The following is a 57671-nucleotide window of genomic DNA, read 5'->3' as shown; positions in this document are numbered from 1 at the left end:
ATGGATGCGATCATGGATTTGGCGCAAGCGCATGATCTATGGGTGATCGAAGATTGCGCGCAGGCCCATGGTGCGATGATCGGCGACCGCCACGTAGGCACCATCGGCACGTTCGGATCGTTCTCGTTCTGTCAAGATAAGATCATGACCACGGGCGGTGAAGGTGGTTTGCTGACCACGAATGACCACGAACTCTGGTCTCGGGTCTGGAGCTACAAGGATCATGGCAAGGGTTATGACACGGTGTTCAACACCGATCATCCGCCGGGGTTCCGCTGGTTGCACGATTCCGGGCCGGGCACAAACCTGCGTATGACCGGTCCATCGGCGGCTTTGGGCCGCGTTCAGTTGCAAAGGCTGAATGATTGGCGCGCCCATCGCACGGCCAATGCCCGGATACTGGGCGAAGCTTTGACCACCTGCCCCGCGTTCATGGTGCCAAACCCACCGGACAACGTGACCCATGCCTATTACCGGTTCTACGCCTTCGTACGCCCGCAGGCCCTGGCCTCGGGCTGGTCGCGCGACCGCATCATTTCCGAGATCTCGCAGGCGGGGTTCCCCGCCTTCTCAGGCAGTTGCTCTGAAATCTACCTTGAAGATACGTTCCGCAAACATGGGCTCGGCCCCGCTGAACGCCTGCCGGTTGCGCGCGAGCTGGGCGAGACTAGCCTAGCGTTTCTGGTCGATCCAGGCTGGTCGCAAGAAGACATCGCGCGTCTTGCACAGGTCATCGTTGACGTAGGCAATGAGGCCCTAGCAGGGCAAAAGGCGGGATAAATGATCCTGCACGTAGTCACTGATTTCTCGACTCAGGGCGGAGCGCAAGCGATGCTCGCCCGGTTGCTGTCACATTCTGGCGAACGCGCAGTTGTGGTAGCGCTGACTGAAGTGTCAGATCGGTGCCGCGCGATGGCAGGGAATGAAAAGGTCGAGTATATCTCGCTGCGGGCTCGGTCGCCTTTGTCTTTTCCCCGCGCCATCTGGCAGATTGCGCGTTTAATCCGGACCCATAAACCCGATGTGGTGCTGTGCTGGATGTATCACGCTATGGTCGTTGGTCTTATCGCGCGGGTCTTATCGCTGCGCCATGTGCCGGTGATCTGGACCGTGCGGCAGGCTTTGGACGACCCGGCGGCCTTTACCCGCAGCACCCGGATCGCCGTGCGCCTTTCACAAAAACTGTCGCGGTATTGCGATGGGATCATCTACAACTCGACCCGAGCGTTGGAACAACACGGCAAATACGGATTTGCACAAAACAATACCTCGGTCGTGCCAAACGGTTTTCTTTTGCCTCACGCGCCAACCCCCAGACCTGGCCCCGCGCGCGTGGTTGGACTAGCGGCCCGGTTTCATCCACAAAAGGATTTTGAGACGTTTTTCCGCGCCTTCGCCATCGCGCGTCAAACCTTCCCAGACCTGACCGCGCGGTTGGCCGGGGATGGTGTGACCAGCGAGAACGAAGCCCTACTCGCGCTGATGGCCCAGGCGGGCATACCCGAAGACAGCGTAACGTTGTGCGGCGATCTGCACGACATGACCGCGTTTTATAACAGCATTGATCTTCTCGTCCTGTCCTCGCGCACCGAAGGCTTTCCCAATGTCATTGCCGAGGCGATGAGCTATGGCCGTCCGGTTGTGACCACCGATGTGGGTGACGCAGCCAAGATCGCTGGTGATATCGGCTATGTGGTAGCAGCCCGTGATACCGAGGGGCTTGGACAGGCCTTGACAGATGCCGCGAACTGGAGCGCCGACGCTTACGCACAGCGCAGTGTGGCGGCCCGGGATCGCATCGCCTCTCAATACTCTCTCGCCGCGATCGCTGCGTCTTATGATGCGGTTTTGTTTGGCACCACACCAAAGGCCGGGACGTCGACCGCCCCGCATACCGGATAGGAAAACAGGGCCATGTGCGGCATTGCCGGATATCTTGCATTCAACCCAATCGGTCGTGAAGCAGGCACCGCCGCGCTGAAACAGATGTGTGACAGCATCGCGCATCGTGGCCCCGATGCGGATGGCATGTTCGTAGACCCCGAAACGGGCGTGGCCTTGGGGCATCGCCGTTTGGCCATTGTTGATCTGTCCGAGACCGGCGCGCAACCCATGAGTTCGCCCAGCGGGCGCTACTGCATTGTTTACAATGGGGAAATCTATGGGTTCCTCGACCTGCGCCAGAAGCTGATTGATCTGGGCGTGACCTTCCGGGGCACCTCCGACACCGAAGTTTTGCTGGCCTCGATGGATCAGTGGGGCGTCCGCAGAACTCTAGAACTGGCCCATGGTATGTTCGCCTTTGCGGTATACGACCGGCAACAGAACCGGGTTGTCTTTGCGCGGGATCGGCTGGGTAAGAAACCGCTCTATCTGGGCGTGAAAGGCGGCCATCTGCTGTTTGGCTCTGAACTCAAAGCCCTGCGCGCCCATGCGGCTTTTGGCACGCCCGAGGTCGACCGCCGCGCGCAGGAACAATATGCGCGCTATGCCTTTATCCCGGCCCCTCTGACGATCTACCGCGACGTGATGAAACTGCCAGCGGGCACGATGGTCGAGGTTCAGTTGGATGCACCCCCATCCTCGGCCGAGGATCTGGTAACAGGGCTGCACAGGTTCTGGGACCTGCGGGATCGGGTCGAAGCCTCTCGGGCTGATCGTTACGCAGATGAGGCGCAAGCACTTGCAGGCATCGAAGACGCGCTGATGTCGGCAGTGGGCGAGCGTATGGTGGCTGATGTGACCGTCGGCACATTCTTGTCCGGTGGCATCGATTCCAGCCTGATCACTGCGATGATGCAGCAGCAATCCGAGCGCAAAGTCACCAGCTTCACCGTTCGTTTCGACCATGACGCGACAAACGAGGCCGATCACGCAGCCGCTATCGCAAAACATCTGGGCACCGACCATCACGAAGTCACCGCGACGCCCGAGATGGCGTTTGATCTGTTACAGACGCTGCCACAGGTCTATGATGAACCCTTCGCCGACCCGTCAGCCTTTCCGACGCTACTGGTATCGCAACTGGCCAGCGAAAAGCTGAAAGTGGTGATGTCAGGCGACGGCGGAGACGAGTCGTTCGGCGGTTATGAACGCTATGCCCGCATGATGGCGATGGAGCGGATCAGTGCGAAACTACCCGGTCCAGCCGCCTCGGTTCTGGCGGCCTCACCTGCGGCTGTAACGCAGGCAGCCGCAACACTTCTGAAACCGTTGGCCCCGGCCTCGATGCGGGATCAGATCACGCCGGATCGCCTGTCCAAAGTCGCCGCGATTGCCCGCCATCCGGACTTCCGCAGCCGGTATGATGCGCTGTTTACTCTGTGGACTCCTCCATCTGCATCCGATCAGGGCCTGTTCCGATCACGTGCGTTGCCGCATGGGCTCGGCCCGGTGGATACGATGATGCTGCTGGATTCCGAGCTCTATCTGCCCGAGAGCATTCTGGTCAAAGCCGACCGTGCCTCGATGTCAGTCGGGCTTGAGATCCGCGCACCCCTGTTGGACTACCGCGTGGTCGAGGCCGCGTGGCGCGCGCCGGATACGCTCCGATATGATGGTAAATCAGGCAAAGTCGCCCTGCGCCGCCTGTTGGACAAACGTGTGCCGAAAGCGTTGTATGACCGGCCAAAACAGGGCTTTGGCATCCCGCTTAACGATTGGTTGCGGGGACCGTTGAAATCCGTTGCCAATGATGTCTTTACGTCAAACAATGGTACTTTCGATGCGGTCGACCGGGCGCAGCTGAACAAACGCTGGTCCGAGCATCTGTCTGGCAGTCGCAACTGGGGCCCGCATTTGTGGGTGGTGCTGATGTACCATTTCTGGCAGCAGGAATGGATGGCCTAAGGCACTTCCAGTTTTTTGAAGCATCACGTCATCACCAATGTCCCGAGAGCGCGAAGGCGGCAGGGTATTGGTGATTCCACATGAACTGGAAGTGCTTCAAGGCAGCGGGTCGCCAGCCAGAACACTCAGATATTCCTCAAGGTTTGACCAGCCGTCGCCATCGCGGTCTTTCCAGCCATCGCTGCGGTCATCCGGGTCCAGGCCTTCACGAGCCTCTTCCCAGTCATCCGGCAACCCGTCCAGATCACGGTCATTCAGTGCGGATATCTCGGGCAGGTCCGGCCAGCCTCCGACCTCATCCGGGTGATCGATCCTGTGCCCGTCACAGCCCCGGACGTTTTCAATGATCGACCGGTCCAGACTGTCCAATTCCCGATCCAGCCCAGAACGTGCGCCAACATTGCTCAACACATGTTCCAAAACACCCGAGACAGGTTCGGGCGTGACCGACAGCGGGAACGCGGGGCTTGAGACAATATTGGATCGGGCCGCGACATCCACCACACGACCCTGTTTCGACCTGTCACACAGGATGTCCAGTCGATTGTCCAGATAGAGGTTATCGTCGGCAAAAACCTCTAGCTTGTTGTTTGGCTCAACCGGAAACACTTCAATCGCAGCAGGGCGCGGGCGGTTTCGTGTGCTCGGCCCGGGCAGGATTACGTTGCCCACATAGTTGATCCACGTGTCGCCATAGAGGTTCCGAAATTCACCAAATTGCGACGAGGCATCATAAAACACATTGTTTACGATATCGACCGGGCCCAGTGCGGTTGAAGATACATCAGGATTGCGGTCACGGTTATGGGCAAACAGGTTTCCCGTCAGCGTGATCCGCCCACAATCCGAGACAGCCCCATCCTTGGAACAAATCAAGGCGCCTTTAGAATGGCGGCGCTCTGTATGGCTCGATTTGTCCAGACCATAGGCCAGGATGGTGTTGGCGATAGTGATATCATGGCTGGCATAGCGTTCGCTGCCGATCCCAAGGTTTTCATCCACGCCAAATGAGACCGAGACATGGTCGACATAGACGTCCGTGCTGCTTTCAATGCCCAGCCCATCAACACTCGGTGAGGGTTTCTTGCTCGGGCCCGGACGGAATTTCATGAAGCGCAGCAAGACATTATGTGAATCGTACACCATCAGCGGTGACGACTGCACTTTCCCCACGCGCAGCTGTATCCCCTGCCCCGGCGCAGTTTGCCCGGCGATATAGGTATTGGGCGAAACACGAAGTTGTTTGTCGACAACAATGGTGCCAGACACGGCAAACACACAGACCCGCCCTACACCCGGATGCTGTACGCATTCCCTTAGGCTGCCGCGTCCGGAATCGGCCAAAGTGGTCACGTAGTACACGCTGCCACCGCGCCAACCGTTGGCGTATTTTCCATACCCTATCGCCCCAGGAAACGCGATCTGTCCCCTGTCAGAATCATCTGCCATCGCGCCGGTCGCGATTGGCAACGTCACTACAAACAAACTCAGGAGCGCGAGGCAAAAACTGCGGAAAATATGCATGCTGGACCTAATCATGTCGAAACCGAAATACGAAACACAAAGGATTGTTCAACCCTCCGGAACAGACCCTAGCGCAGCTTGTCGGGTAAGACACCCTAAACCTGTCGCATCGGCGCTTTCCGGCAAAGAATTGATCGAATTGAAAAACTCCCGTCCCTTCGCTGTAACTTCATTGCGTTTCCAAACCAACCGGGACGCAAGTTCGAGGATTCCAGGCTTTCCCTTTCACCTCGTATCGGTGCAGGATATGGACAAGAATTTTGGGCGGAGCCAGCACGTGATTTCGAATGAGACCTACCGGCATATGCTGACCTTCGCGGTCGTAGGGTCCCTGGCCTTCGTCGTAGACGCGGGGGTGTTTACGGCCTTGAATACGCTTGGCGCAGGCACGTTTTTGTCACGCTGCCTATCCATCCTGACGTCTGTGACCTTCACCTGGTATTTGAACCGGACGTTTACGTTTAAAACCCAAACCCCACCCAGTTTCATCGAATTTCTCAGCTATCTGGGCGGTATGCAGTTGGGCCTGATCACCAACTTCACCACGTTCTTTGTCGTGCTCTATATCTCAGAATTTGCGAATACCTATCCGATCATCGCGCTGGCAATTGCGACACTTGCCGGGATGACGATCAACTTTCTGATTTCAAGAAAGATTTTGCAGAAATAGTCAGACCGCTATAAAACTCAGATATTGCCACGCGAGTACGCTTAATCCACTTGAATACGCCGTTTGTCAGTTGAACTAAATTAATCAGTTGGGGAAACCCGTTCGTGCTTAAAAACTTCTTCCTCATTTGCCTTAGTACGCTGATCAGTCTGGCAGTGCTTGAGGTGGCATTGCGTCTGTTCGATCCGCTGGGCTTTCAACCGCATATCAGCCGCGATCTGGCAAATGTTCCTCTGGTCAATGACGAGAATTATTTCTGCACAGGTGGGCCTAAACGTCTGATCCCGCATCCGGTGGTGTACTCACGCGAAACGCCCAACCAGTCCTATTTTGAGTTCCGCAACGATATCGCCACATTCGTCAAGATCAACGAACACGGCTTTCGCGGTGTGTTTGACCCAGGTGTTGGGAAAAAACGTGTGATCGTGCTTGGAGATTCCTTCATTCGCGGCAGCTTGTCTGACGAGACGGAAACCATCCCTGCCTTGTTGTCCGAATGGTCTGCAGATACACATTTTGTCAACCTGGGCACCGGCGGCCACGGCACGCTGCAACACGCGCTGACTTATGATGAGTTCAAAGACCAGATCCCGCATGAAACGGTGCTATTGTTCATCTTCAATCGCAATGATCTGGTCGACAACATACGATTCCAAAGGTGGCAGCAAAACCCAAAGCCGATCTCGCGTGATCCGACGGCTACACAGAGACTGAAACGGGCTTTTGCAAAGCTTTACGTCGGCAAACTGGTGCTGAGTTTCAAAAGTGCTCTGTTTGATCAGAACCTGTACCCGTCGGTCCCGACCGAGATTGAAGAGGCGCTTTTGCTTCAATCCCTTGCGGACCTTTCGCAGTCCGTCACAGATCAAGGCGCAGAGTTGATTGTATTTTCACTGCCCGATATCTCGGAATTCCTGGGCAAGGATACGATCACCTTCCGGGATGACCCGGTTGGCTATTCTGACGCGGTACGTCGCCTAATTGCCAGGGCCGCCGAACAAAACGGCTTTGCCTATCTGAACCTGAAACCGGGCCTTATTGAGATGTCAGAAGATCGGGACCTGCCGACAGCAGAGCTGTACGGCACACCGGACCACCATCTGCGGGAAATTGGCAGTTTTGCAGTGGCAAATCTGGTAGCCCAATTCCTTCAGGACAGCAACGTTGCCGCCTTTACCCCGGATGCTGAATTTGTGGATCGCATGCATGTCGATCCAGCCAATGTAGTCTGTCCCTAGGCATCATACGCCTCACCCAACAGCGCAAATTTACGCCCATGCAAAACGACATGCAGCGGGTATTCCGGCAGATGCATCGAATGCAGGCGGCGCTCGAACTCCTCTGCGTCAATATCCACCGGCAATTGCTGCATGGCTGAAAGTTCTTTCATCCTGCGCGCCTCACCGCACCAGGCTTCGTCGCCCGAGGCTTTGATCTGATCCGCAAGATAAGTTTCGCCACCGGCTGCGACCCCACCAATCACCTCTTGTAGCAGGTGGTAAAGATACAGATGCGTGCGCGCCAGAACGGATCGCAACCCATCCTTTGGCAATATCGGAAACCGCAGCGCCCTGATGATCGTACCGTTATCGACCTTGGTGTTGATCAAATGCGCCGTCACACCGTATTGATCCGCCCTTTCATACAGCGCGAAATTGATACAGCCACTGCCCGGGTATTCCGGCGGCCCGGGATGGAAGTTGATCGCTGCAACCGAGGCCGCATCGATCATGGCCTGATCCAGGATGAAATAGCTGCGAAAGCAAAAAATGTACTCGCCCTGCCAATCGCGCACCCAATCGGGCAGCCCCTGCCCCAGACCTTTGGATTCGACATAGCTGACGTCAAAGCCTGCATAGTTCAGAAACTGCAGCGCCTTTTGCGTGCCGTCACAATTATCGCGGCCAAAGAACAGAACTTTGGGGCCACCTGTATGGGTGTTTTGCTGAGTTTTGTTTATCATCACGTCCACGCATTCAAATCACGCCCCAGCTATGTTGGGCTCTGGTAACCCGGACTATGACACACAAAAATCACCCGCTCTAGGGCAGGTTTAGAAAGGCCCGCGCTGATGTGGCACGGGCCCGTTCTTTTAGTCGATTATGGCGTTCAGCGTAGCGCTGGGGCGCATCACAGCGGCCGCCTTTGCCGGGTCAGTGTGATAATACCCACCCAGATCAGCCGCAGCACCTTGGGCCGCTGCCAGTTCGGCCAGAATCTGCTCTTCCTTGGCCGCCAGTTCTTTGGCAACCGGTGCAAATTCTGCAGCCAGATCGGCATCGTCACCTTGCGCAGCCAGTGCTTCGGCCCAATAGCGCGCGAACCAGTAGTGGCTATCGCGGTTGTCAGGCTGGCCAACTTTGCGGCTGGGCGACTTGTTGTTGTCCAGAATACCCTGCGTTGCAGCTTCGGCCGCTGCGCCCAACACGCCGGCCTTGGCGTTACCTTTGCTATCGGCCAGGAAGTTCAGCGATTCACCCAAGGCGCAGAATTCACCCATCGAATCCCAGCGCAGGTGGTTTTCCTCGACCAACTGTTGCACGTGTTTCGGGGCCGAGCCACCGGCGCCTGTTTCGAACAGACCGCCGCCATTCATCAGCTTGACAATCGACAACATCTTGGCCGAAGTGCCCAGTTCCAGGATCGGGAACAGGTCAGTCAGGTAGTCGCGCAGCACGTTGCCTGTGATGGCAATCGAGTCTTTGCCAGCTGTTATGGTCTCCAAAGATTGACGTGTCGCCTTTCGCGGGGCCATGATCTGGAACTTGTCGGCAACGCCTGCGGCCTCAAGCGCCGGTTTGACGTATTTGATCAACTCGGCGTCATGGGCGCGGTTGGCGTCCAGCCAGAAAATCGCCTCGGATCCGGTCAGACGCTGACGGTCCATCGCCAGTTGGATCCAGTTCTCGATGGGTGCTTTCTTGACGGTGCAAGAGCGCCAGATGTCACCCTGTTCGACCTCGTGCGAATGTAGCGTTTCACCATTGGCCAGCACGATGCGGATCGTACCATCGGCAGGGGCCTGGAACGTGGTCGGGTGCGAGCCATATTCCTCGGCTTTCTGCGCCATCAGGCCAACATTGGCCACAGCCCCGGCAGTGGCCGGGTTCAGCGCACCATTGGCTTTGAAGAACTTGATCGATTCATCGTAAACCGGCGCATAGCAACGGTCGGGGATCACACAGTTGGTGTCGCCCTTGGCACCGGTCTCGTCCCAGCCTTTGCCGCCCGCGCGGATCACAGCGGGCATCGAGGCATCGATGATAACATCCGATGGTACGTGCAGGTTGGTAATGCCACGGTCGCTGTCAACCATATACATGGACGGGCGGTCGCCCTTGATCGCGTCAATGGCGGCCATGATGTCCGCATTGCCCTGAACACGCTCCAACAGGTCGCCCAGACCCGAGTTCGGGTTCACGCCCAGTGCATCCAGCTCAGCACCGAATTTTTCGAACACCGGGGCCAGCCACGCCTTGACCGCATAACCAAAGATGATCGGGTCGCTGACCTTCATCATCGTGGCTTTCATGTGCAGCGAGAACATGGTGCCGTCTTTCTTGGTGTCCTCGATGGCGTCGGCCAGGAACGCGGACAGAGCCTTGACCGACATGAATGTTGCGTCAGCCACGGTACCCTCAGCCAGCGGCCAGCCGTCTTTCAGAACGACCACGCTGTCGTCTTTGCCGACAAATTCGATCTTCGCATCACCGGCTTGCGCGGCAGTGATCGTCGCCGATTTCTCGTTCGCGTAGAAATCGTTGCCCGGCATCGACGACACTTTGGTTTTGCTGTCCGAGGACCATTCTCCCATCGAATGCGGGTTCTTCTGAGCGTAGTTCTTCACCGCCCGCGCCGCACGACGGTCGCTGTTGCCTTCGCGCAGAACCGGGTTCACGGCCGAGCCCTTGATCGTATCACAGCGCGCGCGGATCGCCTTTTCTGCGTCTGTCGAGGGTTCTTCGGGGTAGTTCGGAACGTCATAGCCCTGCGACTGCAGTTCTTCGATAGCCGCCACAAGCTGGGGCACCGAGGCCGAGATGTTCGGCAGTTTGATCACATTCGCGTCCGGTGTCTTCACCAGCTCGCCCAAAGCAGCCAAATCGTCGGTGATGCGCTGAGCGTCTGTCAGGCTCTCGGGAAAGGTCGCCAGAATACGGCCCGCCAGCGAAATATCCTTGGTTCCCACGCTGACACCCGCCGCCGAGGCGAATTTGCGAATGATGGGCAGAAACGACGCGCTGGCCAGTTCGGGCGCTTCGTCTACAATGGTATACAATATGTCGAAGTTCGATTTATCTGCCATATTCTTTTACCTTTTTTAAGCCTTTCGGGGCGTGCGATCCAAGAGTTGTGGCCACATCATCGCGGCGCGAGAGGGGCAGATCAATGCTACCGCCCCTGGGTGACTCTGTTTTGACAGGGCCTCCCATAAATGAGGTTTGGATTGGAATCAATCACTCAACGTCGCGCGTTTTGCCACGGGTCGCAGGACCAGGTCACGAAGGATGTCGGATACAAGCGACGGGCCCGCCGCTTACCTAAACCGAAGCCCCGTCTCAGGATCAAACACCATCGCGCGTTCGGGCTCGACTGAGATGCCAATCCGTTCGCCGGTTGTACTGCGCTGGTCATCGCGTTCTTCGACGATCAGTTTTTCGCCGCTTGGCGTCAGCAGATAGGAATAGGAGACGCCACCCAGCGCCTCGGTCAGATCAACCGTACAGTTTTCAGCGGAACGGTCGATCTGGATATGTTCAGGCCGCATACCCAAGGTCACTTTGTTCAGCCCGGCAGGAACGTTGGCTGAAATCGGCAACCGAGCACTGAGCGCAGGGTGCGTCACATGGCCGTCGGCATAGTCGCATTCCAGAAAGTTCATCGCGGGCGAGCCAATGAAACCGGCAACAAAGCGGTTATCGGGGTCCCGGTACAGGTCCATCGGGGCGCCCACCTGTTCGATCCGTCCGTCTCGCAAGACCACGATCTTGTCGGCCATGGTCATCGCTTCGACCTGATCATGGGTCACATAAATCATAGTCGCGCCGATTTCCTGATGTAGACGAGCGATTTCCACGCGCATCTCAACCCGCAACTCGGCGTCAAGGTTTGAGAGTGGTTCGTCAAACAGAAACACCTCGGGGCCACGCACGATGGCGCGCCCAATCGCTACGCGCTGACGCTGCCCCCCGGACAGGGCCTTGGGTTTGCGTTTCAGATACTGATCCAGCTTCAGTATGTTCGAGGCTTCTTGTACCTTCTTGTCGATCTCACCTTTGGCCACGCCGTTCATGCGCAGACCAAAGCCCATATTCTCGGCCACAGTCATGTGCGGGTACAGCGCATAGGTCTGAAACACCATTGCCACGCCGCGCTTGGCAGGGTCCATATAGGTCACCTCGCGTGCGCCGATATGGATTTGGCCTTCCGAAGTCTCTTCAAGCCCAGCAATCATTCGCAACAACGTGGACTTGCCGCAACCCGAGGGGCCGACAAACACACAGAACTCTCCATCTTCAATCTGCAGATCAATCCCGTGGATGACCTGTGTCTGGCCATATCGTTTGATCGCTTGGTTCAGAGTCACACCTGTCATGTCCCTTGCATCCTGTCTTCCAGAGTGTTCGGGCGGGTCTCGGGGAACCGCCACGCCTGTGCCTCGGCCCCGATCTGTTCGGCGACGCGCCGAACCCGGGGAACCCAAGCTTCCAATTGTTCGAAACTCATTCGGTCGGTTGAGCCAGTCACAGAAATCGCGCCCAGCATCCGCCCGCCGGCGGTGAGGATCGGGCAAGCGATACAGATGATGCCAGGCTCATGCTCTTCGTCATCCACGGCAAAACCGCGCGCGCGAATACGGTCCAAGTCAGCGCGCAGGGCCGCTTCGGACGTCAACGTCTTGTCGGTGAACCGGTGATAGCTTTGCTGAGAAACGGCCTTGTTCAGCGCCTCTTCGCCCAGAAAGGCCATCATCGCCTTGCCGACGCCTGTGCAATAGGCTGGTCCGACCTTTCCAGCCTGCGAATACATCTCGACCGGCTGCGCGGCGTTGCGTTTATCGACATACAAAACCTGGCTGGAATCGAGCTGTGCCAGATGCACTGTCTCGCCTGTTTCCCGGCTCAGCGAATCCAGAAATGGCCGCGCGATCGGAGCCAGAGAGCTTTGCGTCCAGGCCACGTGGGCCAGACGAACCAATCGCAAACCGGGCGTGTAGGTCTGCCGATCCGGGTCATAGGAAAGCATGCCCTGGTTGGTCAGGCTTTGCAGAAACCTGTACAGCGTCGCCTTGGGAAAATCGCTGCGGTCCAGCAGTTCCGCAAACCGAACCGGGCGTTCGAACGACGCCACCTGATCCAGCACATCACATGCTTTGCCTATTGTTCCGTCACCTGCCACGGGTGCGAGATCTCCTCCGTTTGACCCTCTCCATCCTCATGAGGGTCTTGACAAGACTAGCCGAGTCGATGTGTAGTTTTCAATATATAAAACTAGGTTTCAATATATGAAACCAAAATGGAAGCTTAAGGGAGGAAACCATGCATTCCATGTTCAAGCGCACTGCGGCTGCTCTAGCGGCTAGTGTGGCACTTGCCGCGCCCGTTGCGGCCGAGCTGACCGGCGAGCTGCGGATATTCCTCGATACATCGAACCCGGCGCCCCGTGCGACCATGGAAGCGATGATCGAGCGGTTTGCGGCCGAACACCCGGGGCTTGAGATCGAGACAACTGTGATCGACCGCGAAGCCTACAAGACCCAGATCCGCAACTTCCTGACGGCGGACACGCCTGATGTGGCAACATGGTACGCGGCCAACCGCATGAAGCCTTATGTCGAAGCTGGTCTGTTCGAAGACGTCTCGGACCTTTGGGCCGAGCCCGAGATTGCTGATAACCTTGCCTCGACCAAAGGTGCGATGACCATTGATGGTAAGCAGTGGGGCGTGCCGTATACTTACTACCAGTGGGGCGTTTACTACCGTAAAGACATCTTTGATGAGCTGGGCCTGAGCGAGCCGACCACCTGGGAAGAAGAGCTGGCAAACTGTCAGAAAATCGTCGATTCGGGCCGGGCCTGCTACACCATCGGCACCAAGTTCCTGTGGACCGCTGGTGGTTGGTTCGACTACCTGAACATGCGCACCAATGGCTATGACTTCCACAATCAACTCGCCAATGGCGAAATCAGCTGGGAAGACGACCGGGTTAAGCAGACCTTCGCCAACTGGAAGCAGTTGATCGACATGGGTGCCTTCATCGACAATCACCAGACCTATAGCTGGCAAGAGGCCCTGCCCTTCATGGTCAACGGCGAAGCCACAGCTTACCTGATGGGCAACTTTGCCGTAGCGCCGCTGCGCGAGGCTGGCCTGACTGATGATCAACTGGACTTCTATCAGTTCGTTGCCATCAACCCCGATGTCGAATTGGCAGAAGACGCCCCGACCGACACCTTCCACATTCCGGCCAACGCCTCGAACAAGGAAGCCGCACGCGAGTTCCTGCGCTTCGTTGTTTCGGCGGACGAACAGACCGAAATCAACAATGGTGCAAACCTGGGTCAGCTGCCTGTGAATGCGCAATCCTCGGTGGATGACGACAAGTTCCTGCAGCAGGGCTTCACCATGCTGTCGTCGAACAGCCCGGGCGGTGTTGCTCAGTTCTGGGATCGTGACGCGCCTGCGGAAATGGCCAAAGTGTCGATGGAAGGCTTCCAGGAGTTTATGGTCAAGCCGGACAATGCCGACCGTGTTCTGGCCAAGCTGGAACGTGCGCGCCAGCGCATCTACGACAACTAAACGGAGCTGGCCAGGCTAAAGCCCGGCCTACCCAAAATGCAATCGCAAGGCGGCGTTTGCCCGCCTTCATCCCACCAAACCCGGAATGCCGCCATGACCATCGCCGCAAACGCCTCAGAGCAGGAAAGCTGGTTCCACCGCAACCAACAGCGCATTGCGCCGTGGTTGTTCCTGGCACCCGGCCTGCTGTTTTTTATGGTCTATGTGATCATCCCGGTCTTTCAGTCCTTCAACCTGTCTCTTTATGAATGGGACGGTTTGGGCGCGGCGGAATATGTCGGCTTTCGCAACTACGAGGACCTGTATTGGGAATGGGTTGATCGGGATGCGTTTTATATCTCGCTGAAGAATAACCTGATCTGGCTGATCCTTTATCTGGCTGCGATCCCAGCGGGCCTGTTCATTGCGCTGTTCCTGAACCAGACAGTCTGGGGCATCAGACTATACAAATCTTTGTTTTTCTTTCCCTTCGTTATCTCACAAGTTGTCGTCGGCCTTGTTTTCACGTGGTTCTACGACCCGACATTCGGCTTGTTGAACGAGTTTCTAGGCTTCTTTGGCATGGGTCCGCTCAACGTGCTGGGCGATGAGAGGTTCGTGACATACGGCATCATCTTTGCAGGCCTCTGGCCGCAGACGGCCTATTGTATGATCCTCTACCTGACCGGCCTGAATGCCGTCGACCCTGAACAGATCGAAGCCGGACGGCTGGACGGCGCAAAGGGCGGCAGGATGCTGTGGCATATCATTCTTCCGCAACTGCGCCCTGCGACCTTCATCGCCTTTGTAGTAACTATCATCGGCGCGCTGCGGTCGTTCGACCTGATCTCGATCATGACCCAGGGCGGGCCGTTCGGCTCCTCCCGCGTGCTGGCCTACTATATGTTCGAGGTCGCTCTGTCGGAGTACGGTTTCCGCATGGGCTACGGCGCTGCCATCGCGGTGATCCTGTTCCTGATTATGCTCTGCTTCATCGCCTACTTCCTGTGGTCGATGTACCGCGAAGAAAAGGGGCACTGAGATGTTTCCCAAACCCATCGAAAAACAACCCCGCGCGGCACAGATAACCTATCAGGCCATGCTGCCATTGGCGTTGCTATTGTGGCTAGGGCCGCTGCTGGCGGTTGCCCTGTTCTCGGTCAAACCCGCTGCTGACTTTACGAATGCCAACTATTGGGGAATGCCATCCAGTTTCGAAGGCGCGTTCAACTACGGACAGGTCTTCTTCAATTCAGATATGCCACGCTATCTGATGAACTCGTTCCTGATCACAATCCCGACGGTGATCGGCTGCGTCGCGCTTAGCACCATGACCGGGTTCGCGTTGGGTATCTACAAGTTCAAATCGAACATCTGGATCTTCTTCATGTTCGTGGCGGGCAACTTTGTACCGTTCCAGATCCTAATGGTACCGGTTCGCGACCTGACGCTGGAACTGGGTCTCTACAATACCAAAACCGGCCTTGTGCTATTCCACATCGCCTTCCAGACCGGGTTCTGTACCCTGTTCATGCGCAACTTCATCCGTGCCCTGCCTTTTGAGTTGATCGAGGCCGCACGGGTCGAGGGCATCAGCGAATGGCGCATTTTCTGGTACGTTGTGTTGCCGCTGATGAAGCCTGCAATTGCCGCGCTCAGCGTGCTAATTTTCACCTTCATCTGGAACGACTATTTCTGGGCAGTAGTATTGACCCAAGGCGCTGAAAGTCAGCCTGTCACCGCAGGGATCACCAGTTTCAACGCGCAATTCCGCGCTGCCTATCAATTGATGAGTGCTGGTTCCATCGTGGCAGCCCTGCCGCCGGTGGCCATGTTCTTCCTGATGCAAAAACACTTCATCGCGGGCCTGACCCTCGGTGCCGTAAAATAACGTCAAACCAAAGGTTTGCCTCAATGACAAAGATCGCCTTCATTGGTGCGGGCTCCACGATCTTCATGCAGAATATCGTGGGCGACGCGCTGCTGACCCCTGCGCTGGCCGATAGCCATTTCGCGCTGATGGACATCAATCCCGAACGTTTGGCCGAAAGCGAATCCGTGGCCCGCGCCATGATCCGCTCGGTCGGCACAGGTGCGACCGTTTCCACACACGCCGACCGCCGCGCGGCGCTGGACGGGGCGGATTTTGTGATCACCGTGTTCCAGATTGGCGGGTACACGCCTTGCACGGTCGCCGATTTCGAGATCCCAAAACAATACGGTTTGCGCCAGACTATCGCTGACACGCTGGGTATTGGTGGCATCATGCGCGGATTGCGTACGGTTCCAGTCCTGTGGGACGTCGCGCGCGACATGATGCAACTCTGCCCCAACGCGACGCTACTGCAATACGTAAACCCGATGGCGATCAACACCTGGGCGCTGGCTGAACGTTTCCCGACCCTGAAGCATGTTGGCCTCTGCCACTCGGTCCAGAACACGGTCGAGGAACTGGCCCATGACCTGGACCTGCCCAAGGAAGAATTCCGCTACAAGGTCGCGGGCGTCAATCACGTCGCGTTCTTCCTAAAACTGGAACATCAGGGCCGCGACCTTTACCCCGCTCTGCGACAAGGATATGCCAGCGGGCGCTTGCCCAAAGCTCCACTGTTGATGCCCCGTTGCCCGAACAAGGTGCGGTATGAGGTTATGGATCACCTTGGTTACTTTTGCACCGAAAGCTCGGAACATCTTGCCGAATACGTTCCGTGGTTCATCAAGGACGGACGCGAAGATTTGATCGAGCGGTTCTCGATCCCGCTGGACGAATACCCCACCCGCTGCATCGAACAGGTTGCAAGCTGGAAAGAACAAGCCAAGACACTGACCGATGGCCGGGATATCGAAGTCTGCCGCAGCCATGAGTTCGCCGCCGACCTGATGAACGCCATCGTCACCGACGCGCCCTATGCGGCCTATGGCAACTTGCCCAACACTGGCCAAATCCCACAATTGCCCTTGGGTGCCGCGGTCGAAACCCCCTGTTTGGTAGACAGCAACGGCGTGCAGCCTTCGGTGGTTACCGATATCCCGCCTCAATTGATCGCCCTGATGCGGACCCAGATCAACGTGCAGGAACTGACGGTGCGCGCACTGGTTGAGCAAAACCCAGAACACATCTATCACGCCGCCATGATGGACCCGCACACCGCCGCCGAACTGGATTTGCGGCAAATCCGCAGCCTTGTCACCGATCTGCTGACAGCTCATGCCGACTGGCTGCCTGATTGGTGCCGCCCAGCCCGCGCCGCTTGAAAGGCCCCGCATATGACGAAGAAACGCCGTTCACAGCATTGGTACGGAAAACTCGACAAGGATGGCTTCATCCACCGATCGTGGATGAAGAACCAAGGCTTTCCCGACCACGCCTTTGACGGACGTCCAGTTATTGGCATCTGCAACACCTGGTCCGAGCTAACCCCCTGCAATTCGGGCCTGCGTGATCTGGCCGAGGGCGTCAAACGCGGCGTTTGGGAGGCCGGGGGCTTCCCGGTCGAATTCCCGGTAATGTCGCTAGGCGAAACCCAGATGAAGCCCACCGCCATGCTGTTTCGTAACCTGCTGGCGATGGATGTCGAGGAATCGATCCGTGCCTATGGCATCGACGGCGTCGTACTGCTGGGCGGTTGTGACAAGACCACACCGGGGCAGTTGATGGGTGCGGCGTCCGTCGATCTGCCATCGATTGTTGTCAGTTCTGGCCCAATGCTGAACGGCAAATATCGCGGTCAGGATATCGGCTCCGGCACCGATGTCTGGAAGTTTTCCGAGGCTGTCCGGGCCGGAGAGATGACCCTGCAGGACTTCATGAACGCCGAATCCGGGATGTCCCGCAGCGCCGGAGTATGCATGACTATGGGCACAGCCAGCACCATGGCCTCGCTGGTCGAGGCGATGGGCATGTCCCTGCCCACCAACGCCGCCCTGCCCGCCGTCGATGCACGCCGCATGGCGCTGGCGCATCTGACCGGCAAACGGATTGTCGAGATGGTGGACGAAGACCTCAAACCGTCGGATATTCTGACCAAGGAAGCATTCGAGAATGCCATTCTGGCGAACGCGGCGGTCGGCGGTTCGACCAACGCTGTGGTACACCTGTTGGCTTTGGCGGGTCGTGTCGGTGTGGATCTAACCCTGAAAGACTTTGAAATCGGGTCGGAAATCCCACTGCTGGTCAACTGCATGCCTTCGGGCAAATACCTGATGGAGGATTTCTGCTACGCAGGCGGCGTGCCAGTTGTTCTGAACGAACTCAAATCCTCCCTGCGACCGGCCAAGACAGTTTTGAATAAGGATATCTCGGCCCATTACGATGGGGCTGAATGCTTCAACACAGACGTCATCCGTCCATTCAACAACCCGGTGAAACCTGCCGCAGGCCTGCGCGTTCTGCGTGGCAACCTTGCGCCAAACGGGGCCATCGTGAAGCCTTCAGCAGCCACTGACGCGCTGCTGGAAACCGAGGCTGAGGCATACGTTTTTGAAAACATCGAAGACCTCAAAGCCAATATCGACCGCGATGATCTACCGGTGACGCCCGAGACCGTTCTGGTCCTAAAAGGCTGCGGCCCACAGGGCTATCCCGGCATGCCTGAGGTTGGCAACATGCCGATCCCGGCAAAGCTGGTGAAAGAAGGCGTACGCGACATGATCCGCATTTCCGACGCGCGCATGTCGGGCACCGCCTATGGCACCGTCATCCTGCATGTCAGCCCCGAAGCGCAGGCCGGTGGCACCTTGGCGCTGGTCAAAACCGGTGACCGCATCCGTATCTCGGCCAGCAAGGGCGAGATGGAATTGCTGGTCGATGACGCGGAACTGGACGCCCGCCGCGCCGCATGGCAACCGGACGACCCGCACTACACCCGCGGCTATGCAAAACTCTATGTCGACCATGTGCTGCAAGCCGATCAGGGCGCTGATCTTGATTTCCTTGTCGGCAAAGACACCCGCCTTGTGACCAGAGAGAGCCACTGATGACCCAACCCGCGACATTCCACGATCTGAACGGGGCCTCGGTCTATATCACTGGCGGCGGCTCGGGCGTTGGTGCTGCGCTCACCGATGGTTTTTTAACCCAAGGGGCAAACGTGGCCTTCATCGGCCGCTCAGACGCCAGCGCCTTTGTCGAGGAGATGCGCGAGAAACACGGGCGCGCACCGCTGTTCATGCAGGGCGACATGACTGATACCGAACTGCTGCATGCCACGATGCAAAAGGCAGCTGAGGCACATGGTCCCCTGGATGTATTGATCAACAACGCGGCCAATGACAAACGTCATTCGCTTGAAGAGTCCACCACCGAGTTCTGGGACTGGATGATTGAGGTGAACCTAAAGGCCTACTACTTTGCCTGCCAGGAGGCAGCGCGCCAGATGCAGGACAAAGGCGGTGCGATCGTCAATTTCAGCTCGATCAGCTATATCATGGGCAACGCGGGCTATCCGATCTACACGACCTCGAACGCGGGCATCACCGGCATGACACGGTCGCTGGCGCGCGAATTAGGCCCGCAAAACATCCGCGTAAACGCTCTGGCCCCCGGCTGGGTCCTGACTCAGAAACAACTGGATATGTGGGCCACGCCCGAGGATCTGGCTGCCCATCTGGAACGCCAATGCCTCAAGGAACATCTGACACCAGAGGACATGATTGCGCCAACGCTTTTTTTGTCCTCAAACGCAAGCCGCGCCATGACCGGGCAGTGCATGGCCGTCGATGGTGGCGTCGTGGTATCGGGGTGAGGATATGAAGGCGGAGTGGATTGCTGTCGATTGGGGAACCTCTCACCTGCGGGCCTGGGCCATGCAGGGCGACAGGGTCGTGGACCGGGCGCAGTCCGATCAGGGCATGTCGCGCGTGGCCAAAGGTGGGTTCCAGACCGCGCTCTTATCAATAGTCGACCGATGGCTAGGCGATAGTCCGGTCGATGTCATCGCCTGCGGCATGGTCGGCGCGCGGCAAGGCTGGGTCGAGGCCCCTTATGCCGCCGTACCGTCAGAACCGGTGGCCAATGTTCCAGTGCGGGTGCCGGGCACGGATCCCCGCATTCGCGCCTTTGTTGTGCCCGGCCTGAAACAGACGACACCGCCAGATGTCATGCGCGGCGAAGAGACCCAAATCGCCGGCTTTCTGGCTGCACAACCCAATTGGGATGGGGTCTTGTGCTTGCCCGGCACGCACACCAAATGGGTACAACTTAGCGCGGGTGAGGTTGTCAGCTTTCGCACCTTCATGACCGGAGAGATGTTCGAGCTGCTGCGCGGGCAATCGGTGCTGAGACACTCGGTCGGCCAAGGCTGGGACGATGCGGCCTTTAGCGAAGCGGTGGCCGACACGTTGTCAAAGCCCGAAAACCTAGCAGGTCGCCTGTTTGGTCTGCGTGCCGCTGACCTGTTGCAAGGGCAGGACGGGGCTGTCGCGCGCGCGCAGCTGTCAGGATTGCTGATCGGGGCAGAACTCGCCGCCACACGAGCCTATTGGTTGGGGCAGCAACTGGCCGTCATCGGTGCAGATCAGGTCGCCAATATCTATGCGCAAGCCCTGCAACAACAGGGCGCATTTGTCGAAACTGCTGATGCCACAGAGGTCACCCTGGCCGGGTTGGCTCTGGCCCGCAACCTGACGAGGCAAACCGCATGAGTCGCCCGATCATTGCCATTCTACGTGGCTTGCAACCAACCGAGGCCGAAGCGGTTGGCCGCGTTATCATCGATGCGGGTATCGACCAGATCGAGGTACCGTTGAATTCGCCCGACCCGCTTGAAAGCATCGGCCAATTGGCATCAGCCTTCGGAGATAAGGCGCTAGTCGGTGCCGGGACGGTTCTGACTGTCGAACAGGCCGAAGACGTTGCCCTTGTGGGCGGCAAACTGATCGTTTCACCAAACTACGATGCCGAAGTGATTGCGCGCAGCGTAGCATTGAATATGCAAAGCTGGCCGGGCGTCTTCACCCCCACCGAAGCTTTTGCGGCGCTGAAGGCAGGAGCGAGCGGGCTGAAACTGTTCCCCGGCGTGATGGCCGGGACATCGGGCTTGGCCGCGCTGCGCCCGGTCTTGCCAAAGGGCACGCTGGTCTACGCTGTCGGCGGTGCGGGGCCTGAGAACTTCGGCGCCTGGATCGCCGCTGGTGCGGATGGGTTTGGCATCGGCTCGGCGCTCTACAAGCCGGGTATGAGCCTCTCTGAAATTGCCGACCGCGCGCAACAGATCGTCAGCGCTTATGACTCGGCCATCGGATGAGTCAGGTATTTGACAATCGCCCCTGTGATTTGGGGGAAGGGCCTTTATGGCACCCGGAACGGCAGCAGCTTTTCTGGTTTGATATCAACAACAAACGTCTGATGACCCGCGAGGCGGACGAACAAAACAGCTGGGATTTCGCGGAGCATGTGTCGGCAGCGGGTTGGGTAGATAAAGATACTCTGCTGATCGCATCCGAGACCGGGTTGTGGCGATTTTCGCTAACCAGCGGCGAGAAGAAACCCGTCTGCCCGTTGGAAGCGGACAACTCCGTCACCCGGTCCAATGACGGGCGTGCTGATTCGTGGGGCGGGTTCTGGATTGGAACCATGGGCAAACAGGCCGAACCACATGCCGGATCGATCTATCGGTTCTGGCGGGGTGAGCTGCGCCGTCTGGTTCCAAACGTCACGATCTCAAACGCGATCTGCTTCGCGCCCGACCGCTCTTGCGCGTACTATACCGATACGACGACACAGCAGGTCATGCGTTGGGGGCTAGACCCTGAAACCGGCTGGCCAGAGGGTGAGGCTTCGGTTTTTCTGGATCTCCGTGATGAAGCCCTGAACCCGGATGGCGCAGTTGTCGACGCAGCGGGCCATATCTGGATCGCACAATGGGGCGCGGCGCGGGTTGCGTGCTATGATCCTTCGGGGCAATTTCAGCACGCGGTGACATTTGACGCCGCTCATACTTCGTGCCCCGCCTTCGGCGGCGACGATTTGAACACGCTTTTCTGCACAACGGCCCGCGAGGGGCTGAGTGCCGAGGCGCTTCGAGACCAACCCAGAAATGGAATGACCTTCTTTGCCCCAAATGCAGGGCAAGGCCAGGCAGAACACAGAGTCCTTTTATGAAACCCGAACTTGGCGTTTGCTATTACCCCGAACACTGGCCCGAGGCTGTTTGGGCCAAAGATGCCGCGCGCATGGTTGAGACCGGCCTGCGCTGGGTCCGGATCGGTGAATTCGCCTGGAGCCGGATGGAGTCGCAGCCCGGCAATCTGCAGTTCGACTGGCTGGACCGCGCAATCGAAACACTGGGCGCGGCAGGGTTGAAGGTGGTTCTTGGCACACCGACGGCCACGCCACCCCGCTGGATGTTGGACAAATATCCCGACATGCTTGCGGTCGATGTACAAGGTCAGCCACGTAAATTTGGGTCGCGCAGACATTATTGTTTCAGCCATGCGGGCTATATCGACGAATGCGCCCGCATTACCCGTATCATGGGTGAACGCTACGGGCGAAATCCGCATATCGCGGCCTGGCAGATCGACAATGAATATGGCTGCCATGACACGACGCTCAGCTACAGCGGGTCTTCTCTGAGCGCGTTTCGGCAATGGTTAGCTGATCAGTACGGCACAATTGAAGCGCTGAACGAGGCGTGGGGCGGTGTGTTCTGGTCGATGGAGTATAACCACTTCGACCAGATCGATCTGCCCAACCTGACCGTGACCGACCCAAACCCGGCTCATGTGCTCGCCTTCCGTCGTTTCAGCTCGGATCAGGTTGTGGCATTCAACAAGGCTCAGGTCGATGTGCTTAGGCCGCTGACCGATGCACCCTTGCTGCACAATTACATGGGCCGCGTGTTGGAGTTTGATCATTTTGATGTCGGGGCTGATTTGGATATCGCCACCTGGGACAGCTATCCGATCGGGTTCCTTTCGGATCGGCTGGAGGATGATCTGGACCACAAGACCAGATATCTGCAACAGGGTGATCCCGATATGCAGGCGTTTCACCATGACCTGTATCGCACAGTCGGGCACGGGCGCTGGTGGGTGATGGAACAACAGCCCGGCCCGGTGAATTGGGCCCCTTACAACCCGGCCCCCCTGCCAGGAATGGTCCGCCTATGGTCGCTTGAGGCTGTGGCGCACGGGGCCGAGGTGGTCAGCTATTTCCGCTGGCGTCAGGCCCCCTTTGCGCAGGAACAGATGCATGCGGGCCTGTTGACTTCAAACAATGCGGATGCGCCTGCGATGGCCGAAGCGCGCCAGACAGCCGATAATCTGACGGCGTTAGGCACGGTAGAACAGCAGCAAGCACAGGTTGCCATTCTGTTCGACTATGCCTCGGACTGGGCCTGGACCACACAACCGCAGGGGGCCGGGTTTGACTATTTCCGGCTTGTGTTTTCGGTCTACCGTGCCCTGCGGCGCGCCGGGCTGTCGGTGGATATTTTGTCGGCAAAAGACATTCCACAGGGCTACAAACTGATCCTGGCACCGGGTCTGGCAACGGTGGAGGATGATCTGGAACAGCGCCTGACAGATGCTTGCGATCTTGCCATCCTCGGCCCCCGCAGCGGAGCAATTACCCGTGAATTTCAGATCCCCACAACCGGACGGCCCGGCTTGGCAGGTTTGGATTGCGATGTGGAGTTGGTCGAGACACTTCCGCCCAACATACACCGGCCCGTGGCTGGAGGCGGCACCGCGCAGCATTGGATCGACCGACTGACGGGGAACGCCACGGATGTGCTGAGTTTCGAGGACGGGACACCAACGATGAAGGGCGCAGGCGGATTGTGGTATCTGGCCGGGTTCCCGGATGCCCAGCTTTGGGACCGTATTATTGCGATGGCCGCAGAACAAACCGGCCTGACCCTTACGCCAATGCCCGTAGGGCTACGCCGCCGCGACACGTCAGAGCACACGTTCCTGATCAACTATGACGCCAATGCGGTAGAATGGGACGGGCACAAGATCGCGGGTTGCGATGTGGCGATCCTGAACCGCATACCGCCCGAGCAGAGCTAAATCCGTTCGGGCGGCAGCAGGTTTTCTTAGGCCAAAACCTAGTCGTTTTGCAGACTGTTGGGGTCAAAGACCCCACCAAACCCACTGTTGTTCGACGGCTGGCTTTCAGAGTCCGAGCTTTCGTCACCGCTCGCGTCATCATCCCCACCTAGCGTGTTAGGGGCAAAGACATTCCCAAAACCGCTGTTGTTTGACGGCTTCGGTGCGGTTTGAGTGCCGCCTTGCTCGGCCTCTTCCGCCTCGCGCTGTTTGCGACGCTCTTCGCGTTCCTGACGCAGCTGCTGGATGCGCTGTTCAGCCTCAAACTGCTTTTGCGCGCGTACATCCGCGATACACTGACCCGGATCATAGGCGGTGGCGGTGCCAACTACAGTGATCGTCGCCACCGCAAACACCACAACCAGAACCGCAGCCATATTGCCCGAGAAGAAGCCGGGCAATTTGATCTTGCCTGCCAGTTCTTCCACAGTGGCGTTTTTGCGCGCTGCTGCGACCAGTTCCTGACGTTTCAGCTTGGCTTCGTTCAGCAGGGCAAAGAACACAGTCAGCGCCACGATGATAAAGGCCAAGGCCGAGATCGAGGGTGTGATGCCATACCGTACCTTCTGGGCCAGCTCGATAGTCAGCGTCGGGTACTCACCAAAGGTGAATGTGGTGGTGTTGTAGTTCTCGAACGACGCGAGGAACGCCAGCACCGCCGCTGATGCAATCGCCGGGCGCATGAAAGGCAGCAGGATCTTACGAAACGCCTGCGCATGGCTGGCTCCCAGATCCAGTGCCGCCTCGGTCAGAGCGATGTCATAGCGCTGCAGCCGCGCCACCAGCACCAGCATGCAATAGCTGGCTATAAAGGTGGATTGCCCGATCACCGTCAGGAAGATGCCATTTGACAGGAAGCTATCCGCCCCAAGCCCTAGCATGCGATTGATCCGATCCCAAAAGACCAGTGTTGAGATGCCCAGAACCACACCCGGGATCAGGATCGGCGCGATGATGACGGTATAGTAGGTCGCGCGCAGCTTGGGCCAGATCTGCGTCAGCATCAACGCACCCGCCAGACCCATCGCCACCGACAGAACAACCGTACCGGCCCCAATGATCAGTGAGTTCTTGATGCCGTTCAGAATGCGTTGATCCTGAAACAGCTCTCCGAACCACTGGAAGGTCAAGCATTCCCACGGGCTCATCCTTGGAAAGCTGGGAGAGTTGAAAGCCGTGACCGACATGATCACCAGCGGCCCCAGCAGATACAGGAAGAAGATTGCCAGATAGACCCAGATGCTTATGCGGAGGAAGGAATTGTTCATTTCCCGATATCCCCCATATTCACCTTGAACAGGCGCATCACAGCCAACACGAACAGGATACAGGTCACCAGCAGCACGATGGCGTAGGCGGCCCCCTGCGGCCAGTCATTGTTGTCATTGAATTGCTGATAGATCAGCTGCGTGAACCACAGACTGGACGGCCCGCCCAGAATTTGCGGCGCGGCCAGCGCCCCCGCAGACAGCATGAACACCATGGTACAGCCCGAACTGATCCCTGGCTTGGCATAAGGAATGACTACACGCCAATGTATCCGCCACCAGGGCGCGCCCAGATCCCGTGCAGCCTCGATCTGATTGCCATCCAGGCTTTCAATCACATTATACATCGGGAAGATCATCAGCAGGATATAGGCATAGCCAAGGCCTGCATAGAGCGCGATGTCATTGCGGATGAAGTCAAACGGCACATCCCAGATGCCTAGACCCATGAACAGAGTGTTCAGCACGCCGGTTTCACCGAAGATAATCCGCAGAGCAAAAGCCCGCAGAATCTCGTTAATCCAGTAGGGAATAATCAGCATGATCGCAAAGATGCGGATGTGATTGCCCTTGGATTGACCCAGATAATAGGCAATCGGATAGCAGATGATCAGGTTAAAGATCGTCACGCAGACCGCCGCCAGCAGCGTGCGGAAAAACACCCTTAGGTCGACTGCGTTGTAATCCTGGCTACCACCTTCTGGCCCGTAGATCAGGTATTTATAGTTCTCCAGCGTATAGACGTCCTTGGGCCCACCGATCTCGGGCGGGGGCAGGTTCGGACGGAATGAGAAGTCCAGCATCGACAGCTGAGGCAGAATGATCAGGCCGATGGTCCAAAAGAGGACCAGACCCAGGATCATCAACCCCATGCCGGTGCCATTTCGGTTGAAGAAGTCTTTCAGAAACTGGGGCATCTGTCTGACCCCTTACTCTGCCGCCAGTTCACCCGCTGGAACCAGAACCGCGTTGCGGGTCTCGTATTCCAGCGTGATCATCTGGCCGGTGTGATCTTCGAAGGACTGGCCTAGGTTGGGCAGCGAGACTTTGATCTCTTTACCGCCATCCCCTTCGGTGAAGATGTTGAACACATTGCCTTCAAATTCTTCATGCTTCACCTGCGCGGTCACGAAATGATTGCCGGTGCTTCCTTCAGGCGCGATGGCAAACGCCTCGGGTCGGACAAACATCATTGCGTCGTCCCCCTCTTTCAGCTTGCCTTGATTGGCGGTCGAGATGCGGGCCACCAGATCGCCGGACCGGTTGGTCGCGATCAGCGCCTCATTGCCCATCACCTGCTTGATCTTGCCACGGAACACATTGTTTTCGCCCACAAAAGAGGCTGCAAAAGCCGTGTTGGGATCGTTATAGATGGTCTTGCCATCCGCGATCTGGTCGATCACTCCGGCACGCATGACGGCGATATTGTCCGACATGGTCAGCGCTTCACCTTGGTCATGAGTGATATAGATAAAGGTAATGCCAACGCGCTGCTGAATTTCGCGCAGCTCCGTTCGCATATGCTGGCGCAGCTTCAGGTCCAGCGCCGAAAGCGGTTCGTCCAGCAGCAGAACATCAGGTTCCGCGCACAGCGCGCGCGCGATGGCAACCCGTTGGCGCTGACCACCGGAAAGCTCACTTGGCAGCTTGTCGCCCTGCCCCGGCAGAGCAATCATGTCCAGCAGCTCATCCGCGCGCTTGCGGCGTTCTGCGGCGCTGGCGCCTTTGATCTCCATCGAAAAGGTGATGTTCTCCCAGACTTTCATCAAGGGAAACAGCGCGAGGTTCTGAAAGATCAGAGCGGTCGGGCGCTTGTTCGGCCCGATGCCGCGCATGTCATTGCCACCGATCAGAACCTTGCCTTCGCTGGGGTCCAGAAACCCCGAAACCGCGCGCAGGATCGTGGTCTTGCCACAGCCCGAGGGGCCAAGGAACGAAAAGAAATCGCCCCCGTTTATGTTCACATTGGCATCTCGTACGGCGACAAAATCGCCAAAACGGATCCACAGGTTTTCCAGATCTACTCCGACCCCTGCACTCATCTTAGATATCTCCGACTGGTGCGCATGATGCTCGCACCCTGATAGGGCCTGACGCGCCTTTACGGCGCTCAGGGGTTTGCCCCTCGCCAATTGGCGAGGGGCTGGATGTTAAGCGATCAGGCGCTTTTGAACTTGTTGACGAACTCGGTCCGCGTTTCCGCATACCAGGGTGCTTCGGCAGGCCAAGGGTTAAGGTTGGCCAGCGAGTCACCCGGATAGGCTTCTGCAAAGTTCTTCTTGTAGGTGTCACCCGAATATTGGTCGGCACCCAAAACAGGCGAGTTGTAGCCGTGGCTGTCAATCGCCACGCCCGCCGGTTTCGCCTGATAGGCAAAATCGATAAAGGCATAGACCTGTTCAACATTCTGCGCACCGGTCGGCATCGAGATGCCATCGACCCAGGCCATCGCACCCTCGACCGGAGCCTGATAATGCACCGGCTCGCCTGCAGATTTCAGCGCCAGCGGCGGACCATCCCAGGTTTGGCCGACGACCACACCTTCGTTCAGCAGACCGTTCTTTTGGGTGTCGGCGTCGTTCCAGATCAGTTTGATCCGATCTTTGCGGGCAACACACCAGTCGGTGATCTGGCCCCAGACCTTGCGCATGGTATCTTCGTCACCATAAGCCGCCCAGACCGAACCAGGCTCCATCTCGCCCGCGCGCTCCATGTAAAGACCTGCACCCAGCATCATCGAATGCGCGCGACCCATGGTTTTGCCTGCGTTCGCTTCGGACCAGACATCGCCGTAAGATGGCGCATCACCTTCTGGCAGCCACAGGTCGGTGCGGTAAGCGATACCTTCCGTTCCCCAGATATGTGGCAGCCAATGCGCACCGCTGTCGCCAAAGTTCCACGCATCCGTACCAATTTGCGCCATCGCCGGGTTCACCAGATCAACCGGCACCTTGTTCATGTCGAACGGCTGCAGCAGCTCCAGCGGTTCCCACTGAAGCGAGCGGTTGTTAGTGGGCGACACGATGTCAAAGCCCTGACCTTTGGTGGCCTTCATCTTGTTGATGATTTCTTCGTTCGATCCGATACCGGTATAGTTCACTTTGATTCCGGTCAGCGTTTCAAACTCTTGAATGAAGCTGGGTGGCAGGTAGTCCGACCACATCAGAATGTTGATTTCGCCCGACGATGCGAGCGCAGTTTTGCTGTAAAGCGGGGCCGCCAAAGCAGCAGCGCCTGCGCCTTTCAACACCGTACGTCTGGAAAGATTTTTCCGATCGACCATTTTGTATCTCCCATGGTTAGTCGTTAGTTTTTTTGTTTTGATTGCAGGCCAGAACTTCACGGCAGAGCTGTCAGCTCAAAAGTGACAGTTGGAAATTTCAATAAGTCCAGTTTGCAACCCCGTCCTGCTTCTTTTGCTTCCGGGTACGAAAATACGCCGGACGGCCTCACCTTAGGCTGTGATTGTGAAAGGACCAACAAGATACTTATGTGTTGTAAAAAATGAGGGGTATTGCAGCCTTGATAAAGGTTTGGCGCTCGCATGGGCCATCCCACCATCACGCTATCTCTCAATATAAGTCCTTGAAAATAAATAATAAATATCAGATTGTGATCGTACAGCGGCCAGACGCCTCGATCCGCACCGATTCTTCGAATCAATTAGCGCAAAAAGCGCTCAAGTGCGGTGACTCAGTAGATCTTGGCAGCTTTAATGGGCACATGCTTGAAATCGACAGTGAAGGCGTGTGCCAACACCTCACTCCTATGCGCATGATCTGGCACTATAAAACTGCATCGGCACCCAAAATCAGCGCGCTGCTGGGATGCGTTGCAAGATCAGGCTGAATGCCGGCGCATCGACACGCCATTGTGGAACAGATGCACCTTTTCCGGTGCCGCAGTCACCGATACGGACTGACCACGCAAATTGCGCTGGACACCGGGTAGTTTGGCGATGACCGACTCAACCCCCTCGGATTTCTCGAAATAAAGCAACGTCACCTCGCCCAGGGCTTCGGTGAAATCCACGGTTCCGGTCAGGATCGGAGAGTCCTCGGTCAGCACAAAATCTTCAGGACGAACGCCAATATTCACCTCGCGCCCTTCATCGCTGGCTTCGGTCGGGATCGACGAAACCGCAGTGCCGCCGGACGCCAGCGCGATGGTGGTGGTGGCCCCGGTGCCGGTGATCCGTCCCGGAAGCAGGTTCATCGAGGGCGATCCGATGAATTGCGCAACGAACTCGTTGTCCGGTGTCTCGTACAATTCCAAGGGCGTGCCGACCTGTGCAATGCCTTTGTTGGCCAACACCACGATGCGGCTGGCCAATGTCATCGCCTCCACCTGATCGTGGGTCACGTAGATCATGGTACTGTCTGGCATCGCCTCTTTCAGACGTGCGATTTCGATCCGGGTGGCTACACGCAGCGCGGCATCAAGGTTCGAAAGCGGCTCGTCAAACAGATAGACCTTTGGATCGCGCACGATCGCGCGGCCAATGGCAACGCGCTGGCGCTGGCCACCTGACAAAGCCTTGGGCAGACGATCCAGGAACGGTTCAAGCTGCAAAATCTGCGCGGCACGCTCGACCGAGGCATCAATTTCCGACGCAGGCATCTTGGCGATCTTCAGGGCAAAAGCCATGTTTTCGCGCACGGTCATATGCGGATAAAGCGCGTAGCTTTGGAACACCATGGCAATGCCGCGCTGGGCAGGCGGAACATCGTTCATGACCTGCCCTTCAATCTCAAGCGTGCCGCCAGTGATTTTTTCCAACCCGGCGATCATCCGCAGCAGCGTTGATTTCCCACAGCCCGAAGGACCGACAAAGACAATCAGTTCACCTTGATCGATATCCAGATCGATATGTTTCAGGACATCAATGGGGCCATAGGATTTGGCTACATCCGTCAGTTTGAGTTCAGACATGGTTTATCCCTTTCCCCTGACCATCAGGCAGAATTGCGCGGCATCCAGCGTGATCTGACCTTCGCCCTCTACCGCACCCAGATCCTGACCAACGGCGCGCCAGTGGCCCTGAGGCAGCGAGATTTCCGCAGCCTCTGATCCCAGATTGAAGGCGCAAAACACCTGTTCAGTCTCATTTTCACGCAGGAAGGTCAGAACCGTTCCGGTCTGCTCCATCTGTGCCTGTTCACCGGTCGCCAGGGCCGGATGCGCGTGGCGCAAAGCAATAGCACGGCGATAGTGGTTGAGCATCGATTGCGGATCAGGCTCTAACCGGTCGACAGCCTGTTCGGCCTGTGCAGCACTGACCGGCAACCAGGGCTCGCCTGCGCTGAACCCGGATTGCTCATCCTGTGACACCCAGACCATGGGTGTGCGGCAACCGTCACGCCCTTTGTATTCAGGCCAGAATTCGATGCCATAGGGATCTTGCAGCTTCTCAAACGGAACATCCGCTTCGTGCAGGCCCAACTCCTCGCCCTGATACAGGCAGGCCGAACCGCGCAAACACATCATGAGCACCGCATATTGCCGGGCGGCAGCCTCACTGAGGTCCCAGCGCGACGCATGGCGCGCAACATCATGGTTCGAGAATGCCCAGCAGGGCCAGGCATCCCGCGCCTTTGCGGATAATTGGTCAAAAACCTGCTTGGCATAGCTTGCCGTCAGCACCCGTTTCTCAAGAAACTCGAACGCGTAGCACATGTGCATCCGCTTATCGCCTGTTGTGTATTCCCCCATGATCTCAAGCCCACGCTGCGCGTCGCCGATCTCACCCAGACAGGCACGGCCCTCGTATTCATTCGTCAAGGCGCGCAGGCGCTCCAGAAACGCGATGTTTTCCGGCTGGCTTTTGGAATACAGATGGTTTTGGTGATTATAGGGGTTTACGGCTGGCGCGATCGAGGCATTGCGTTGCTCGATCGAAAGGGCTGGGTTGTCCCGCAACTCTCTGTCGTGAAAGTAAAAGTTGATCGTATCCAGACGGAATCCATCAACCCCCAGTTCCAACCAGAACCGCGCCATATCCAGCAGGGCATCCTGCACCTCACGGCAATGGAAATTCAGATCGGGCTGTGAACTCAGGAAGTTATGCAGGTAATATTGCAGACGGCGAGAGTCCCATTGCCAAGCCGAACCGCCAAAGATCGATAGCCAGTTGTTCGGCGGCGTCCCATCGGGCTTGGGGTCGGCCCAGACGAACCAATCGGATTTAGGATTGTCTCGGCTGGCACGGCTTTCACTGAACCAAGGGTGCTGATCCGACGTATGCGACAGGACCAGATCGATCATGACCTTCAGTCCCTTGGCATGCGCCTTGTCCAGAAGCTCCTGAAAATCGGCCAGAGTGCCAAACATCGGGTCCACGTCCCGATAGTCACTGACATCATAGCCAAAATCCTTCATCGGAGATTTGAAGAACGGCGATATCCAGATCGCATCCACGCCAAGCGATGCGATATAATCGAGCCGTTGGGTGATGCCTTTCAGGTCGCCGATACCATCGCCATTGCTATCCTGAAAGCTGCGCGGGTAGATCTGATAGATCACCCCACCGCGCCACCACTCGGACGACACTTTGGTTGCTTTGGAAAGTTCTGTGGTGTTCTGCACGTTCATCAGACGCCTCTATTTGACAGATCCGGCCAGCAGGCCCCGGACCAGGTATTTTTGCATTGCGAAGAAGACAGCCAGCGGAACGGCAATCGATACAAAGGCCGCTGTGGCAAGAATTTCCCAGTTACCGCCGCGCGTACCCAGCAGCTCGACGATGCGGTTGGTCATCACCGTTGTCTGACCGGATGAGTCGATCAGGAACACTTTGGCAACCAGCAGATCGTTCCATGTCCACAGGAACTGGAAGATCGCAAAGGATGCCAGCGCTGGAAAGCTGAGCGGCAGGATGAGTTTGGTGAAGATCTGGAACTCAGTGGCCCCATCCACCCGCGCGTTTTCGATCAGATCGCGTGGCAATCCGGCCATGTAGTTACGCAACAGGTAGATCGCCAATGGCATCCCAAACCCGGTATGGGCCATCCAGACCCCCAGATATCCTTTGCCGATCCCGATATTGAGGTGCAGTTTCAGCAGCGGGATCAAAGCCAGCTGCAACGGCACCACCAACAGGCCAACAACGGCGGCGATCAACAATGCCCGCCCCGGGAAATCCATCCAGGCCAGCGCGTAAGCCGCAAAAGCCGCAACTAGGATTGGGATGATCGTCGCCGGTATCGTCACCGTCAACGTGTTAAAAAACGCCTTAGCCATGCTGTCGGAACTGTTCGCATTGAACAGAACATGGGCGTAATTCTCGGTCGTGAACTCGGGCGGCAGGGTGGTGGTTACAAACACTCGGGGACCGCGATTGCCAGAAAACTCCTCCGTGTTCTCCATCCGGTAGTCGCCGTTGGCCTGAACCGTGATCGTTCCGCCGCGGCGCAGCTCGGCCGTCTCGCCAGGGGCAAAGGCATCGATGGCCCGAGAGTTGACCCCCCATCTGCTGATGTCCGAGGCGCTTTCACCCTCAAAGACGTTACCTTCGATAACATACATCCCGTCGGTTGAGACCTGCGCGTCTGGCCCGGCAGCGCGTAGGGTCAGGTTCTGTTCCGACGGAAACAAAGCTCGCCACCAGCCGCTGCTGGCAATCTGATCGCCTGTCCGGAAAGACGAGATCAACAAGCCCAGCGTCGGGAACACCCAAAGCACGACAAGAAAGACTACCGAGGCATGTACAACCCAGCGAAGGGCTGGCCGGGTTCCTGCAATATCGCTCATATCCCCAACCTCCTACTGCATTTCTTTGCGCGCATTGCGCACGTTCCAGACAAGGATCGGAGTGACCAGCAACATGATCACCATGGCTGAGGCCGACCCCACTCCCCAGTCATTGGCGCGGAACATTTTGTCATACATGTAATTGGCCAGAACCTGCGTCTCCCACTGGCCGTTGGTCATGGCAAAAACGATGTCAAAGACCTTGAGAACCACGATTGTAATGGTGGTCCAGACAACCATAATCGTGGTTTTGATCTGCGGCACTTTGATCTTGAAGAAGATCTGGAACGGGTTGGCCCCGTCCAAAATGGCAGCCTCGATGGTCTCTTCCGGGATACCGCGCAGGGCGGCGGATAAGATCACCATTGCAAAGCCGGTTTGAATCCAGACCAGAACGACCATCAAGAAGAAGTTGTTCCAGAACGGAAGCGTCAGCCAGGTGTGCGTCTCGGTGCCACCGAAGAAGATATAGATCGCGTTCAGGACACCGATCTGGTCCTGATCGATGGGCCGCGCATCATAGACAAGCTTCCAGATCACCGAGGCACCGACGAATGAAATTGCCATCGGCATGAAGATCAACGACTTGGCGACGTTTCCCCAGCGGATGCGGTCCGTCAGTTGTGCGACTAGCAAACCAAAGGCTGTGGACATGGCCGGAACCACGATCAGCCACAACATGTTGTTGCGCATTGCCTCCCAGAATTTGGGTTCGGCAACCATTTGCACATAATTATCAAATCCGGCCCATTCATAGCCTCCACCCGCAACGCGGTCTGTCAGAGACAGGCGTAGGGTTTCGACAACCGGATAGGCCAGGTACACACCCAGTGCGAGCAAGGCGGGCAACAAAAACAGCCAGGGCCGGATCATGTTGGCGCGGTTGATATTGCGCCCTGCATTTGGGCCACGCGCCGGAAACAGAAATTTGTCCAGCACCTGATTGGATAGGTAGAAGTAGCCCACACATCCCGACACACCAATGGCGATCGTCAGCAGGCCTTGTATTGCCGGATGCATGCTATCCTCCCTCGCGGCGACAGGCTTGGGCACCCCGGCGTGCGGGATGCCCAAAGGGTTGTCAGATTACTTGATGGCGTCCCAGGAGGACTGAATCTCACCCGTGACCTCTTCGGCGGATTTGCCACCGGTGTAGTCAACCATGCCGGTCCAGAACGTGCCCGCACCAACAGCACCTGGCATAAGGTCCGACCCGTCAAAACGGAACGTGGTCGCGCCCAGCAGGATGTCGCCGAGACCGCGCAGCGTGTCATCCTTATAAGCTTCGGTATTGACGCCTTTATGCGGTGTCAGGAAGCCGGTCTGCGCCATCATGATCTCATGCGCGATAGGTTGTTTGAGGAACTCCATGAACGCGGTTGTCGCGTCGGAGGGGTTGCTCACAGCCATCAGCGTACCGCCACCCAGAACCGGGTTGCCCAAGTCCTTGTCGGCAAAGGCCGGCATATAGAAGAAATCTGCATCCAGACCGAATTCTACGTCTTCCGGGAAGAAGGCCGGAACGAAGGACGCTTGACGATGCATATAGCATTCAGGCGGTGAGGCAAACATGCCCTTAGGGCTGTCCCGGAAATCGGTGGAGGCAACGGCACCTGCACCGCCGGAGACTTTGGCATCATCGCGCGCGAACCAACCGAATTCGTCGATTGCAGCGATAACGCGTGGGTCGTTGAACGGAATCTCGTTGGTGACCCACTGGTCATAGACTTCCGGCGGCTGGGTGCGCAGCATCATGTCCTCGACCCAGTCGGTCGCAGGCCAGCCAGTTGCGGCGCCCGACCCAAGGCCGATGCACCACGGCGTTTCACCATCTGCAACGATCTGTTCGGTCAGAGCCTTCAGCTCTTCCATCGTCGTTGGCACTTCATATCCGGCATCCTCGAAGTTCTCGGGGTTGTACCAAACCAGAGACTTGACGTTCACATTGTAGAAGAAGCCGTACATCTGGTCGTTGCCGTCAGCGTCTTTGTAGGTGCCCAGATCAACCCAGGAATCACCTGCGGCGTAGTTGTCACCAACCCAGGCAGCCATGTCTTCGCCCAGTGGAGACAGCTGTCCTTTGGACGCCATGATCGAGGCCAGACCTGGTTGCGGGAACACCGCAACATTGGGGGCCGAACCAGCTTCGGCATCGATAACGATCTGCTGCTCGAAACTGTCCGAGCCGGTGTAGATCACATCCGCGCCTGTGGCCGCCTCGAAATAGGCGGTCATGTTGTTGAAATAGCCATCTTCCGGCGTAAGCCAGGGACCCGAGACGGTAACGGTCTGGCCGCTCAAATCCGGCGCGCTTTCTGCCCAGGCATTGTAGCTGTCCCAATTGAACGGGCCTTCGCCCGGCGTGAATGCCAGATCAGCCTGCGCCAATCCCGTCCCCGCACTCAGCGCCAATGCCGCAGCACTGGCGTAAAACGACTTCTTCATGATGTCCTCCCACAGCTTATCAAGCTTTTAGTTGTTCGGGCCCGACCCGATCCGCGACGTAACTGCCACGCGTTCCGACACGAGAATCACGGCAATATAGCTTACTACCGCAATCCAAAGCGCTTTGGATAGATGTAAAGTTGCGCGTTTACGCGTCAAAGTCAACGATTCCGAATACTCTTGGATTTATCATTCAATAACCTTTACTTTTATGGCTCTTTTTATGAGTATGACGAAACGCAACAGATGAGTTCAAAGAATTCAAAGCGCTTGCAGGATATGAGCACCTTATGACGCTAAAAGAACTTTCGGATATGCTTGGGTTGTCGCCGACCACTGTCAGTCGCGCCCTAAACGGCTATCCGGAAGTGAATGAGACCACGCGCGCGCGCGTTCAGGCAGCAGCTGCCAAACATGGCTATCGTCCAAACAGCCGCGCCAAGGGCTTGGCGACAGGCAAATCCATGGTCATCGGTCATGTGATCCCCAGCTCGTCCCAGCACGAGATGGTGAACCCCATCTTCGGGGATTTCGTTGCTGGTGCCGTGAAAACATATACCGAGCATGGCTATGACATGATGTTCACCAACGCCGATGACACCTCGATCGAAGAAGCCTATCGCAGCCTGTTCCAGCGCGGCGCAGTTGATGGCGTGGTTCTGCAGGGTCCCAAAGTGAACGAGCATCGAATCTCGGTACTCAGCAAGATGTCAGTTCCGTTCATTGTGCATGGCCGTTCGACGGGTGTAGACCTGCCCTATGACTGGATTGATGTGAACAACAAAAGCTCGTTCCTGCGGGCGACCCAATTCCTGCTGGATCTGGGCCATCGGCGCATCGCATTGATCAACGGCCTTGAAGACATGGATTTCGCCCAGCGCCGCCGTGATGGCTATCTTGCTGCACTGGCGCAGGCAGGGATCGCACCTGAACCTAATCTGATGCGCAGCGCCGAGATGACCGAAGTCTATGGTCACCACGAAACACGCACGATGCTTGCCCTTGATGATCCACCAACCGCAATCCTGATTTCTTCGATGATTTCTGCTATCGGCGTTCGGCGCGCAATTGACGAAGCGGGCTTGCAAATGGGGCGCGATGTATCCGTCATCGCCCATGACGATGACCTGTCCTATCTCAAGAATGGACAGGATGTTCCGATCTTTACCGCCACCCGCTCCTCTGTTCGCAAGGCCGGAGAGATAGCGGCCAATATGCTGATCGAACGCATCAAATCCCCGGATGCCCCGACCAAAACTAGATTGCTGGAAGCTGAACTGGTAGTAGGCAGATCAACAGGCCCGGCGCCCAACAGGTACTAGCAATGAAATATACTCGTTCTGACTTTCCCAAAGACTTCCTCTTTGGTGTGGCAACCTCTGCTTATCAGATAGAAGGTCACGCCCAAGGTGGGGCTGGTCAGACCCATTGGGATACCTTCGCCGCCTCGCCCGGTAATGTCGTGCGTCAGGAAAACGGTGATCTGGCCTGCGGTCATCTGAACAGGTTTCCGGAAGATTTCGATCTGGTGCGCGATGCGGGATTTGATTGTTACCGTTTTTCCACCAGTTGGGCCCGCGTGCTGCCCGACGGGCGCGGGTCGGTGAACCAATCCGGGCTCGATTATTATGACCGCCTCACCGATGCCTTGCTAGAGCGCAATATCAGGCCCTGTGCCACGCTCTATCACTGGGAATTGCCCTCGGCCCTTGCTGATCTGGGTGGCTGGCGCAACCGCGATATCGCCGGGTGGTTTGCCGATTTCACCGAGATCATCATGGGCCGGATCGGGGATCGCATGTATAGCGTCGCCCCCATCAACGAGCCCTGGTGCGTTAGCTGGCTGAGCCATTTCGAAGGCCACCACGCCCCCGGCATGCGCGATATCCGAGCTGCAGCGCGCGCCATGCATCACGTGCTGCTGGCCCATGGCCGCGCCATTCAGGCGATGCGCGGGCTTGGAATGTCCAATCTCGGTGCGGTGTTCAATTTGGAATGGGCCGAACCCGCCGATGACAGCCCCGAGGCCCGCAAGGCCGCGGATTTATATGATGGGATCTATAACCGGTTCTTTCTGGGCGGTGCGTTCAAGAAGACTTATCCAGCGAATGTTCTGGAGGGGCTCGCGCCTCATTTGCCGACCGGTTGGCAGGACGACTTTGGCACCATCGGCGCACCTGTCGATTGGTGTGGGCTGAACTATTACACCCGTAAGCTGATTGCCCCGTCTGATACCGCCTGGCCCAGCCTGAAAGAGGTTCCCGGACCTTTGCCCAAAACCCAGATGGAATGGGAGATCGAACCAGCCGCCCTCACCCGCTTTTTGACCCGAACGGCGCAGGAATACACTGGCGACCTTCCCCTATTTGTGACCGAAAACGGCATGGCCAGTCCTAAACGGGATCAGGACGATGATCGAATCGATTACCTAAACCAGCACCTTGCGGCCGTTCAGGATGCGTTGGATCAGGGCGTCCCAGTCAAAGGCTATTTTGTCTGGTCACTTCTCGACAACTACGAATGGGCTTTTGGGTATGAGAAGCGGTTCGGTCTGGTCGATGTGGACTTCGAGACGCTGGAGCGTAAACCCAAAGCCTCATATCTCGCCCTAAAAGCCGCGCTGGCCAAAGGGAACCCTGTTGCCCTGCCACTCGCGCAGCCAGCAGGGGCAGTCCATGAGCATTGGAACCTGGTGGCCGATATCGGTGGCACCAATACCCGGCTTGGGGTTGTCGAAAACGGTGCGCTGACAGAATTGCGCAAACATCCAACCGGCTCCTTGTCCGACTTACTTAACGCATTTCACAGTTTGCGAGATGACGTCGGAACTGATCCTCAGGCAGTTGTTGCCGCAGGTGCAGGCCCGGTTCAGGCTGGCGTGATTCAACTGACAAACGCAAATCTGGACTTGTCCGAGGCTGAGCTGGCCGAAGCCACCGGTGCCCGGCACACTTATGTCATCAACGACTTCACCGCCGCTGCATGGTCGGTGGCCGAGATTACGCCCGATGATATTACCGTCTTGCAGGGGGCGCCCACGCCGCCACTCGGCACGCGGCTGGTGGTCGGACCCGGAACTGGGCTGGGTGTCGGGGCGTTGCTGTATTCCGAAGGGCATTATCACACCGTCTCGGGCGAAGGAGGCCATGTCGGCCTTGCGCCGCGCCACCGGGATGAGGTTGATATCTTTGACGCGGCCCGGCGTATTGCACCCGAATGCTTCTTTGGCGACAGCCTGAGTTTGGAAGCTGAGATGTTCCTCAGCGGCACCGGACTACCGATCTTGTACCGAGCAGTGGCAATGGCGGCGGGTCAAACCAATATCTCTGCTCGCTCGGCGCGGGATATCCTGCAGGATGCGCGATCCGGCACTGATCCGCACGCAGTTCAAACCGCAGCGCTGTTCACAACGCATCTGGGCGCTTTGCTAGGGGATATGTCCGTCACATTGATGCCTATAGGCGGCGTCTTTCTGGTCGGTGGCGTGGCGGAAAAGAACCGCTGGCTGTTCGGAGACAGTTTTCTGGATGCCTTCAACAATGGTGGCCGGTTCAGCGAGCTGCGGCGCGGAATGGATCTCTATGTTTCCGAACAGGTCGAATTTGGCATTGTTGGCGCTAACAACTTCTGCAAAAATGCACTCATGCGGTAGAACCGCCTGACAATTCTCAATGAAGGGACACGGGATGATCCTGTGCTGCGGAGAAGCGCTGATCGATATGATCACCGAGCCTACAGTCTCGGGCGCACAAGGCTATGTACCCCATTCTGGAGGTGCAATCTTCAACACGGCGATCGCGTTGGGGAGATTGGGCGCGCCTGTTGGCATGCTGACGGGCCTGTCGTCCGATATGTTTGGTGAACAATTGGCGGATACGCTGAAAGCGAGCCATGTGGAGACCTCCCATGTGATCACCAGCGACCGCCCCACCACGTTGGCGTTTGTGAAACTGGTCGAGGGTCACGCATCCTATAATTTCGTGGATGAGAACACCGCCGGGCGCATGCTTCAGCCCGAGGATATGCCCGACCAACTGCCCGCTATCTCGACCCTGTATCTAGGCGGTATCAGTCTTGCCTGCGAACCCTGCGCCGATGCCTATGCTGCCTTGCTAAGCCATCACGGGACGGATCGAGCGGTGATGTTGGACCCCAACATCCGACCGGGATTTATCCAGGATCAGACCAGATATCGCACCCGTTTGAATGCCATGATTGCGCAGACCGATATACTCAAAGTCTCGGATGAGGATCTGGACTGGATCATTCCGGGGCCCGAAACCCATGCGGAAAAGGTGCCTTTGTTGCTGCAAGCCGGACCCGCGGTTGTGATTGTTACACGTGGGAGCCAAGGGGCTTCGGGTTATCTATGCGATGGCTCGGAAACCACGATACCGGTTAAAGCGGTTCAGGTCGTCGATACAGTGGGGGCGGGTGATACGTTCAACGCCGGTGTGCTGGCCGAACTTCACCGTTCCGGACATCTGACCAAACCCGGGCTGCGCGATCTGACAAAAGAAAGCCTGCGCGCCGCTTTAGCGTTGGGTGCAGATGTTGCAGCAGTCACCGTGTCGCGTGCCGGGGCCAACCCACCCTGGGCGCACGAGCTCTAGCCCCAAAAAGGGAAGTCACATGAAACGTTCCGACATCAACCGCGTCAAGACCGATGCACAGGCCTTTATCCAGTCTTTCGGGTTCATCCTGCCCCCCTTTGCCAACTGGTCTCCGGATCAGATGCGCAGCGCCAAGGCCGACACGATCCGCGCCCGGGGACTGGGATGGGACATCACCGATTACGGGCAAGGCAAATTTGATGAGCTTGGCCTGTTCCTGTTCACCCTGCGCAATGGAGATGAGAACGATCTGAGCCACGGTCGCGGGATGCTTTATGCAGAAAAACTGCTGATCTCGCGCGACAAGCAGCTATCGCCGATGCATCGCCATATCGTCAAAGCCGAAGATATCATCAACCGGGGCGGCGGCGATCTGGTGATGGAGATCTATGCCTCGAACCTCGATGGCAGTATTGATCGCGACACACCGGTTGTGGTGCCCAGCGATGGATGCGATATCACCATAACTCCGGGCGAATTGCTGCGCCTGAAACCCGGCGAAAGCGTGACCCTGATGCCCGGCATCTGGCACGCCTTCTGGGCCGAGCGCGGGGATTGCCTGATCGGTGAGGTCTCAACCGTAAACGACGACCGCACCGATAACGTGTTCGAACAACCCATCCCCCGCTTTGCCACGATCGAAGAAGATACCGAGGCCGAATTCCTGCTGGTTGCGGATTACTGATCTGATCCGGTAGCGGTGGACTAAAAAGCGACAACCGGCCCCTGCATCGGGGCCAGGCATTTCCCTGTTGCATTACCCAAGTATTTTTGTCAGTTACCAACCGACCTAGTCAGATCCCCCAGAATCACGCCCGGTCAGGACCAGCGACCAAAAGGGGTGTATTCAATGGCAAATTCACTTGCAGATCTTCTGGCAATGGATGCCATCGCAAGCCGTCATGGCTGCGCTCTGAAACCGAAATTGCGGCAAGCGATTGAGGCTGATTTACGGTTTCCAGGCCACGTATCCACCACGCAGTCTGACCAACCCATCGATCAGAACAATCTGCCAGAAAACGTGCACAGCCTTATATCCCGCGTCGCAAAACAAGGGAAGAAATGCGCATGACACCTCCTGAAAACAAATCGATCGGCCCACTGGTCCAATTCGAATTTGACGATTTCGAGCACGGGCTCCTGCCGGTGATGCGCCATTTCATTCAAAGTTTTGCAGAGCCCGATACGCAATCCTGGCAATTTGCGTATTCTACCGCCATCGAGCGGTGGGGCGTGGATCAGGGTCTGACCTTGGCCCATCTGGTCTACAAGATCATCAAGGCCACGCTTTACAGCCGCCCCTACGGGTTGGCGTTCAACGACCCGCTCTGCGTCGAAAGCCGCAACCATTTTACCAGTGATGAACTGGCGTTGATGCGTATGCTGCATCACATGCGGCGCGATGAAACACCAGCCGCCCGCGATGCCGCTGGATTGCTTTCTGGCGGGTATCCGGATGCCCATGTCGTGCAGGCGGGCCTGACACTTGCCAACCGATTCCCAACCGACGGAGAACGTCGCGCGCATGTCAAAAGGCGGCCCATCCTGCGGGTCGTACAATAGTGCTCGGTCGTTAACGACGATACTTGACAAGCGTATCTTCACCAGAATAGCTGACCTGTGATGGTTCCCGCAGCTTTGGGTGCGGGATGAAAATGGGAATACGGTGCGGCCCCCGGAATATCGGAACAGGCTAAGTCCGTAACTGCCCCCGCAACTGTAAGCGGAGAGCGACGCCAAATCACCACTGGCCCGAGAAGGCCGGGAAGGTTGGCCAAGCGACGACCCGCAAGTCAGGAGACCTGCCATCACCTGTGAAACCAACCCGGGACGGGGCGTCCTGGAAGGAGGATTGATGGCACATATGCGTCCTATCGGGACTGGCACTTTCGACACGGGCGTCCTGCGCGTTGAGGGTGGCAATGACCCGCAACGCTGATCACTTTGTGCTGATCTGCTCGACCTGCCAGGGTGAGATCGAAGCCAGCGCCGCCCAAAGTCTGCTGGACGCGTCGCTGTCTGACGGGTTCGCTACGCGACTGATCCCCTGCATGGCAGGATGCGAACGTCCCATGGCCATCGGTCTGCAAGCCGAAGGCAAGGCGCAATACCTGTTTGGCGATATACAAAGCACCGCCGATCTGGATGCGATCGCCACCTTCGCCCATCAGTACCGCGATAGCGAGAGCGGCTGGACCAGCGCAACGGATCGCCCCCCCGCCTTGTTGTTCAAAACTCTGGCACGCCTGCCCCGTCTTCCAAAGGCGGGTAAGGCATGAGCTTTCTGGTCGCGGAAAACCTGGAATACTACGCCCTGAATGGCGATGTGTTGCTGCAAGGCGTCTCGTTCTCTTTGGAAGAAGGGGCCATACTTGCCATCGCCGGTCCGAACGGTGCCGGCAAAACAACTCTACTGAACCTGCTCTGCGGGGTCGAGCGTCTGGCGCTGGGGGACGTTCGGATCAACGGTCAAAGCCTGCGCAGCCTGTCTGCGCAGGAACGCGCCCGGACCATTGCGGTTGTTGGCCAGCAGGAACTGCCCGATGGCCGCCTAAAGCTGCGCGACTACGTTGCGCTCGGCCAGATTCCCATTCAAAGCGACCGCTCGGCGGAAGATCACAAGATGGATCTTGCGCGCGTTCTACGCACGACCGAGCTGACCCATCTGGCCGACAAGCCGATGCAGCGGCTCTCGGGTGGCGAACGCCAACGCGCCCATATCGCACGTGCATTGGCGCAGAACCCCTCGCTGCTGTTTCTGGACGAGCCCACCAATCATCTAGACCCCGATGCCAAAGGGCACATGCTGTCGCTGGTGGCCGAACTGGGCGTGACGGTGGTGATGATCGTGCACGACCTTGTCATGATCCCGGAATTCGCCAGCCATGTCGCGCTGATGAAATCCACACGCATGACGGGCTTTGGGCGAGTCGACCAGATACTAACGCCGGATCATGTGCGCGACACGTTTGGTGTTGACTACCTGTGCTTCCAGCACGAAGGGCGCGTGATCCCGGCGCTGGATATCCGAAAACGAACGCTTTCATCTTAACAGGAGACATTGATGAAACAGAAAATTTGGTCAGCTTTGATGGTCACCGGCTTGGCCAGCGGCGCGGCTGCCCATGAAGTAACCGTGGACAATTGCGGCGAACCGCTGGTGTTCGACGCCAAGCCGGAACGGCTGGTGGTGCATGACATGAACATGACCGACATGGCCTTTGCGCTGGGCCTGCAAGAACACATCGTTGGCCTGACCGGTATCACCGGTTGGTACAAGACCAGCCCTGATTTCGATAAACTTCGCGGTGACATCCCGGAACTGGCGCCGAAATACCCAACCGTCGAAAACCTGGTTGCGGCCGAGCCAGATCTGTTCTTCGCAGGTTGGTATTATGGCATGAAGCCCGGTGGCGACGTGACCCCCGACACTCTGGCCCCGTTCGGCATCAAAACTATGATCCTGACCGAAAGCTGCGTGCATCTGGACAAGGACCGCCCTGAGGCCAGCATGGACCTGTTGTTCAACGATTTGCTGCGCCTGGGTCAGGTCATGCACGTCGAGGAAAAGGCCGAGGAACTGGTTGCAGGCTGGAAAGAACAGCTGTCTGCCATCAAAGCCAAAACCGCCGATCTGGCCAAACCCCGTGTTTTCCTGCTCGACGGGCCTGCGGATGCGCCCTTTACCGCCGGCAAATTCGCCATCCCCGATGCGATGATCGCAGCGGCTGGCGGCGAAAACGTCACCCATGACATGGACACCAGCTGGGGCCGCACCTCGTGGGAAGCGGTTGCTGCATCGAACCCAGAATTTCTGGTGCTGCTTGACTATCAGACAGGCAACGGGGCAGAGGACACGTTCAAGTTCCTGCAAGAGCACCCGGTGATGTCCAAAACAGATGCTGTGAAAAATGAACGCTGGATCGGCCTGCGCTACGAAGAGCTGACACCGGGACCGGCAAATATCGACGCGATCCAGAAGATGGCGGATGCGATGCACCCCACGGCGACCAACTAATATGGTCCATACGGGCCGGATAGTGGTGCTGGGGGCGGTCGTTCTGACCGCCCTTTTGCTGCTGTCGACAGTCTACGGTACAACCCCGATCCCAGTGGCAGATGTCATTGCCGCCATTGGTTTGGGGACAGGCCTGTCCGAAGGCGAGATGTCACCGCTGCATCGGATCGTGTTTGATCTGCGCCTGCCGCGTGCGCTGTTCGCCGCCGTCATCGGTGCGGGGCTTGGTGTTGTGGGGGTGGTGCTGCAAACCACCACGCGCAACGACTTGGCAGATCCATTTCTATTCGGTCTCTCTTCGGGCGCGGCTGCGGGCGCTGTGCTGGTTATCACGGTCACCGGTGATGTGCTGGGCATCTGGACCCTGCCGCTGGCCGCGTTTTGCGGTGGCTTGATCGCATCAGGCATCGTGCTGGCCTTGGTCCAGGGTTTGCGCACAAGTGCACCGGAAAAGCTGATCCTGGCGGGGCTTGCTGTGTCTTTCCTGTTCTCCGCCATCACCAACTATCTGATCTTTTCCGGAGACAACCGAGCCGCCCATTCGGTGATCTTCTGGATGCTGGGCGGACTGGGCCTTGCGCGGTGGGAGACGTTTCCACTGGTCCTGATCGGGCTTGCCCTGATCCTGGGCTATGCACTCTATCGCAGCCGCTGGCTTGACGCCCTTCTGACCGGAGATTTCACAGCCGCCACATTGGGTATCCCGGTTCAGGGTCTGCGCTTTCGCATGTTCTTTGTTGCAGCTTTGGCCACGGCAAGCTTCGTGTCAGTCGCGGGTGTCATCGGTTTTGTCGGTCTGATGGTCCCTCATATCGCGCGGGGGATCGCAGGAACGCTGCATCGCAACCTGTTGATCACCTCGGCCATCGTGGGGGCCATCCTTCTGACCGCCTCTGACATTGTGTCCCGACTGCTGCTGGCCCCGCAGGAGTTACCAGTCGGCATCGTGACCACATCAATCGGGTCGCTTTTCGTATTCTTGTATCTATTCAAATCGGCGCGAAACGTTTGACCTAATGCGTTCCACGCGGAACGAAAAATGGATCAATCATGATGGTTTCACTTTGCTTGCCCGGCTCTGCCAACCTGCGTTCAAGCAACGCAATAACTTGATCAACCGCATCATCGATGGGGTTGTTGACGGTACTTAGATCGAAATTTGGCCATCTGGCCATTTCGATATCGTCAAACCCGATCAGTGAAAGATCGCACGGAACATCCAAACCCAACTCACGCGCGGCTGTCAGCGCGCCGATCGCACTGGCATCGTTGGCACAGACCAACGCGTCTAGCTTGTGCTCGGCCAGCAGTTTCAGCGCAATCTTGCGCCCAGTCTCAACAGTAAAATCCCCTGTGGCTTCGGCGATCAGCTTTAACCCCGCTTTGTCCAAAACATCGATTACACCCAATCTACGCTCAGCCGATGACGAGAAACTCGGTGCACCGCCTAGATACCCAAACCGTGTGCGCCCCTTGTCGATCAGCACCTGGGCCGCAAGCCCTGTACCGTCGGCATTGCGGCAACAGACATTGTCGACACCCGGCGACTGGACGATTCGGCCTGTGGAAATCATCGGCACACCGAACTTGGTGCACCGCGTGACCAATGCGCGCGGCATGCTACCACCACGCAGGATCAAAGCGTCCAATGGATAGCGCAGAACCTGCTCAATCGCGTCTTCTGCACGCTGATCCCCGCCATCGATGAGAATCGGCCATTTGTTCAAAGCGTTCAGTTTCCCGACCAAAGCGCTCACGAATTCGGAATCATATGTGCTGCGCATATTACCGACAAAGACGGCCACCAGATGCGAGCGCCCGTCCTTCAGCCCGGCAGCCAATGCATTTGGTTGATAGCCCATGTGATGGGCTACTTTCTCGATGATTCTTCTTTTGCTTTCATCAAGATACGCACCTGGCGTAAAAGCGCGTGAAACCGCTGAACGCGACACGCCAGCCGCATCTGCAACGGCTTGCGCGGTCACCCGGCGGCGCCTATCGGCAGGTTTGTCATGATCCTGAGCCACGCTCATCCTGTCCTTCGATTTGGTAGAATTTGTCAATATTGCTAGAAATCTTTCACTGAACTGTCATACGTTAACATTATGTGGGCACGTGTGCAGAATCCAGACGTGCCTATACAATGCAGGACGGAGGCTGCGCGCGACACACGCCGCAGGGGAGCCTGCACAATAAACTGGCACAAGGTGCCAACGGTCTCTTAGCTGCAAGGGGCCGACACCGAACCGGAGGAAAACATGACCAAACTGAAGTTTTGCGCAACGGCTGCTGCCCTCGCGTTTACCGCGACTACGGCTTTTGCAGAAACAGAAATTACCTGGTGGCACGCCCATGGCGGGCAATTGGGGGAAACCGTCAACAAGGTCGCCGAAAAGTTCAACGCGTCGCAAGACGAGTACACAATTACTCCGATCTACAAAGGCAGCTACGAAGAGACGCTTACTGCTGGTATCGCGGCCTTCCGCGCTGGTGAGCAACCGAACATAATGCAGGTCTTTGATGCCGGGGCCGCGACCGTGATCGCCGCAAAGGGCGCGACCGTTCCGGTTCAGGACCTGCTAGCTGAAAACGGCGTCGATTTCGACATCAACGACTACATCGCCGGTGTGCGTTATTTCTATGCCGACAGCGATGGCAAGATGATCGGGATGCCCTTCAACTCGTCGACACCGATCCTGTATTATAACGTCGACGCGCTGGAAGCCGCTGGCGTGACCCCGCCGAAGACATGGGAAGAGTTCCAGTCGACCACCGCCCCGGCGCTGAAAGAAGCGGGCTATATCCCGCTGAGCCAGTCGCACCTGCCCTGGATCTTCACCGAAAACTTCATGTCTCGGCACAACCTGCCGTTTGCGACCAACAACAATGGCTATGACGGCATGGACACGGAAATCCTGGTCAACAACGACGCGATCAAGGCCCATTTCACCGCTGTCAGCGAATGGAAAGACAACGGCCTGTTTGAATGGTACGGCACCGGCTGGGGCGACAACGCCAAGCCGTTCGAAGAAGGCAAAGTTGCCATGTGGCTGGGGTCTTCGGGTTCGTTTGGTGGCCTGTTGCAGAAAGATCTGGGCTTTGAATTCAGCGCAACCGAGCTGCCCTATTGGGAAGCCGTGACGCCTGAGCCGACACAAACCTTCATTGGTGGCGCTGCTCTGTTCGCGATGGCTGGCAAATCGGACGAAGAAAACAAAGCCACGGCCGAGTTCTTCCGCTTCCTGACCGCGCCCGATACCCAGTATTTCTGGCATCAGGAGACTGGCTACGTTCCGATCACCGAAGCTGCTTATGACGTTGCCAAGAAAGACGGCCACTATGACCGCTTCCCGGCAGCCGAAGTTGGCGTGAACCAGCTACAGGCGAAAGCCGGTGACAACACCAAAGGCTATCGCATGGGCTTCTACGTCCAGATCCGCGACATCATGAACCGCGAATATGGCCGTATCCTGACCGGTGAAACCGACGTGGAAACCGCGTTCCAGAACATCGAAGCAGAAGCCAACGAATTGCTGGCCCGCTTTGCAAAGACTCAGGGTTAATCCCTGGGATCACCCCCAGGATGGTCGCGCCTTCGGGTGCGGCCATCCCCCATTTCTGCAACTGGAAGACCTATGAAACGCGCGGGTTTTGACAATATCTGGCTTCCTGTGGCTTTGCTGCTGCCACAGTTGATGATCATCGCCATCTTCTTTTACTGGCCTGCGGGATGGGCGCTGCAATCGTCCTTCTTCCTGCAAGACCCTTTCGGATTTGGGTCAACCTTTGTCGGGGCCGACAACTATACGTCGTTGATTGGCAATGATCAGTATAAACGCATTGCCTGGTTCACGATTGTCTTCTCGGTTCTGGTTACTTTTTTTTCACTGGCAATCGCGCTGCTGTTGGCGGTCAAGGCCGATAAGGTTCTGCGCGGCGCCAAGACCTATCGCACTTTGCTGATGTGGGTCTACGCCATCGCGCCGCCTGTTGCCGGATTTCTGGGCATCCTGTTTTTTGATCAAAGCACGGGCCCGATGACCAAGTTTTTCCAGATGTTTGGCTGGGATTTCAAACTGGGCGTCGACTACAACGCCACTGCGACCGCGATGATCATCGTATCGGTCTGGAAGCAAATCCCGGTCAATTTCATCTTCTTCCTGTCGGGCCTGCAATCGATCCCGCGCTCGGTGCGCGAGGCGGCAATGATCGACAACCGCTCTGCCACGGGGCGATTCTGGCAGGTCACCTTCCCTTTGCTCGCCCCCACCGCGTTCTTCCTGCTGATCATCAATATCACCTATGCGCTGTTCGATACCTTCGGCGTGATTGACGCGCTGATGAAGGGTGAGCCAGGCAACAATCCGATGACCCTGGTCTACAAGGTCTATCTGGACGGGTTCCGCGGGAACGACTTGGGCGGCTCTTCCGCGCAATCTGTCATTCTGATGGGTCTGGTTCTAATCCTGACCGTCTTTCAGTTCCGGCTCGTTGAACGCCGGATTCACTATACGTGAGGGGGCGAACCATGGCTGATACAACCCTTGAGACGACCGAAACCGCCCGCCGCCCCCGCAAAATCCGCTGGGAAACCATCAGCGATCACTTTGTGCTGATCCTGGGATCATTGCTGATGATCCTCCCACCCCTGCTGGCGCTGACCACAGCCAGCCATGATGCTGTCACCATCCATCGACAGGGCATTCAGGTGGGCCTTGGCGACGATCTGGGCAAGAACTTCCACGCCGCCATGTTCGAGAAAGGCGGATTTACCCAAACCGTTGACGGCACATTGATGCTGATGAATTCGTTCATCCTGGGCATCGGCTTTGCCGTCGGCAAGATCATCATCTCGATGATGGCTGCATATGCCATCGTCTATTTCCGCCTGCGCTTTGCAACGCTTGCCTTCTGGGTGATCTTCACCACCCTGTTGCTGCCGCTTGAGGTGCGAATTCTGCCCTCGTATGAGGCGATCCAGAAGCTGGGCCTGACCAACACATATACCGGCCTGATCGTCCCGCTGATCGCGTCGGCCACTGGCACGTTCTTCTTCCGACAGTTCTTTATGTCCGTCCCCGAGGAACTGGCCGAGGCTGCGCGGATCGATGGTGCAGGTCCATGGAAGTTCTTTGTCGACATCCTCGTTCCGCTCAGCCGGACGATGATCGCGGCGATCTTCATTATCATGTTTGTCTTTGGCTGGAACCAGTATCTGTGGCCAACGCTGATCACGACAGACGAAAGCTTCTTCACGCTGGTCCGTGGGATCAAACAGATCGTGCTGACCTATACCGACAGTCAGATCCCCGAGCATGGACAGGCGCTTGCGCTGGCTATCGTTGCGATGATCCCACCGGTTGCGATCGTCATCTTCTTCCAGAATTGGTTCGTCAAGGGCCTCACAGAATCCGATAAATAAGGAATACGCGCATGGCTCAGGTATCATTAGAGGGCATCCGCAAGGTCTATCCCAATGGCTTCAAAGCGGTTGAGACCACCAGTTTCACCATTCAGGATGGCGAGTTCGTCGTTCTGGTCGGCCCTTCGGGATGCGGCAAATCCACTTTGTTGCGCATGATCGCGGGGTTGGAGGATATCACCGAAGGTACGCTGAAAATCGGCGACCGGGTGGTCAACAACGTGGACCCGGCGGACCGGGACATCGCGATGGTGTTCCAGAACTACGCGTTGTATCCGCATATGACTGTCCGCAAGAATATTGGCTACGGGTTGAAGAACCGCGGCACACCCGCGTCCGAGATCGCGGCCAAGGTCGAAGACGCCGCCAAGATGCTGAACCTGACCGAATATCTGGACCGTAAACCGGCGCAATTGTCGGGTGGCCAGCGTCAGCGCGTCGCCATGGGCCGCGCTGTTGTGCGCGATCCGGCGTTGTTCCTGTTTGACGAACCGCTGTCCAACCTCGACGCCAAGTTGCGCAACCAGATGCGGATCGAAATCAAGGCCCTGCAACGCCGCCTTGGCACGACGGCCGTCTATGTGACCCACGATCAGGTCGAAGCCATGACCATGGCAGACCGCATCATCGTGCTGAACGCCGGCCGGATCGAACAGATCGGCACGCCTTCGGAGATCTATCACAACCCGGCCTCGACCTTTGTTGCCTCATTCATGGGTGCGCCGCCGATGAATTTGATTGAGGCGCAGGTCGATCAAGGCCAGGTGCGGATCAACGGCTATGACGGGATCATGACCGCGCCAACATCTGCCAATGGGCCGGTGACACTCGGCATCCGACCCGAAGATATCGAACTGGATGGTCAAGGTTCCGTGCCGTTTCAGGTGGATATCCTTGAAGAACTGGGCGCGCATCGGTTGCTGCACGGTCAGCTTGGCGGTCAGCCCTTCACCGTCCTGGTCAGCAAAGATCACGCGGCCCAAACAGGCGAGACCCAGATCACCCTGAAACCCGACGCGCTGCGTCTGTTTGATGTGGAAACAGGAAAAGTCATTTGATCACAGACGTTTTGGATGTGCTTCCCGCTGTGACACCGGATCAGCGGATAAGCATATTGTCCGCACCGCGAACCGCTGCTGCACATCGAGAGTTGCTGCGCAATATTCGAGCGATGAATGCGCTGCAGCTTGGCGGGCAGGCGCAGATATCCTCTCTGCCCGAGCAGTTCACCGTGGCCGCATGGAATGTGGAACGCTGCCTGTTCCCCGAGGCAACCGCCGCGCATCTTGGTCAGATCAGCCCCGATGTTGTCCTACTGTCCGAGGTCGATCACGGCATGGCGCGTACATCGCAACGGCACACGACCGAGGCGATGGCAGATGCCCTTGGAATGGTCTACGCCTTTGGGGTCGAGTTTCATGAGCTTGATCTGGGCGGCCCGACCGAGCGCCATTTCTGCAAAGACGACTTCAACATACTGGGATGGCATGGCAATGCGATCCTGTCTTCGGTGCCGTTCGAACGCACCGCCCTGATCCGGCTGGACGACCATGGCCACTGGTTCTCTTGCGATGACGGTGCGGCTGACCCAGATCAACCGCGTGTCGGCGGTCGCATGGCCATCGCGGCCGTTCTACCAACCGAAAACGGCCCGGTCTGCGTGGTGTCCACCCATCTGGAAAGCAACGCCGACGCAGCGCATCGCCACACGCAGTTCGATGTCTTGCTCAATGAAATCGACAGCTTCGCACCGGGAATACCCGTTTTGATCGGCGGAGATCTGAATACCGGCAACCACCTGCCCCCGGATTTCAACTGGCAGAACGAGAGCCTTTTTGGTCTGGCGGAAACGCGCGGTTACGATTGGGGTTTCACAGCCGACGGTACAACCACCCGCCCCAGCCTGATCACCCCACATCCTCAACGGGTGATGAAGCTGGACTGGTTCGCCGGTCGCGATCTGAGATGTGAAAAAAAGGGGCTTCTGACCTCGATCTCGGATGAGGGAACACCGCTTTCCGACCACGATTGCGTCTGGTGCCGCGCGGCGCTGTCGTCGGTCTGATCAAATGAGCCAGGCCTGACTCAGCCTGGCTCTCTTGCATGCGATCAACCCAGAATACCCGGCAAACGCAGCCCATGCTCGCGGGCGCACTCCTTGGCGATGTCATACCCCGCATCCGCATGGCGCCACACGCCGGATGCCGGGTCATTCCACAGCACCCGCTCCAGACGTTTCGCAGCCGCGTCGGTGCCGTCAGCACAGATCACCACGCCCGCATGCTGGCTAAAGCCCATGCCGACCCCTCCGCCATGGTGCAGGCTGACCCAAGTCGCGCCCGATGCGGTATTGACCAGCGCGTTCAACAACGGCCAATCCGACACAGCATCCGAGCCATCTTTCATCGTCTCGGTTTCACGGTTCGGCGAGGCGACTGAGCCGCTGTCCAAATGGTCCCGGCCAATCACCACGGGTGCTTTTAACTCCCCGTTCCGAACCATTTCATTGAAGGCCAATCCGGCCTTGTGACGATCACCCAACCCGATCCAGCAGATACGTGCTGGCAGGCCCTGAAACGCGATCCGCTGCTGCGCCATGTCGAGCCAATTGTGCAGATGGGTGTTCTCGGGGAACAGCTCTTTCATCTTGGCGTCGGTTTTGTAGATATCCTCCGGATCACCCGACAGCGCGCACCAGCGGAACGGGCCGATGCCACGGCAGAATAGCGGGCGGATATAGGCGGGTACAAAGCCAGGGAAGGCAAAGGCGTTCTCCAGACCCTCATCCTGCGCCACTTGCCGGATGTTATTGCCATAGTCCAATGTCGGAACGCCTGCGTTCCAGAAGTCGACCATCGCGGCCACGTGCTGTTTCATCGAGGCGCGCGAGGCTTTTTCGACCGCCTTGGGATCGCTTTCACGCTTGTCCTTCCACTGCGCCATGGTCCAGCCAATGGGCAGATAGCCGTTGACCGGGTCATGTGCGCTGGTCTGGTCGGTGACGATATCGGGACGCATGCCACCGGCCTGCATCCGCGTGTAGATCTCGGGGAAAATCTCGGCGGCATTGCCCAGCAGGCCAACCGACTTGGCCTCACCCGCCTTGGTCCAGCGGTCGATCATCGCCAGCGCTTCGTCCAGCGTCTGGGCCTTTTCGTCCAGATATTTGGTGCGCAGACGGAAATCGATGCTGTCCGGGTTGCACTCGACCGCCAGACAGCAGGCCCCGGCAAAGACCGCGGCCAGAGGCTGCGCACCACCCATACCGCCCAGACCACCGGTCAGAATCCATTTGCCGGTGAGGTCACCGCCATAATGCTGCCGCCCGGCCTCGGCAAAGGTTTCATATGTGCCCTGAACGATGCCCTGCGTGCCAATGTAAATCCACGAGCCCGCGGTCATCTGGCCGTACATCATCAGGCCCTTCTTATCGAGCTCGTTGAAATGATCCCAATTGGCCCAATGCGGCACGAGGTTCGAGTTGGCGATCAGCACCCGAGGCGCATCCGCATGCGTCCGCACGATGGCCACCGGTTTGCCCGATTGAACCACCAGCGTTTCATCCTCTTCCAGATCCTTGAGGCTGGCGACGATGGTGTCAAAATCCTTCCACGTCCGTGCGGCACGGCCAATGCCCCCGTAGACCACCAGCTCATGCGGGTTCTCGGCCACATCCGGGTGAAGGTTGTTCATCATCATCCGCAGCGGCGCCTCGGTCATCCAGCTCTTGGCGTTCAGTTCGGGCCCTGTGGGTGGATAGATATCACGGGTGTTTTTGCGAGGGTCGGTCATCGGGCAAGCTCCAATGCAGTGTCGTGGATAGCGTCGAGTATGTCTTTGAGCCAACGTCGCAGACGATCGGCTTTTTGGGTGTCATAGGTCCATGGTGCCGTTTCGGCGTTTAGATAAGTGGACTGGGCCAGTTCCATCTGGATGGCGTGGACGCCCTTAGCAGGGCGGCCATAATGCCGGGTGGTCCACCCGCCTTTGAAACGCCCGTTCAGGACGGTGCTATAGGGGGACGAGGCGGCAAATTCATGGGCAATCGCCTCAACCTCCGGCGCACAGGTGACGCCGCCATTTGTGCCGAGGTTCATGTCTGGCAGAGTGCCGTCGAACAGGAACGGGATGTGGCTGCGGATCGAATGGCAATCATACAATACCGCCACCCCGTGGATCGCCTTCACCCGCGCCAGCTCGGCCTCGAGCGCGGCGTGATACGGTGCGTGGAACATAGCCCTACGTTCCGCGATTTCCGCCTCGGACGGCGGCTGCTCCCAGATGCCTTGGCCGTCAAAATCCGTCAGCGGCACAAGCGTTGTGGTGTTCTGACCGGGATAAAGCGACACGCCCGCCGGATCGCGATTGGCATCGATCACATAACGATGAAAAGTGGCGCGCACCGTCGTGGCACCGGGGATCAGCCCATCATAGAGCCGGTCAATATGCCAGTCGGTGTCTGCCAGCCCCCTGCCCCGGTTGTTCAGCTTGGCTTCGATCTGAGGCGGCACATACGTGCCGGTATGAGGCAGGCCCAGCACGATGGGGCTGTCGCCTTGAGTGACTTCAACTGGATCGATCATGCGCCCAGTTCCGGCATATCGACGCCTGTGTTCTGTGCAATCTCACCACTAGCAATCAGTCTATAGGCTGCCTCGATATCGGGAGCGGTATAGCGGTCTTCACCAAGCGGCGGCACTAAGGCGCGCAGCCGCGCCATCACGCCCTGCAAGGTCTCGCTGGTTGGCAAAGGCGCGCGGAACTCGACGCCTTGCGTGGCACATAATAATTCGACACCGAGAATACGTTCCAGATTGGTCACCATCTGCCCCAGACGCAGCGCGCCATGGGCGGCCATGCTGACGTGGTCCTCCTGATTGGCCGAGGTCGGTGTGCTATCCGTCACGCAGGGGTTGGCCAGATGTTTGTTTTCGCTCATCAAAGCCGCCGTGGTGACCTCGGCGATCATCAGGCCCGAGTTCAGGCCCGGATTGGGTGTCAGAAACGGCGGCAAATCAAAGCTGAGCACCGGATCGACGATCAGCGCGATACGGCGTTGGGCGATCGCCCCAATCTCAGCCACGGCCAGAGCGATCATGTCAGCGGCAAAACCCACCGGTTCCGCATGGAAGTTACCACCTGAAACGATCAGACCGGTTTCAGACAACACCAAAGGGTTGTCGGTGGCGGCATTCGCCTCAATCTCAAGCGTCACAGAGGCCTGGCGCAGCACATCCATCGCCGCGCCTACGACCTGTGGCTGACAGCGAATGCAATACGGGTCCTGCACCCGCGTGTCGCCCTCGCGGTGGCTTTCGCGGATCACCGATCCAGCCAATAGCGCGCGCATGGTTGCTCCTGCTTCGATCTGGCCGCGATGGCCGCGCAGAGCATGAATCTCGGGCTGTAACGGCGCAGTCGATCCCATGATGGCATCGGTCGTGAGCGCCGACGTGACCAACGCGCTTTGCGCCGCCTGCCATGCCCCAAACAAACCCGCCAGTGCAAACGCGGTCGAAAACTGGGTGCCATTGATCAGCGCCAAACCTTCTTTCGGGCCCAGTTCCACCGGCGTCAGACCGGCAGCCGCCAATGCCGGACCGCCCGCCATGACCTTACCGTCAAACTCTGCCTCACCCGCCCCCATCATCACCGCAGCCATGTGAGACAACGGTGCCAGATCGCCCGAAGCCCCGACCGAACCCTGCGCCGGGATCACAGGCGTCACACCCTTGTCCAACATCGCCTCTAGCAGATCGATCAGCTCCAGCCGCACACCAGATGCGCCGCGCCCAAGACTGAGCAGTTTCAGCGCCATCATCAACCGCGCATGCGCCCGCGGGATGGCTGGGCCCACGCCACAGCAATGCGACAGGATCAGGTTGCGCTGCAAGGTTGCCGTATCCTCGGCCGCGATCTTGACGCTGGCCAGTTTGCCAAAGCCGGTATTGACCCCGTAAACCGCCGCCTCACCCGCCGCCGCATCTGCAATTCGGGCATGAGCAGCTTCGATATCAGGCCGGCACGCCGGGTCCAGTCTGACAGCGCACTCTTCGCGATAGACCTGTTCCAGCTGCGCCAGTGAAACAGCGCCAGGCGTGAGTGTCAGGGTTGTCAAACTGCACCTCCGATGATGCGGGCATGAAGCGGGTTAAATCCAATGCGATAGGCCAGCTCGGCTGGGTGGGCCACATCCCAAACGGCCAGATCTGCGCGCAAGTCAGGGGCAATCTGGCCGCAGTCCTTCAGCCCCAAGGCACGGGCGGCATGGGTGGTTACACCCCGCAATGCCTCTTCGGGTGTCATGCGGAACAGAGTGCAACCCATATTCATGGTCAACAGCAACGAGGTCATCGGAGCCGAGCCAGGATTGCAATCCGTTCCCAGGGCCATCGGCACATTGTGTTTGCGCAGCAAGTCGATGGGTGGGGCCTGCGTCTCGCGCAGGGTGTAGAAGGCGCCAGGCAGGATCACACCGACGCTGCCCGCCTGGGCCATGGCGAGCGCCCCGTCTTCGTCCAGATATTCAATGTGATCCGCCGACAGAGCACCATATAAGGCTGCCAGCTTTGCGCCGCCTAGATTGGACAACTGCTCGGCATGGAGTTTGATTGGCAAACCAAGCTCTTGCGCCACGTCGAATAAAGGCACCAGCTGTTCGGGTTGAAAGGCAATTCCCTCACAGAACGCATCCACCGCATCCACCAGCCCTTCGGCTTGGGCCGCACGCAGAGTCTGGATACAGACCTCGGCAATATAGGCGTCGGGACGTCCGTTATATTCTCCTGGCACAGCATGTGCGCCCAGAAAACTGGTCACAACCCTCACTGGACGATGCTGCGGCAATGCACGGGCGGCGCGCAGCATGTTCAGTTCGGTGTCTCGATTCAACCCATAGCCTGATTTGACCTCAATTACCGCCACACCTTCGGCCAGCATGGCGTCCACGCGCGGCAATGCCTGCGCGATCAGATCGGCGACGCTGGCGGTACGGGTTGCAGCCACGGTCGAAATGATACCGCCACCCGCGCGCGCAACCTCTTCATAGCTGGCCCCGTTCAGGCGCATCTCAAACTCAACCGCGCGATGGCCGCCATGCACCACATGGGTGTGACAGTCGATCAGCGCAGGGGTTACCAATCGACCTTCGAGCGCGCGCTGAGGCAGAGCCGCATAGGCATCTGGCACATCCGCTCGCGGACCAACCCAGGCGATTTTTCCCGCCTGAACGGCAATGGCTGCATCGTCAATCAACCCATAGGCATCCGCGTTTGACATCGTGGCGGCACGCAAATCGGTCAAAAGATGATCCTGAGGCTGCATGGGACTCTCACATCACAATTTCTCCCTTTTCCAGTATATGCATTTATGTTTATTGTCTATCCATATTTAGGAGAGTCTCATGACTGCCGTTTTCGCACAGAACGCCTTGCTGGATACGGGCTGGGCCCGAAATCTGCGGATGCAGATCAAGGATGGACGGATCAGCACGCTAACGCAGGACACCACGCCGCAAGCTGGCGACTCGTGTGTCGACACTCTGCTGCCCGCTCTGTCCAACCTGCACAGCCATGCGTTTCAGCGCGCCATGGCCGGGATGACTGAATACCGGCTAGCAGGGCGCGACAGCTTCTGGACGTGGCGCGATCTGATGTATCGCTTTATTGCACATTTGAACCCGGATCAGGTTCAGGCCATCGCGGCACTTGTCTATCTCGAGATGCAAGAGGCCGGATATGCGGCAGTCGGCGAATTCCACTACTTGCACCATCAGCCGGATGGCCAACCCTATGACCACCTGGCTGAGCTAAGCGACCGCATCATGGCCGCTGCCGTAGAAACAGGGATCGGCCTGACTCACCTCCCCGTGCTCTATTCCTATGCAGGCGTCGGAGAGCACCCTTTGGAGCAAGGTCAGAAACGGTTTGGCAATGATGTTGATCGGTTCTGCGCACTGGTCGATCAGGCGCGCGCGGCGGCCACGAACCTGCCCGGTGATTGCCGGGTTGGCATCGCGCCACACTCTTTGCGCGCCACCAGCCCGCGCGATCTGGCAGAGGTCTTGCAGGCGCAGGGCCAGGGCCCGATCCATATTCATATAGCAGAACAGCCCAAAGAAGTGGCCGAAGTACAGGCCGGGCTAGGCGCCCGCCCTGTCGAATGGTTGCTGGCCAATGCTCCGGTTGATGCCAACTGGTGCCTGATCCATGCCACCCACATGACTGGTGCCGAAACACAGGCCATGGCCCGGTCCGGCGCTGTGGCCGGGCTGTGCCCGGTGA

51 protein-coding genes, 1 pseudogene and 1 riboswitch (2 of these 53 only partly in view) are annotated in these 57671 nt (G+C 57.8%); of the genes and pseudogenes, 33 read left to right on the top strand and 19 right to left on the bottom strand.

The window, feature by feature from the left end; genetic code table 11:
* The 3 genes in view from ABLN87_RS14270 to asnB are tightly spaced (at most 12 nt apart) and all read left to right on the top strand, a layout consistent with a single transcriptional unit that may run on beyond the window.
* Positions 1-780, top strand: partial view of a DegT/DnrJ/EryC1/StrS family aminotransferase gene (locus ABLN87_RS14270; protein ID WP_353011252.1) — the 3' portion only. The gene continues 399 nt to the left of window position 1, outside the view; 780 of the gene's 1179 nt are visible here — the last part of the coding sequence; its start codon lies off the left edge, out of view; the stop codon is at positions 778-780.
* Entirely contained in the window at positions 781-1902 is a 1122-nt protein-coding gene (locus tag ABLN87_RS14265; protein ID WP_353011250.1) for a glycosyltransferase, read from the top strand.
* A gap of 12 nt (positions 1903-1914) precedes the next feature.
* Positions 1915-3849 (top strand): asparagine synthase (glutamine-hydrolyzing), encoded by a 1935-nt coding sequence (gene asnB / locus ABLN87_RS14260; protein ID WP_353011248.1) that lies wholly within the window; start codon positions 1915-1917, stop codon positions 3847-3849.
* Positions 3850-3945: 96 nt separating this feature from the next.
* Here asnB and ABLN87_RS14255 read toward each other — a convergent pair whose 3' ends face one another.
* Entirely contained in the window at positions 3946-5298 is a 1353-nt protein-coding gene (locus ABLN87_RS14255) for a pectate lyase family protein (RefSeq protein ID WP_353011246.1), read from the bottom strand.
* Between the two features lie 322 nt (positions 5299-5620).
* On the opposite strand from ABLN87_RS14255, the gene ABLN87_RS14250 reads away from it, so the two are divergent.
* The gene (locus ABLN87_RS14250; protein ID WP_353011244.1) at positions 5621-6043 is read left to right on the top strand and encodes a GtrA family protein; all 423 of its coding nucleotides are present in this window, start codon (positions 5621-5623) and stop codon (positions 6041-6043) included.
* A 104-nt stretch (positions 6044-6147) separates the two neighbouring features.
* Complete coding sequence (locus ABLN87_RS14245) at positions 6148-7281, top strand: hypothetical protein (RefSeq protein WP_353011242.1); 1134 nt, start codon at positions 6148-6150, stop codon at positions 7279-7281.
* Here the strand turns inward: ABLN87_RS14245 and ABLN87_RS14240 are convergent.
* From ABLN87_RS14240 to ABLN87_RS14225, 4 genes are all read right to left on the bottom strand, one after another.
* A complete protein-coding gene (locus ABLN87_RS14240; protein WP_353011240.1) occupies positions 7278-8006 on the bottom strand; it encodes a formyltransferase family protein in 729 nt (242 codons plus the stop codon). The genes ABLN87_RS14245 and ABLN87_RS14240 overlap by 4 nt on opposite strands.
* Positions 8007-8135: 129 nt before the next feature.
* Positions 8136-10349, bottom strand: coding sequence for an NADP-dependent isocitrate dehydrogenase (locus ABLN87_RS14235; RefSeq protein WP_353011238.1), 2214 nt, complete (start codon positions 10347-10349; stop codon positions 8136-8138).
* Between the two features lie 231 nt (positions 10350-10580).
* Complete coding sequence (locus ABLN87_RS14230) at positions 10581-11639, bottom strand: ABC transporter ATP-binding protein (protein ID WP_353011236.1); 1059 nt, start codon at positions 11637-11639, stop codon at positions 10581-10583.
* Positions 11636-12442, bottom strand: a complete 807-nt coding sequence (locus ABLN87_RS14225; protein WP_353011234.1) for an IclR family transcriptional regulator — start codon at positions 12440-12442, stop codon at positions 11636-11638. The genes ABLN87_RS14230 and ABLN87_RS14225 overlap by 4 nt, the downstream gene beginning before the upstream one ends.
* A 140-nt stretch (positions 12443-12582) precedes the next feature.
* On the opposite strand from ABLN87_RS14225, the gene ABLN87_RS14220 reads away from it, so the two are divergent.
* The 10 genes from ABLN87_RS14220 (at position 12583) to ABLN87_RS14175 (ending at position 23835) form a co-directional block, all read left to right on the top strand.
* Positions 12583-13842, top strand: coding sequence for an ABC transporter substrate-binding protein (locus ABLN87_RS14220; RefSeq protein ID WP_353011232.1), 1260 nt, complete (start codon positions 12583-12585; stop codon positions 13840-13842).
* Positions 13843-13935: 93 nt separating this feature from the next.
* On the top strand, positions 13936-14862 hold the full coding sequence (locus ABLN87_RS14215; RefSeq protein ID WP_353011230.1) for a carbohydrate ABC transporter permease: 927 nt from the start codon (positions 13936-13938) through the stop codon (positions 14860-14862).
* 1 nt (position 14863) lies between these two features.
* A complete protein-coding gene (locus tag ABLN87_RS14210; protein WP_170534862.1) occupies positions 14864-15712 on the top strand; it encodes a carbohydrate ABC transporter permease in 849 nt (282 codons plus the stop codon).
* A 23-nt stretch (positions 15713-15735) separates the two neighbouring features.
* A complete protein-coding gene (locus ABLN87_RS14205) occupies positions 15736-17076 on the top strand; it encodes an alpha-glucosidase/alpha-galactosidase (RefSeq protein ID WP_353011228.1) in 1341 nt (446 codons plus the stop codon).
* A 12-nt stretch (positions 17077-17088) separates the two neighbouring features.
* Positions 17089-18798 carry an IlvD/Edd family dehydratase gene (locus ABLN87_RS14200; RefSeq protein WP_353011226.1) on the top strand — a complete coding sequence of 570 codons (1710 nt, stop codon included), beginning with the start codon at positions 17089-17091 and terminating at the stop codon, positions 18796-18798.
* Positions 18798-19565: an SDR family NAD(P)-dependent oxidoreductase gene (locus ABLN87_RS14195; protein ID WP_353011224.1), complete on the top strand. Its 768-nt coding sequence runs from the start codon at positions 18798-18800 to the stop codon at positions 19563-19565. Before ABLN87_RS14200 ends, ABLN87_RS14195 begins: the two co-directional genes overlap by 1 nt.
* A gap of 4 nt (positions 19566-19569) precedes the next feature.
* Positions 19570-20463: a 2-dehydro-3-deoxygalactonokinase gene (locus ABLN87_RS14190; protein WP_353011223.1), complete on the top strand. Its 894-nt coding sequence runs from the start codon at positions 19570-19572 to the stop codon at positions 20461-20463.
* Positions 20460-21065: a 2-dehydro-3-deoxy-6-phosphogalactonate aldolase gene (locus ABLN87_RS14185; protein WP_353011221.1), complete on the top strand. Its 606-nt coding sequence runs from the start codon at positions 20460-20462 to the stop codon at positions 21063-21065. Before ABLN87_RS14190 ends, ABLN87_RS14185 begins: the two co-directional genes overlap by 4 nt.
* Positions 21062-21922 (top strand): SMP-30/gluconolactonase/LRE family protein, encoded by an 861-nt coding sequence (locus ABLN87_RS14180; protein ID WP_353011219.1) that lies wholly within the window; start codon positions 21062-21064, stop codon positions 21920-21922. Before ABLN87_RS14185 ends, ABLN87_RS14180 begins: the two co-directional genes overlap by 4 nt.
* Positions 21919-23835, top strand: a complete 1917-nt coding sequence (locus ABLN87_RS14175; protein WP_353011217.1) for a beta-galactosidase — start codon at positions 21919-21921, stop codon at positions 23833-23835. Before ABLN87_RS14180 ends, ABLN87_RS14175 begins: the two co-directional genes overlap by 4 nt.
* A gap of 38 nt (positions 23836-23873) precedes the next feature.
* Here ABLN87_RS14175 and ABLN87_RS14170 read toward each other — a convergent pair whose 3' ends face one another.
* The 4 genes from ABLN87_RS14170 to ABLN87_RS14155 all read right to left on the bottom strand — a co-directional run bounded on the left by ABLN87_RS14170 (position 23874) and on the right by ABLN87_RS14155 (position 28425).
* Entirely contained in the window at positions 23874-25142 is a 1269-nt protein-coding gene (locus tag ABLN87_RS14170; RefSeq protein ID WP_353011215.1) for an ABC transporter permease, read from the bottom strand.
* On the bottom strand, positions 25139-26059 hold the full coding sequence (locus tag ABLN87_RS14165) for an ABC transporter permease (protein WP_353011213.1): 921 nt from the start codon (positions 26057-26059) through the stop codon (positions 25139-25141). Before ABLN87_RS14165 ends, ABLN87_RS14170 begins: the two co-directional genes overlap by 4 nt.
* A gap of 12 nt (positions 26060-26071) precedes the next feature.
* Positions 26072-27184: an ABC transporter ATP-binding protein gene (locus ABLN87_RS14160; RefSeq protein ID WP_353011211.1), complete on the bottom strand. Its 1113-nt coding sequence runs from the start codon at positions 27182-27184 to the stop codon at positions 26072-26074.
* A gap of 116 nt (positions 27185-27300) precedes the next feature.
* Entirely contained in the window at positions 27301-28425 is a 1125-nt protein-coding gene (locus ABLN87_RS14155; RefSeq protein ID WP_353011210.1) for an extracellular solute-binding protein, read from the bottom strand.
* A gap of 221 nt (positions 28426-28646) precedes the next feature.
* Between ABLN87_RS14155 and ABLN87_RS14150 the strand changes: the two genes are divergently transcribed.
* Positions 28647-28991 carry a hypothetical protein gene (locus ABLN87_RS14150; RefSeq protein WP_353011208.1) on the top strand — a complete coding sequence of 115 codons (345 nt, stop codon included), beginning with the start codon at positions 28647-28649 and terminating at the stop codon, positions 28989-28991.
* Here ABLN87_RS14150 and ABLN87_RS14145 read toward each other — a convergent pair.
* The 5 genes from ABLN87_RS14145 to ABLN87_RS14125 all read right to left on the bottom strand — a co-directional run bounded on the left by ABLN87_RS14145 (position 28983) and on the right by ABLN87_RS14125 (position 35336).
* Positions 28983-30074, bottom strand: coding sequence for an ABC transporter ATP-binding protein (locus tag ABLN87_RS14145; RefSeq protein ID WP_353011207.1), 1092 nt, complete (start codon positions 30072-30074; stop codon positions 28983-28985). The two genes, ABLN87_RS14150 and ABLN87_RS14145, sit on opposite strands and share 9 nt — an antisense overlap.
* A gap of 3 nt (positions 30075-30077) precedes the next feature.
* A complete protein-coding gene (locus tag ABLN87_RS14140; protein WP_353011205.1) occupies positions 30078-31733 on the bottom strand; it encodes an alpha-glucosidase in 1656 nt (551 codons plus the stop codon).
* A gap of 9 nt (positions 31734-31742) precedes the next feature.
* A complete protein-coding gene (locus ABLN87_RS14135; RefSeq protein ID WP_353011204.1) occupies positions 31743-32891 on the bottom strand; it encodes a carbohydrate ABC transporter permease in 1149 nt (382 codons plus the stop codon).
* Between the two features lie 12 nt (positions 32892-32903).
* Complete coding sequence (locus ABLN87_RS14130; protein WP_353011202.1) at positions 32904-33911, bottom strand: carbohydrate ABC transporter permease; 1008 nt, start codon at positions 33909-33911, stop codon at positions 32904-32906.
* Positions 33912-33977: 66 nt separating this feature from the next.
* A complete protein-coding gene (locus tag ABLN87_RS14125) occupies positions 33978-35336 on the bottom strand; it encodes an ABC transporter substrate-binding protein (protein ID WP_353011200.1) in 1359 nt (452 codons plus the stop codon).
* A gap of 290 nt (positions 35337-35626) precedes the next feature.
* Between ABLN87_RS14125 and ABLN87_RS14120 the strand changes: the two genes are divergently transcribed.
* From ABLN87_RS14120 to ABLN87_RS14070, 11 genes and pseudogenes are all read left to right on the top strand, one after another.
* Positions 35627-36658 carry a LacI family DNA-binding transcriptional regulator gene (locus ABLN87_RS14120; RefSeq protein WP_353011198.1) on the top strand — a complete coding sequence of 344 codons (1032 nt, stop codon included), beginning with the start codon at positions 35627-35629 and terminating at the stop codon, positions 36656-36658.
* Between the two features lie 2 nt (positions 36659-36660).
* A pseudogene (locus ABLN87_RS14115) lies at positions 36661-37965 on the top strand (GH1 family beta-glucosidase); the annotation flags it as partial.
* 63 nt (positions 37966-38028) lie between these two features.
* Positions 38029-38988, top strand: a complete 960-nt coding sequence (locus tag ABLN87_RS14110; RefSeq protein ID WP_353011388.1) for a glucokinase — start codon at positions 38029-38031, stop codon at positions 38986-38988.
* Between the two features lie 34 nt (positions 38989-39022).
* Positions 39023-39949, top strand: a complete 927-nt coding sequence (locus tag ABLN87_RS14105; protein ID WP_353011386.1) for a carbohydrate kinase family protein — start codon at positions 39023-39025, stop codon at positions 39947-39949.
* A 19-nt stretch (positions 39950-39968) separates the two neighbouring features.
* Positions 39969-40634, top strand: a complete 666-nt coding sequence (locus ABLN87_RS14100; RefSeq protein WP_353011196.1) for a D-lyxose/D-mannose family sugar isomerase — start codon at positions 39969-39971, stop codon at positions 40632-40634.
* Between the two features lie 165 nt (positions 40635-40799).
* The gene (locus ABLN87_RS14095) at positions 40800-41021 is read left to right on the top strand and encodes a hypothetical protein (protein ID WP_353011194.1); all 222 of its coding nucleotides are present in this window, start codon (positions 40800-40802) and stop codon (positions 41019-41021) included.
* Positions 41018-41512, top strand: a complete 495-nt coding sequence (locus ABLN87_RS14090) for a hypothetical protein (protein WP_353011192.1) — start codon at positions 41018-41020, stop codon at positions 41510-41512. Before ABLN87_RS14095 ends, ABLN87_RS14090 begins: the two co-directional genes overlap by 4 nt.
* Before the next feature lie 44 nt (positions 41513-41556).
* A riboswitch (cobalamin riboswitch) is annotated at positions 41557-41773 on the top strand.
* 98 nt (positions 41774-41871) lie between these two features.
* On the top strand, positions 41872-42228 hold the full coding sequence (locus ABLN87_RS14085) for a DUF1636 domain-containing protein (protein ID WP_353011190.1): 357 nt from the start codon (positions 41872-41874) through the stop codon (positions 42226-42228).
* Positions 42225-43001 carry an ABC transporter ATP-binding protein gene (locus ABLN87_RS14080; protein ID WP_353011188.1) on the top strand — a complete coding sequence of 259 codons (777 nt, stop codon included), beginning with the start codon at positions 42225-42227 and terminating at the stop codon, positions 42999-43001. Before ABLN87_RS14085 ends, ABLN87_RS14080 begins: the two co-directional genes overlap by 4 nt.
* A 12-nt stretch (positions 43002-43013) precedes the next feature.
* Positions 43014-43967 carry an ABC transporter substrate-binding protein gene (locus tag ABLN87_RS14075; protein WP_353011186.1) on the top strand — a complete coding sequence of 318 codons (954 nt, stop codon included), beginning with the start codon at positions 43014-43016 and terminating at the stop codon, positions 43965-43967.
* Between the two features lies 1 nt (position 43968).
* Positions 43969-44979 carry a FecCD family ABC transporter permease gene (locus ABLN87_RS14070; RefSeq protein ID WP_353011184.1) on the top strand — a complete coding sequence of 337 codons (1011 nt, stop codon included), beginning with the start codon at positions 43969-43971 and terminating at the stop codon, positions 44977-44979.
* A gap of 1 nt (position 44980) precedes the next feature.
* Here ABLN87_RS14070 and ABLN87_RS14065 read toward each other — a convergent pair whose 3' ends face one another.
* On the bottom strand, positions 44981-46000 hold the full coding sequence (locus tag ABLN87_RS14065; protein ID WP_353011182.1) for a LacI family DNA-binding transcriptional regulator: 1020 nt from the start codon (positions 45998-46000) through the stop codon (positions 44981-44983).
* A 225-nt stretch (positions 46001-46225) separates the two neighbouring features.
* Here ABLN87_RS14065 and ABLN87_RS14060 point away from each other — a divergent pair, with 225 nt between their 5' ends.
* From ABLN87_RS14060 to ABLN87_RS14040, 5 genes are all read left to right on the top strand, one after another.
* Positions 46226-47530 (top strand): extracellular solute-binding protein, encoded by a 1305-nt coding sequence (locus tag ABLN87_RS14060; protein WP_353011181.1) that lies wholly within the window; start codon positions 46226-46228, stop codon positions 47528-47530.
* Between the two features lie 72 nt (positions 47531-47602).
* Complete coding sequence (locus ABLN87_RS14055; RefSeq protein WP_170534813.1) at positions 47603-48484, top strand: ABC transporter permease subunit; 882 nt, start codon at positions 47603-47605, stop codon at positions 48482-48484.
* A gap of 11 nt (positions 48485-48495) precedes the next feature.
* Positions 48496-49389, top strand: a complete 894-nt coding sequence (locus ABLN87_RS14050) for an ABC transporter permease subunit (RefSeq protein WP_353011178.1) — start codon at positions 48496-48498, stop codon at positions 49387-49389.
* Between the two features lie 11 nt (positions 49390-49400).
* Positions 49401-50447: an ABC transporter ATP-binding protein gene (locus ABLN87_RS14045; RefSeq protein WP_353011176.1), complete on the top strand. Its 1047-nt coding sequence runs from the start codon at positions 49401-49403 to the stop codon at positions 50445-50447.
* Complete coding sequence (locus ABLN87_RS14040; protein WP_417750401.1) at positions 50444-51454, top strand: endonuclease/exonuclease/phosphatase family protein; 1011 nt, start codon at positions 50444-50446, stop codon at positions 51452-51454. The genes ABLN87_RS14045 and ABLN87_RS14040 overlap by 4 nt, the downstream gene beginning before the upstream one ends.
* 44 nt (positions 51455-51498) lie before the next feature.
* Here the strand turns inward: ABLN87_RS14040 and hutU are convergent, their stop codons facing one another.
* Genes hutU through hutI form a run of 4 tightly spaced genes read right to left on the bottom strand, consistent with a single transcriptional unit; the run spans position 51499 to position 56712 of the window.
* Positions 51499-53181 carry a urocanate hydratase gene (gene hutU, locus ABLN87_RS14035; RefSeq protein ID WP_353011174.1) on the bottom strand — a complete coding sequence of 561 codons (1683 nt, stop codon included), beginning with the start codon at positions 53179-53181 and terminating at the stop codon, positions 51499-51501.
* Positions 53178-53972, bottom strand: coding sequence for an N-formylglutamate deformylase (gene hutG / locus ABLN87_RS14030; RefSeq protein WP_417750400.1), 795 nt, complete (start codon positions 53970-53972; stop codon positions 53178-53180). Before hutG ends, hutU begins: the two co-directional genes overlap by 4 nt.
* Positions 53969-55507 (bottom strand): histidine ammonia-lyase, encoded by a 1539-nt coding sequence (gene hutH / locus ABLN87_RS14025; RefSeq protein WP_353011172.1) that lies wholly within the window; start codon positions 55505-55507, stop codon positions 53969-53971. Before hutH ends, hutG begins: the two co-directional genes overlap by 4 nt.
* Positions 55504-56712 (bottom strand): imidazolonepropionase, encoded by a 1209-nt coding sequence (gene hutI, locus ABLN87_RS14020; RefSeq protein ID WP_353011170.1) that lies wholly within the window; start codon positions 56710-56712, stop codon positions 55504-55506. The genes hutH and hutI overlap by 4 nt, the downstream gene beginning before the upstream one ends.
* Before the next feature lie 79 nt (positions 56713-56791).
* Between hutI and ABLN87_RS14015 the strand changes: the two genes are divergently transcribed.
* Positions 56792-57671 carry the 5' portion of a formimidoylglutamate deiminase gene (locus ABLN87_RS14015; RefSeq protein WP_353011168.1) on the top strand. The gene runs 485 nt beyond the window's last position, so 880 of the gene's 1365 nt are visible here — the first part of the coding sequence; its start codon is at positions 56792-56794; its stop codon lies off the right edge, out of view.

Origin of the sequence: Ruegeria sp. SCP10, assembly GCF_040329495.1 — a bacterium.
GTDB lineage: Bacteria > Pseudomonadota > Alphaproteobacteria > Rhodobacterales > Rhodobacteraceae > Ruegeria.
This window is presented reverse-complemented; position numbering and strand designations above follow the sequence as displayed.

What these genes read in the sequence shown, in the direction of transcription:
- ABLN87_RS14265 (WP_353011250.1), top strand. Translation starts at nt 781, where the DNA reads ATGATCCTGCACGTAGTCACTGATTTCTCGACTCAGGGCGGAGCGCAA.
- asnB (WP_353011248.1), top strand. Translation starts at nt 1,915, where the DNA reads ATGTGCGGCATTGCCGGATATCTTGCATTCAACCCAATCGGTCGTGAA.
- ABLN87_RS14255 (WP_353011246.1), bottom strand. Translation starts at nt 5,298, where the DNA reads ATGGCAGATGATTCTGACAGGGGACAGATCGCGTTTCCTGGGGCGATA.
- ABLN87_RS14250 (WP_353011244.1), top strand. Translation starts at nt 5,621, where the DNA reads ATGGACAAGAATTTTGGGCGGAGCCAGCACGTGATTTCGAATGAGACC.
- ABLN87_RS14240 (WP_353011240.1), bottom strand. Translation starts at nt 8,006, where the DNA reads ATGATAAACAAAACTCAGCAAAACACCCATACAGGTGGCCCCAAAGTT.
- ABLN87_RS14235 (WP_353011238.1), bottom strand. Translation starts at nt 10,349, where the DNA reads ATGGCAGATAAATCGAACTTCGACATATTGTATACCATTGTAGACGAA.
- ABLN87_RS14230 (WP_353011236.1), bottom strand. Translation starts at nt 11,639, where the DNA reads ATGACAGGTGTGACTCTGAACCAAGCGATCAAACGATATGGCCAGACA.
- ABLN87_RS14220 (WP_353011232.1), top strand. Translation starts at nt 12,583, where the DNA reads ATGCATTCCATGTTCAAGCGCACTGCGGCTGCTCTAGCGGCTAGTGTG.
- ABLN87_RS14215 (WP_353011230.1), top strand. Translation starts at nt 13,936, where the DNA reads ATGACCATCGCCGCAAACGCCTCAGAGCAGGAAAGCTGGTTCCACCGC.
- ABLN87_RS14210 (WP_170534862.1), top strand. Translation starts at nt 14,864, where the DNA reads ATGTTTCCCAAACCCATCGAAAAACAACCCCGCGCGGCACAGATAACC.
- ABLN87_RS14205 (WP_353011228.1), top strand. Translation starts at nt 15,736, where the DNA reads ATGACAAAGATCGCCTTCATTGGTGCGGGCTCCACGATCTTCATGCAG.
- ABLN87_RS14200 (WP_353011226.1), top strand. Translation starts at nt 17,089, where the DNA reads ATGACGAAGAAACGCCGTTCACAGCATTGGTACGGAAAACTCGACAAG.
- ABLN87_RS14195 (WP_353011224.1), top strand. Translation starts at nt 18,798, where the DNA reads ATGACCCAACCCGCGACATTCCACGATCTGAACGGGGCCTCGGTCTAT.
- ABLN87_RS14190 (WP_353011223.1), top strand. Translation starts at nt 19,570, where the DNA reads ATGAAGGCGGAGTGGATTGCTGTCGATTGGGGAACCTCTCACCTGCGG.
- ABLN87_RS14185 (WP_353011221.1), top strand. Translation starts at nt 20,460, where the DNA reads ATGAGTCGCCCGATCATTGCCATTCTACGTGGCTTGCAACCAACCGAG.
- ABLN87_RS14180 (WP_353011219.1), top strand. Translation starts at nt 21,062, where the DNA reads ATGAGTCAGGTATTTGACAATCGCCCCTGTGATTTGGGGGAAGGGCCT.
- ABLN87_RS14175 (WP_353011217.1), top strand. Translation starts at nt 21,919, where the DNA reads ATGAAACCCGAACTTGGCGTTTGCTATTACCCCGAACACTGGCCCGAG.
- ABLN87_RS14170 (WP_353011215.1), bottom strand. Translation starts at nt 25,142, where the DNA reads ATGAACAATTCCTTCCTCCGCATAAGCATCTGGGTCTATCTGGCAATC.
- ABLN87_RS14165 (WP_353011213.1), bottom strand. Translation starts at nt 26,059, where the DNA reads ATGCCCCAGTTTCTGAAAGACTTCTTCAACCGAAATGGCACCGGCATG.
- ABLN87_RS14160 (WP_353011211.1), bottom strand. Translation starts at nt 27,184, where the DNA reads ATGAGTGCAGGGGTCGGAGTAGATCTGGAAAACCTGTGGATCCGTTTT.
- ABLN87_RS14155 (WP_353011210.1), bottom strand. Translation starts at nt 28,425, where the DNA reads ATGGTCGATCGGAAAAATCTTTCCAGACGTACGGTGTTGAAAGGCGCA.
- ABLN87_RS14150 (WP_353011208.1), top strand. Translation starts at nt 28,647, where the DNA reads ATGAGGGGTATTGCAGCCTTGATAAAGGTTTGGCGCTCGCATGGGCCA.
- ABLN87_RS14145 (WP_353011207.1), bottom strand. Translation starts at nt 30,074, where the DNA reads ATGTCTGAACTCAAACTGACGGATGTAGCCAAATCCTATGGCCCCATT.
- ABLN87_RS14140 (WP_353011205.1), bottom strand. Translation starts at nt 31,733, where the DNA reads ATGAACGTGCAGAACACCACAGAACTTTCCAAAGCAACCAAAGTGTCG.
- ABLN87_RS14135 (WP_353011204.1), bottom strand. Translation starts at nt 32,891, where the DNA reads ATGAGCGATATTGCAGGAACCCGGCCAGCCCTTCGCTGGGTTGTACAT.
- ABLN87_RS14130 (WP_353011202.1), bottom strand. Translation starts at nt 33,911, where the DNA reads ATGCATCCGGCAATACAAGGCCTGCTGACGATCGCCATTGGTGTGTCG.
- ABLN87_RS14125 (WP_353011200.1), bottom strand. Translation starts at nt 35,336, where the DNA reads ATGAAGAAGTCGTTTTACGCCAGTGCTGCGGCATTGGCGCTGAGTGCG.
- ABLN87_RS14120 (WP_353011198.1), top strand. Translation starts at nt 35,627, where the DNA reads ATGACGCTAAAAGAACTTTCGGATATGCTTGGGTTGTCGCCGACCACT.
- ABLN87_RS14105 (WP_353011386.1), top strand. Translation starts at nt 39,023, where the DNA reads ATGATCCTGTGCTGCGGAGAAGCGCTGATCGATATGATCACCGAGCCT.
- ABLN87_RS14100 (WP_353011196.1), top strand. Translation starts at nt 39,969, where the DNA reads ATGAAACGTTCCGACATCAACCGCGTCAAGACCGATGCACAGGCCTTT.
- ABLN87_RS14095 (WP_353011194.1), top strand. Translation starts at nt 40,800, where the DNA reads ATGGCAAATTCACTTGCAGATCTTCTGGCAATGGATGCCATCGCAAGC.
- ABLN87_RS14090 (WP_353011192.1), top strand. Translation starts at nt 41,018, where the DNA reads ATGACACCTCCTGAAAACAAATCGATCGGCCCACTGGTCCAATTCGAA.
- ABLN87_RS14085 (WP_353011190.1), top strand. Translation starts at nt 41,872, where the DNA reads ATGACCCGCAACGCTGATCACTTTGTGCTGATCTGCTCGACCTGCCAG.
- ABLN87_RS14080 (WP_353011188.1), top strand. Translation starts at nt 42,225, where the DNA reads ATGAGCTTTCTGGTCGCGGAAAACCTGGAATACTACGCCCTGAATGGC.
- ABLN87_RS14075 (WP_353011186.1), top strand. Translation starts at nt 43,014, where the DNA reads ATGAAACAGAAAATTTGGTCAGCTTTGATGGTCACCGGCTTGGCCAGC.
- ABLN87_RS14070 (WP_353011184.1), top strand. Translation starts at nt 43,969, where the DNA reads ATGGTCCATACGGGCCGGATAGTGGTGCTGGGGGCGGTCGTTCTGACC.
- ABLN87_RS14065 (WP_353011182.1), bottom strand. Translation starts at nt 46,000, where the DNA reads ATGAGCGTGGCTCAGGATCATGACAAACCTGCCGATAGGCGCCGCCGG.
- ABLN87_RS14060 (WP_353011181.1), top strand. Translation starts at nt 46,226, where the DNA reads ATGACCAAACTGAAGTTTTGCGCAACGGCTGCTGCCCTCGCGTTTACC.
- ABLN87_RS14055 (WP_170534813.1), top strand. Translation starts at nt 47,603, where the DNA reads ATGAAACGCGCGGGTTTTGACAATATCTGGCTTCCTGTGGCTTTGCTG.
- ABLN87_RS14050 (WP_353011178.1), top strand. Translation starts at nt 48,496, where the DNA reads ATGGCTGATACAACCCTTGAGACGACCGAAACCGCCCGCCGCCCCCGC.
- ABLN87_RS14045 (WP_353011176.1), top strand. Translation starts at nt 49,401, where the DNA reads ATGGCTCAGGTATCATTAGAGGGCATCCGCAAGGTCTATCCCAATGGC.
- hutU (WP_353011174.1), bottom strand. Translation starts at nt 53,181, where the DNA reads ATGACCGACCCTCGCAAAAACACCCGTGATATCTATCCACCCACAGGG.
- hutG (WP_417750400.1), bottom strand. Translation starts at nt 53,972, where the DNA reads ATGATCGATCCAGTTGAAGTCACTCAAGGCGACAGCCCCATCGTGCTG.
- hutI (WP_353011170.1), bottom strand. Translation starts at nt 56,712, where the DNA reads ATGCAGCCTCAGGATCATCTTTTGACCGATTTGCGTGCCGCCACGATG.